Origin of the sequence: Pseudonocardia sp. NPDC046786 (assembly GCF_040645415.1) — a bacterium.
In the GTDB taxonomy this organism is placed as follows: Bacteria; Actinomycetota; Actinomycetes; order Mycobacteriales; family Pseudonocardiaceae; genus Pseudonocardia; species Pseudonocardia kongjuensis.
Window position 1 is genome coordinate 1 of sequence record NZ_JBEYYF010000022.1, and the last position, 55098, is coordinate 55098.

The following is a 55098-nucleotide window of genomic DNA, read 5'->3' on the forward strand; positions in this document are numbered from 1 at the left end:
ACCCGCACCACACCACCGGCCTCACAACCGGATCCGAAGGCGGATCGCCTCGACCCCACCACCATAAACACCCGAGAAACTCGGACACCCACCGGAGGGACCATCTGACCAACGGGGCCTGTTGACCGGGCACTGCGGCCCGTTCTGTCCGGCTCACTCGCTGACCTGGATAAAGTTACAGCAGCGCTCAGGGCCCGTGAACAGGGGGGTCCCCTTTCGATGTCGCCGCAGGTCAGAGGCCATGTCCGTGCCGTCAGGAGCCGTCAGGAGCGGTCCGGGCCGGTCGGCCGGGAGCAGGCCGTGGGCCGCGGCGAGCAAGGGTGCGACACAGGCAACGCGACACAGGCAACGCGACACAGGCGATGCGACACAGACAAGGGGTGCGACGGCCGGAGACGACCACCGGGCCGGCGGCGCCACCCCGGACCGGGGGCCGACGGTCCCGGGTCGACGACCGCGGCAGAGCTGTTCAACCCGATCCCTGCCTGGATCCGGGCAGAATCCTGGCCTTCCACGCGTCGTGCGGTCAGTATCGGTCCGTGGATCCGGATCTCGTGCGGCACGTCGTCGTGACGACCGGTCTCCCGCAGGAGGTCGCCGCCCGGGTCGTGGCCGACGTCGTCGCGCACTTCACCGAGACCACCGAGCAGTTCGTCCGGCGCAGACACCGCGAGCTGCAGGCCCGCGGCCTGCACAACGACGCGATCTGGCCCCGGATCGGTGCCGAGCTCGGCGCCCGGGTGGTCGCACCCGGCGAGGTGTCGGCGCGTCGCCTGCGCAGGATCGTCTACGGCTGAGGAGGACGTCGCATGTGCGGCATCGTGGGTTACGTCGGGTTGCGGGAGGCCGCCCCCGTCCTGCTGGACGGGCTGGCGCGCCTGGAGTACCGGGGTTACGACTCCGCGGGTCTGGCGCTGGTGCACCGGCGGAAGGTGACGGTGCGACGCACCGCGGGCCGGGTGGAGGACCTCCGGAACATGGTCGGCGAGAACCCGCCGCGCGGCCGGACCGGGATCGCGCACACCCGGTGGGCCACGCACGGCGAGCCCAGCGACCGCAACGCCCACCCGCACACCGACACGGCCGGGCGGATCGCCGTGGTGCACAACGGGATCATCGAGAACGCCGACGTACTGCGCACCGCGCTGACCGCCCGCGGCGTCGTGCTCGCCTCGGACACCGACAGCGAGGTGCTGCCGCATCTCGTCGCGGAGGCCCTGGACGCCGGTGCCGGGTCGCTCGCCGAGGCCGTCCGCTCCGCCCTGACCCAGGTCGAGGGCACCTACGGCCTGGTGGTGCTCGACGCCCGGGCACCAGACGAGCTGGTCGTCGCCCGCAACGGGAGCCCGATCGTGCTGGGCGTCGGCGACGGCGAGATGGTCGTCGCGTCCGATCTGGCCGCCGTCGTGCGGCACACCCGGCAGGTCGTGTTCCTCGACGACGGCGAGCTGGTCACCGTCCGCGCCGACGGCATCGACGGCTCGACCCGCATCGCCCCCACCACCGTGGACGCCGACACCGGTGACTACGCACTCGGCGGGCATCCGGACTTCCTCGCCAAGGAGATCGCCGAGCAGCCCGACGCGGTCCGGCGGGCGCTGGCCGGGCGGCTCGACACCCGGTTCGCCACCACCCGCCTCGGCGGTCTCGAGCTGGACCCGCGGGACCTGCGCGGGGTCCGCCGGGTGCTGTTCCTCGGCTGCGGCTCCGCCTACTACGCCGGCGAGATCGGCGCCGGGCTGGTGGAGGAGCTCGCCCGGATCCCGGCGGCGGCCGAGCCGGCCGGCGAGTTCCGGTACCGGAACCCGGTCGTCGACCCGGACTGTCTCTACGTCGCGGTCAGCCAGTCCGGCGAGACGGCCGACACCCTCGCGTCGGTGCAGGAGCTGCGGCGCAAGGGCGGCCGGGTGATCGGCGCGGTGAACGTGATCGGATCGGCGATCGCCCGCGAGTGCGGCAACGGGATCTTCCTGCACTCCGGGCCGGAGGTGTCGGTCGCCTCGACGAAGGCCGTCACGAACATGGCCGTCTCGTTCGCGATGCTCGCCGTGCTGCTCGGCCGGGTGCGGGACCTGTCCGTCGCCGACGGCCGCCGGCTGGTCCAGGGACTGCAGGCGCTGCCCGGGCAGATCGCCGGGATCCTGGAACGCGACGCCGAGATCGCCGAGATCGCGAAGCGGCACGCCGGCGCGTCGTCGATGTTCTTCGTCGGTCGCACCCGCTGCCGCCCGGTCGCCCGCGAGGGCGCGCAGAAGCTCAAGGAGATCTCCTACATCCACGCCGAGGCCTACCCGGCGTCCGAGCTCAAGCACGGCCCGCTTGCGCTGGTCACCCCGGAGATGCCGAGTGTCGTCCTGATCCCCGACGACGAGCTGCTGGCCAAGAACATCGGCACGGTCGAGCAGATCCGGGCGCGCGGCGGCCCGGTCGTCGCGGTGACCGACGCGGAGCTCCCGGACGGGCTCGCCGACGACGTCCTGCGGGTGCCACGGACCGAGCCGGAGCTGGCCCCGATCCTGCTCGCCGTCCCGCTGCAGCTGTTCGCCCGCCATCTCGCCGTCGCGCTGGGCCGCGACGTCGACAAGCCCCGCAACCTGGCGAAGTCGGTGACCGTGGAGTGAGCGACGACGGGCCGGTGCGGGTCGACTCCGTGCACGTCGCACCCGAACGGGGTGCGCCGATGGTCGCGCTCGACCGGGTCGAGGCGCGCGCCGGGCAGGGCCTCGTCGGCGACCGCTACCTCGGGACCCGGCACCGGCACGTCACCGTGCAGAGCCGCACCGAGCTCGACGCGGCCGCCGGGACGCTCGGCGCGCCGGTCGGGTCTGGCCGGACCCGGCGCAACATCACCCTCGCCCGGGGCGCGGTCCCGACCGAGCCGGGCAGCCGGATCGTCGTGGGCGGACCGGACGGCGTCGTGCTGGAGGTGGTCCGGCGCGCCGCACCGTGCCGGGTGATGGAGACCGCGGTCGGGCCGGGCGCGCGGCGTGCGCTGCACGACCGGGGCGGTGCGGTCTGCCGGATCCTGACGTCGGGGACGATCGCCACCGGCGACCCGGTCACCGTGACCGGCCCCGGCACCACCCGTCCGTGAACCGGCGCGGACCGGCCGCCGCACCGTCTCCTCCGTGACGGAGGGCCGCGTCGCGCGTTGAACCCGTCCGGGGACCATGACGGAGGGAGGCGGGCACTCGTTCCGGGTGTACCGCAAGGAGGCCGACCACCGCAGCGGCGAGTTCGAGTCCCCCGACGGCGCCCGGCACCGATGCCGTGGTCGGTGTTCTTCGCCGACGGCGGCATCGCCTTCCACGGCGGTGACCGGGACCGGGCGTCGGCGGGCTGCGTGAAGCTCGTCCTCAACCAGGCCCGCGCGTTCTACGCCGACCTGCAGGTCGGCGACCAGGTCCAGGTGCTCAACGCCTCGACCGAGCGGGCGGAGCGGGCGAAGCTCGCCGCGACCTGACGCCCGGGCCCGCCCGGCCGAGCCGCCGGGCATTGCCCCGCACCCGGGTGCGGATCGGCGCCAGCACGCGGGCCGCCGTGGCCGGCCCGGGGACCGACGTCCCGGCGACGACCGCGGCCCGGGTGAAGGCGTCGACCTTCTCGGCCCACATGCGGGTCAGCTCGCGCCGCTCCTGCGGCCCGGGTGGCCCCCCGCCGGTGACCAGCCGCGCCGTACGGTGCGCGATCACCACGGGTGCGGTGACCGCGATCTCGGCGATCGCGAGCCAGGCCCCGGCGAGTGCGCCCGGGGCGGGGGGACGGAGCGCGGGGACGCGAGAGGTACGGGCCATGAGCCGGACGGTAGCCCGGACCCCCGACAGTCACCGGCCGTGGCGCAACGGACCGCCGGTCACCGAGTGCCCTCGACCGGTCACCGCCGGTCGCGCCGTGACACCCCCTTCCTCGTTAACGATGCCTCGCGGGGCGCCGACACGGAACCGACCGCGACCCCGGGGAGGACCACCGCATGCCCGTCGAGACGTTCTGGGACGGCCTGGAACGGCGCATCGCCACCGGCGACGCGCTGTCCGGTTGGCTCGGGGGGCTGACCCCGCCCGACGGTGTGACGCCCGAGGCGCTGCGCCGGGTCCTGGACCTGGAGGCGCACCACCTGCGCGATCCCGATCTCGCCGGACGGCCCGCGGCACTCCCCCAGCAGCTGCTGGCCCGTGCGGTCGCCACCGGCGAGAACGCGCTGGCCGGGGCCGCCCGCCGCCGGATCGAGACGCATGGCCTGCTGGTTCTGGCGACCCGGTGGCGGACCCGGCCGGCGTCGGCGGCGCTGCGCCGGATCCTCGACGGCCACGGCGACGCCGTCACCGGGCTGGTGCTCGAACCGGGCGGTCGGCTCCTGTCGGTGGACGCGTCCGGGGCCGTCCTGGCCTGGGACCCGACGACCGGTCTGGCCGCCGGGACCGATCCGGTCGCGGGGGCCTGCGGCCCCCGGCCCGCGCTGGGATCACCCCGAGCCCGCGCGCTCGCGGTGTCCGACGACGGCGGGCTGGTCGCGGTCGCGGGTGCGGGCGACGTCGTCCGGGTGCTCGCCGCGCACGGCGCCGAGGTCGGGATGCTCACCGCCCCCGGCGCGGACCTCGGAGTGCTCGTCTTCGCGAGCACCGCCGGCGGGGCGACCCGGCTGGCCGGTGGAGCCGCGGACGGCTCGGTCCGGATCTGGGACGTCATCGGCGGCAGCCCGGTGACCCTCACCGAGGGACACACCGGGCCGGTCCGGGCGCTCGCCGCCTGCGGGCCCGGCACCGTCGTCTCCGGCGGCGCGGACGGTGCGCTGCGGGTCTGGGACGTGTCCACCGGTTCGCTGCTCACCGGCCTGGACGGCGACGCCGCGGTCACCGGGTTCGCCCGCACCGGGCCCGCCGAGCTGCTGGTCACCACCGAGGACGGCGGGGTGCACCTGCTCCATCTCGACGCGGGCGCGCCGGAGCGGCCGGAGCGGCTCGGCGGGGGCCCGGCCGCGACGGCGGCCGCCGGGGGCACCGGGAGTGCGCTGGTGGCCCGGGCGGACGGCGCCGTCGAGCTGTGGCGGACCAGTGGCGCCAGGGCGGGTGGCGGCAGCGTGGGTGACAGCAGCGCCGACGGCCCCGGCGGCGTCCGGGGTGGCACCGGGAGCAGCAGCCCGGACGGTGCCGGTGGCCGTGGCAGCGCCGACGACGGCACCGAGGCGGCCGCCGGGGCCGCAGGACGTCCCGGCGGCGCGCCGGTGGTACTCACCGGCCACGGTGCCGCGGTGCGGGCGGCCGCGCTGAGCCCCGACGGCACGATCGCCGCGACCGGCGACGACCACGGCCGGATCCTGTTGTGGGACACCACCGGCGTCGACGGCGGCGGGGGCCGGCCGGGCCTGCCGGCCGCGGTCGGCGCGATCGCCGTCACCGGGGATCTGGTCGTCTCCGCCGCCCGGGACGCCGGGGTGCTCCTGGCCCGCGACCGGCACACCGGCGACGAGCGCTGGCGGTGCTCGACGGCCGCCGGGCACGTCTGGTCGGACACCGGCGGCAGCCGGCTGTTCACGGTCGCCGGCGGCAACGCGCACCGGATCGACGAGCGGCACGCGACCACCGGCGTCCGTGCCGGATCGGTCGGGGTGAACGGCGCCGTGCTGACCGGGCGGGGCACGCTCGTCGTGGTCGGCGGCAGCGGCCAGGGCGCCGACCGGGTCGCCGTCGCGGACGCCCGCACCGGCCGGGAGTTCCGCTCGGTCCGGCTGCCCGGACCGGTCCGCCGGGCCGCGCTCACCCCGGGCGGCAGCACCGTCCTGCTCGGTTCGGACACCGCCCTCGTCGTGTGGCGCACCGCGTCCGGCGAGCTGCTGGAGGCGCCGCTGCCCGGCTCGCAGCTGGCCGGCGTCGCGCTCGACGACGACGGCTGCCACGCGGTCGCCGCCGACGCCGACGGCCGGGTGCACGTCTGGACGGTCGGGGCGGCCACCGTGACGACGCTCCGGGCCGATCCGGTGCTGCTGCGGGCGGTGGCCGGGCTGGCCGGGCACCGGGCCGTCACCGCGGGCTCCGGCGGCAGCGTCCTGCTGTGGGACCTGGCCGGTGCCGGGCTGCTCGGCCGGGCCCCGCTGGACGCCCCGCTCACCGCGGTGGCCGCGGTCGCCGGCACGATCGTCGTCGGCGACGCCTGCGGCGACACGCACTGCCTGGACGTGCTGGAGGGGGCGCCGCTGCCGGTCGGCACGATCCCGGAGCAGGGCGCCGGCGCGCCCGGCCCGGCGGCGGTCCCGGAGCAGGGCACCGGGGCGACTGGATCGGCGGCGATCCCGGCGGCGCGGGGATCCCGCGCGGCCGCGATCCCCGGACAACGCGCACCCGGGCAGGGCGAGCCCGGCGGCACGGCGGCGGACCGGCCGGGGGCCGGACCGGTGCCCGCAGCGGCGGGCGCCGAGCCGGGGGATCCCGCAGCGGGCGCGGCCGATGCGCAGGAGGGCGAGCGGGCGGACTCCGGACCGGCAGGGGAAGGGGAGCCCACGGAGGCGGGGCCGGCCACCGGCCGGACCCCGCTGCTCCGCAGGCTGCTGCGGAGCTGACCCCAGGTCAGGACGGCAGGATGTACCCGCCGAACTTGTCCCGCAGCGTCTTCTTGGAGAACTTGCCGACACTGGTCTTGGGCACCTCGTCGATGAACTCGACGGCGTCCGGCAGCCACCACTTGGCGACCCGCGGGGCCAGGAAGTCGATCAGCTCGTCCGCGGTGAGCTGCTCGCCGTCCTTCACCACGACGCAAGCCAGCGGGCGTTCCACCCACTTCTCGTGCGGGACGGCGATGACCGCCGCCTCGGCGACCTTCGGGTGCGCCATGATCTCGTTCTCCAGCTCCACCGAGCTGATCCACTCGCCGCCGGACTTGACCAGGTCCTTCGTGCGGTCGACCAGCTTGACGTAACCGAGCCGGTCGACCACCGCGACGTCCCCGGTGCGCAGCCAGCCGTCGTCGGTGAACTGGCCACCGTCGCCCTCGCCGCGGTAGTACTCCCGGGCGATCCACGGCCCGGCGGCCTGCACCTCACCGGTGGACGTGCCGTCCCACGGCTGCTCCTCGCCGGTGTCCGGGTCGGCGATCCGCAGCTCCACCAGCGGGACGGCCGGGCCCTGCAGTGCGCGGACGTCGGCCCGCTCGTCCTCGGACAGCTCGTCGTGCGCGGCGCGCAGCACCCCGAGCGCCGCCAGCGGCGAGGTCTCGGTCATCCCCCAGCCCTGCAGCAGCGGCAGCCCGGTCGCCTCGCGGAATCCCTCGGACAGCGACCTCGGCACCGCCGAGCCGCCGCACAGGATGGCGCGCAGCGACGACACGTCGTACTCGCCGAGCTTGGGCAGCAGGCCCATCCAGATCGTCGGGACGCCGGCCGCGAGGGTCACCCGGTGCTCGGCGACCAGGGCGAGGATCGCGTCGGGGGTCATCCCGGGCCCGGGCAGCACCAGCGACGACCCGGCCAGCAGGCAGCCGTAGGGCAGGCCCCAGGCGTTGGCGTGGAACATCGGGACGACGGGCAGCACCACGTCGCGCTCGCGGAGCCCGACGCCGTCGGCGAACAGCGTCGCCAGCGAGTGCAGCAGCGTGGAGCGGTGCGAGTAGACGACGCCCTTGGGGTTGCCGGTGGTGCCGGAGGTGTAGCACATGGCGGCGGCGGTGTTCTCGTCGTCGACGGTGAACCGGCCGGTCGCCGGGGACGCGGCGGCCAGCAGCTGCTCGTAGTCCGACACCCGGGGGTCGTCCGGGATCTCGGGACCCGCGCCGTCGTCGATGACGACGATGTGCCGGACCGTCTCCAGCCGGTCGACGTGCGGCCAGAACAGGCCCAGCAGCGACCGCTCGACGAACACGACCTCGTCGCCGGCGTGGTTCGCCACGTACACCAGCTGGTCGGGGAACAGGCGCAGGTTCAGCGTGTGCAGCACCCGGCCGGTGCACGGCACCGCCAGGTAGAGCTCCAGGTGCCGGGCGCTGTTCCAGCAGAACGTGCCGACCCGGCCGTCCGGCGAGATCCCGAGCGTGTCGAGCACGGTCGCCAGCCGCCGGACCCGGACGGCCCAGTCGGCGATCGTGGTCGTCTCCGTCGTACCCGCGGGGGTCGCGGTGATCAGTTCCTTGTGCCCGAAGTACTGCTCCGCGCGATGGAAGATGTGCGGCAGCGTGAGCGGGCGGTCCTGCATCAGTCCGAGCATCGGTGCTCCTGGCGACGTGGTGTCCGGTGAGGTCGGTCACCGCGAGATTACCGCCGCCGCGGCGGGACACCGGATGTTCCGGGCATTCCGTACGGAGCAACGTGGGTACGCCCTCCGGCGCAACGGGCGTCCCGCCGTGCCACGGACGGAGCGGGTGTCCTAATCTTTCCCGGTGCCCGCCGCCCGATCGGTTGGCGGACATGGTCGATGGGTCGAGCAGCCGGCCCGGCGTCCTCCGTCGGAGGACGGTTTCGCGCACGTACGAGGTGCCGCGGGCCGCGCCGGGCGGTACCCCCGACCTGCGCCGTCCCGGCCGGCGGAGGTCAGAGATGTCGACCGGAGTCTCGGGTCGCCGGGTCCTGCACGGATGCCGCGACGACCCCGCCTTCCGGGCGACCCGCTCGGCCTACCTGATCCTCGATCGCGACCTGTGCATCGTCGCCGCGAACCCGGCGTACTGCGACGCGACGCTGCGCGCGCCCGGCGAGCTCACCGAGCAGCTCATGTTCGAGGCGTTCCCGGACAACCCGGACCTGCCGGGGGCCGACGGCGTCGCGAACCTGACGGCCTCGCTGGAACGCGTGCTGCGCCACGGCCGTCGCGACCCGATGCCGGTGCAGCGCTACGACGTGCCCGGCCCGTCCGGGACGACCGGCTTCGTCGAACGGGTGTGGCTGCCGGTGAACTCGCCGCTGCGCTGCCCGGACGGGCAGGTGATCGGGATACTGCACCACGTCGAGAACGTGACGGGCCTGCTGACCGGCGGTGCCGGGGACGGCAGCGGCGCCGTGGCGCTGGCCCGCGCGCTGGACGCCGAGAACGCCGTGCTGCGCGCCCGGTTCGACCGGCACACCAGCATCGAGCAGGCCAAGGGCATGCTGATGGCGCAGCGCCGGTGCACCGCGGACGAGGCGTTCGGCCTGCTCCGGACGATCTCGCACGAGACCAACACGAAGCTCTACGCGGTGGCCGACGCCCTGCTCGCGGAGCTCGACGGCTAGCCGGGTTCAGCCGCGGACGACCAGCACCGGGCACTGCGCGTGCCGCAGCACGGCCTGCCCGACCGAGCCGAGCACCAGCCCGGCGAGCCCGCCCCGCCCGCGCGACCCGACGACGACCAGGCCGGCGTCCGCCGAGCCCTGGACCAGCGCGTGCGCGGGCCGGTCCTGGACGACGACACGGTCCACCTCGACGTCGGGGTACTTGCCGGACCATCCGGCCAGCCGCTCGGCGAGCAGCGCCCGCTCCTCGGTCTCCCACGCCTGGTGGTCGACCAGGACGGCGACCGCCGGATCGACGACGACGTCGGACCAGGCGTGCAGCGCGCGCAGCCGGACCGCGCGCCGGGACGCCTCCTCGAACGCGATCCCGACGGCGGCCTCGCCGGCCGGCGACCCGTCGACGCCGAGCAGCACCGGCAGGCCGGAGTCCGGCGCCCGGTCGCCGCGCACCACCAGCACCGGCGACTCGCCGTGCGCGGCCAGCGTGACCGCGACCGAGCCGACCAGCAGCCCGGTGAACCCGCCCAGCCCGCGGCTGCCCACCACGGTGAGCACCGCCGAGCGGGACTCGTCGGTGAGCACCTGCCCGGGATAGCCGGTGCGCAGCTCGGTGCCGATTTCGACGCCCGGCGCCGCGCCGGCGGCCACCTCGGCGGCCACCTCCAGGGTTCCCCGCTGCGACGTCACCACCTGGTCCCTGTAGGCGGCGGTCAGGCCCATGTCGTGCCGCGGTGCGGCCGGCAGTGGGGTGAACACCGCGACCAGGCGCAGCGGGACGTTCCGGGACGCGGCCTCGGCGGCCGCCCAGCGGACCGCGTCGAGCGCGGACTCCGACCCGTCGACACCGACCACGACCGGCCCGGTCTGCTGTGCTGCCATGCTCGCGCTCCTCCCCCGGCCGCCGGTCGGGTCCGGTCCGCCCGGTCCCCAGGATGGCACCGCGCGGCCGGTCCGCGCCCGGGCCGTCCGGCCCCACGGCGGGGGACCGACGGTCCCGTCGCGGATGCCCGCAGTGGACCGTTGCGGCACGATGAGTGACCGCACGTGGATCATCGGAGGCGACATGACCGAACCCCGCCCGACCGGTCCGGCCCGGCCAGGGGGCACCCTCACCGGCCGCTACCTGCTGGTGCTCGGGGACGACCTGCTGGGTGACGACGACGCGGCGGCCCGGACCTGCGTGCAGGAGCTGACCGGGCTGGCCGACGTCACCAGCAGCCGGGACTCCCCGGCCGGCGGCCATCCGGTCCTGCTGGCCCGGCTCGGGGTCGCGGTCGCCGAGCTCGACCCGGAGCGGCTGCGGACCGCCCGCGCGGACCCGCGGCTGGTCGCCGTCGAACCGGAGCGGGTGCAGCGCGCGCTGGGTACCGGACCCGGCGTGTCCGCCGAGTACCTGCGGGGCTTCGCCGACGCCGCCACCTTCCTGCGCGACCGGGCGGCCGCCGGCGAGACCGCCGGGGCGCCCGCGCCGGCGCAGTTCGCCGACACCGACCAGCTGACCTGGGGGCTGCAGGCCACCGGCGTCGACGCGGCGACCGAAACCGGCGCCGGGATCGGCGTGGCCGTGCTGGACACCGGTCTCGATCTCGGCCATCCGGACATCGCGGGCCGCGACATCGAGTCCCGCTCGTTCGTCGACGGGCAGCAGGTGCAGGACGCCCAGGGGCACGGCACGCACTGCGTCGGCACCGCCTGCGGCCCGCTCGCCCCGGGCTCGGGCCGCCGCTACGGCGTCGCCCACGAGGCCCGGATCCTGGTCGGGAAGGTGCTCGGCGACGACGGGTCCGGCACCGACGCCGGGATCCTCGAGGGCATCGAGTGGGCGATCACCAGCGGCGCGCAGATCGTGTCGCTGTCGCTCGGCGCTGACCTCGACGAGGTGTCCGCCGCCTACGAGAACGCGGGCCGGCGGGCGCTCGACTCCGGGGTGCTGATCATCGCCGCGGCCGGGAACAACGCCGAGCGCTCGGCCGGGAACGTCGGATTCGTCGGCGTCCCGGCGAACAGCCCGTCGATCATGGCGGTCGGCGCGGTGGACGCCGCGCTCGCGATCGCCGACTTCTCCGCGGCGAGCTCGGCGGTCGACGGCGGGCAGGTCGACATCGCGGGCCCGGGGGTGGATGTCTACTCGTCCTGGCCGATGCCGCAGCGCAACGACACGATCTCCGGGACGTCGATGGCCACCCCGCACGTGTCCGGGATCGCCGCGCTGCTGTCCCAGCGCACCGGGGCCCGCGGCCGGGACCTGTGGACCGGGCTCACCCAGGCCGCGCAGCGGCTCCCGCTACCCTCGGGCGACGTCGGCGCGGGACTGGTCCGCGCGGTGGGTGGCTGAGATGACCCGGGTGCTGGTCTCGGTCGCCCCCGGGCACGAGCCGGACGACGTGGCCGCCGCCTGCGCGGCGGCGGGACTGCAGGTGGAGAAGGTGCTGCACGCGGTCGGCGTGGTCGTCGGGACCTGCGACGACGAGCACCCGCCGGACCTGGCCGGGCTGCCCGGGGTGGGCGGGGTGGAACCGGACGGCGAGGTGCGCCTGGACGACCGGTGATCACGCCCGGGCGGCCAGTCGGGCCCGGGCCAGCTCGTCGGCGTCGGCGGGCCGGGGGGCCGGAAGGACGTCGGGCAGGCTCATGGGATCTCCACGGGACGGCGGCAGCAGCGGTCCGGGGTCGGGACCGCCGGAACCAGTGCAGCGCCCGGGCCGCGGGCGGTGCAAGATCCGGACGTGAACGGGCGGGTGAGACGCAACGATCGGCGGTGCCGGGGCGCAGCGGTGCCGGATCGTTGTGCAGCCCGGATTATCCGGTCGACGGGAGTCGCCACAGCACCTACCGTGGTCGGTGATCGCACGGGCCGTCATCCATCCGGCCCTGATGCCGGGCGCCGCCCGCGACCCGCCCGGCGCCGTCCGCACGACCGGACGGCGCTACCGGGCACCGACCTCCGACGAATCGATCACGACCGTGCACGCCTCACTGCTCCGACCCGACGACCCCTCCGTCCGCGACGCCGTCCACCGGCTCACCGCCGAGTTCGCCGGTCACCGGCTGCCCGCCCCGCTCGTCGAGAGCGTCGTGCGGGGCTCCCGCGACGATCTCGACTCCGTCCCCGCGCCCGCGCTGCCCGAGATGGTGGAGCGGCTGGCCCGGCAGCGGCTGATCGAGCACGTGGGCTGACCCGGCGCGGGCGCCGGACGGCTCGGCGGGCCGGTCAGGAGCCGGCCCGGCGCGCACCGCGCTGTCGCTGAGCCGCCGGGTCGACGTGCCCCCGGTCGTCGGTTACGAGGACCTGCGGATCTTCGTCGCGCTGCGGGACCTGGCCGACTCGGCGAACGGCCGCCGGTTCGCCGAGGAGGTGCTCGCCCCGCTGCGCCGCGCCGCGGGGCACCAGGGCAGCCTGGAGAACGTCGTGCTCGCCTACATCGCCGAGTCCGGGAACCTGAACCCGGCAGCCCGGCAGCCCGGCGGCTCGGGCTGCACCGGAACACGACGCTGTACAAGCTGGACCGGGTGTCCCGGGCGATGGGCATGGACACCCGGTCGGCCGACACCCAGTTCATGGTGTGGCCGGCCCACCACGTCGACACCCTGACCCGGGTCACCGACGACCTGGACGCGGAGCTGGCGCCGCCACCGTCGGAGGACCTCACCGGGTGATCGCCACCCGGTGGAGGATCGGTGCCGTGTGCGGCACCGATCCCCCACCGTCCCGCGATCACCCGTCCGCTCTGAGCGGAACGGCCGCGACACTCCGCCCGGCCGCACCTAGGCTCCCCCCATGGAACCCCGGCCGACCCCCGAACCGCTGTGGCGGCACCTGCTCGGCGACCAGCTCCGGGCGGCGCGCCGCCGGCGCGGCGACACGCTGGAGGAGACCGCGCGGCGGGCCGGGATCTCGCCGCAGTACCTCTCCGAGATCGAGCGCGGGCGCAAGGAGCCCTCCAGCGAGATGATCGCGGCGGTGGCCGGGGCGCTGGAGCTGACGCTGGCCGAGCTGACCCGCGCCGTCGCCGGGACGCTGCGCGGGCCGACCTGCCGGGCGGCGTACGCACTGGCGGCGTGAGGGCTGGGCTCACCGGTCCGCCAGGACGGTGTCGAGCAGCCCGTAGTCGCGCGCCGCGGCCGCGGTGAAGATCCGGTCGTGGTCGGTGTCGGCACGCAGTGTCCCGACGCTCTGCCCGGTGTGCCGCGACAGGATCGACTCGATGTCGGCCCGGATCCGGACGAGCTCGTCGGCCTGCAGGATCAGGTCCGGGATCGTGCCGCGGCCCTGCGCGGCGGGCTGGTGCAGGATCACCCGCGCGTGCGGCAGCGCGGCGCGCTTGCCCTCCGCGCCCGCGGCGAGCAGCACCGCGCCGACCGCGACCGCCTGCCCGACGCAGGTGGTGGCGACCGCCGGGCGGATGTGCCGCATGGTGTCGTAGATCGCGAGCATCGCGCTCGGGTCGCCGCTGTCGCAGTTGACGTAGAGCTGGATGTCCCGCTCCGGGTCGTCGGCCTCCAGGTAGAGCAGCTGGGCGATCAGCGCGTTCGCCACCCCGGAGTCGATGCCGGTGCCCAGGTAGACCACCCGCTCGGTGAGCAGGTGCGAGTAGACGTCCATGATCCGCTCGCCGCGCGGGTTCTGGGCGATCACGTTCGGAATGGTGTAGCTGCTCACCGGACGGCCCCGAAGCCGGCGGGCAGCGAGCTGCGGCGCGGCGCGATCTCGTCGAACCGGGAGACCACGGCGTCGACGAAGCCGTACTCGAGCGCCTCGGTGGCGGAGTACCAGCGGTCGTGCAGCGAGTCGGTGAAGATCCGCTCGATCGGCTGGCCGGTGTCCCGGGCGATCAGCCCGAGCACGGTGTCCCGGGTGTGCCGCAGGTCGTCGGCCTGCAGCTCGATGTCCACCGCGGTGCCGCCGATCCCGGCCGAGCCCTGGTGCATCAGGACCCGGGAGTGCGGCAGCGCGCGCCGCTTGCCGGGGGTGCCCGAGGACAGCAGGAACTGCCCGGCGCTGTAGGCGATCCCGAGGACCAGCGTGGACACGTCGCACGGGACCAGCCGGATGACGTCGCGCAGCGCCAGCATCGCCGGGACCGAACCGCCCGGCGAATGGATCCACAGCGCGACGTCGCTGTCCGGGCCGGTCGCGGCGAGCGTGATCAGCTGGGTGGCGAGCAGGGTGCCGTTGTCGTCGTCCAGCGGGCCGTCGAGCACGAGGACGCGCTGGTCGAACAGGTCACGGCGGGCCCGCTCGTCGAACAGTGGGGTGTCGGTCATGGACCCACCGTGCCGGGCGCGGTCGCCCGATGGTCGCGGTTCTGCCGACGGCAGCTTCGCCCAGGGCGTAACCGCGGGTCAGGGATGCAGTCCGGCGAACAGCAGGGTGGTGTAGGTGGCGACGACGTCGTCGGTGTCCTCGTCGGCGCTGCCCCTGATCCAGCCGCTGACGCCGTTGAGCATGTCGAGGATGCCCAGCGCGGCCAGGGTGGGGTTGAGCTCCCGGAACTCGCCGCTGCGCATCCCGGCGGCGAGCACGTCGCGCACCCGGCGGTGGTAGTAGTGCAGGTAGCCGTCGATGTCCGCGCGGTGCTCGGCGGTGAGCGCCGGCCGCTCGTGCAGCCCGACCAGGTACTCGACGTGCCGGTGCAGCAGGTGCCGGACGTGCGCCCGGACGAGCGCGGTCAGCCGCTCGGTGGGAGTCCCGGCGGCGTCGAGCAACGGCAGGTTCTGCTCGACCGGTTCCCGGGTCACCGTCAGGCAGATCGCGTAGAGGATCTCCTCCTTGGAGGAGAAGTGGTGGTACAGGCTGGCGCTGCGGATCCCGATGGTGGTGGCGATGTCGCGCATCCCGACGGCGGCGTAGCCCTGGTCGGCGAAGATCCGGGCCGCGGCGCTGACGATCTCGGTCCGCCGCTGGGCGGTGGGCTTCCTGCGGCCGGCCGGTTCCTGCACGGGGCCCAGTGTGGCGGGCGACCGCGGCGACGGCGCCGGAAGGCCGGTCATCGGGCGACGGCCGGCGCGGCGCGCTCGACGTGGAAGTCCGCGAGATCGGCCTCGTGCGTCATCCGCCAGTAGTCGACGACCTGCCAGGGCATCGTCGAGACGATCCGGCCGGCGGCGTTGCGGTACCAGTTGGTCATCCCGGGATGGGTCCACAGCATGCGGGCGTGCGCCTCGTCGTGCCGGCGGGTGTACTCGCGCTCCACCTCGGCCCGCACCTCGACGGCCCGCAGGTCGTCGCGGACCATCCGGCGCAGCAGGTCGACGATGTAGCGGACCTGGCACTCCGCGACGGTGATGAAGCTGCCGCCGTGGCCGAGTGCGGTGCCCGGGCCGCAGGTGAGGAACAGGTTGGGGAAGCCGGGCACGGTGATCCCGAGGTGCGCGTGCGCATCCTGCGGTCCCCAGACGTCGGCCAGCCGCACCCCGGCCCGGCCCCGGATCTCGATCGGCCACAGGAAGCGGTGCGTGTGGAAGCCGGTGGCCAGGACGATCACGTCGGCCCCGGTCACCGTGCCGCCGTCGCCGACCAGGCCGGTCGGGGTGATCTCGGCGACCCCCTCGGCGACCAGCTCCACGTCGTCCCGGCGCAGCGTGCGGTACCAGCCGTTGTCCAGCAGCATCCGCTTGCCGAACGGCGGGTAGTCGGGCAGCGACTTCGCCACCAGGTCCGGCCGGCCGGCCAGCTCGGACTCCAGGTAGCGGGTGAAGACGCGGCGGTGCGCGTCGTTGACGGCGTTGACCGAGCGGTCCGGGTGCTCCCAGTCCGGGTCGACCTGCAGGCTCGGGTGGACCCGGTCGTTGACGTTCCACGCCAGCCGGGCCCGGTACCAGCCCCGGTAGTACGGGACCCGGTTCATCAGCAGGTGCACGGCCTCGTCGATGCGCTCGAAGTAGACGTCGCTGGGCGCGATCCACTGCGGCGAGCGCTGGTAGACGGTCAGCGCTCCGGCCGTGTCCGCGATCGCCGGGACGACCTGCATGGCGCTGGCACCGGCCCCGACGACGGCGACCCGGCGGCCGGTCAGGTCCAGGCCGGACGGCCACCGGGCGGTGTGGAAGATCGGCCCGGTGAAGGTGTCCAGGCCGGGGATCTCCGGCACCCGGGGCCGGTTCAGCGCCCCGGTGGCGCTGATCAGCACGGACGCGGTGACGGTGTCGCCGTCGGCGGTGCGCACCGTCCAGGTCGCGTCCCGTTCGTCGTAGTCGGCGGCGACGACCTCGGTGCCGAACCGGATCACCCGGCGCAGGTCGTAGGCGTCGGCGATCCCGCGCAGGTACTCCTCGACCTCGTCGCGCTTGCCGAAGTGGGTGCTCCAGTCCCTCGGCGCGAAGGAGTAGGAGTAGAGGTGGCTGGGCGTGTCGACGCCCGCTCCGGGATAGGTGTTCTCCCACCAACCGCCGCCGACCTCGGCGTTCTTCTCCAGCACGACGTGCTCGACGCCCGCCTCGCGCAGCCGGATCGCGGCCAGCATGCCGGACACGCCGGCCCCGATGATCACCGCGGTGATGCCGGTCGGCCCGATCGGGAGGGCCGGGGGCCGGGTGAAGCCGAGGTCCTCGGCGAGCATCTCGGCGTAGTCGGGCGTCGCCGGCTCCCCGTTGGCCAGGCTCAGCAGCTCCCGCATCAGCTCGCCGGTGGGGGCCGGGATCGCGACCGGGGTGCCCTGCTCGTGCGCGAGGACGGCGTCGAGCACCGCCTGCCGGATCTCGGCGGCCACCTCGGGGGCGAAGCCGCCGGAGTCGTTGTCGTCCATCCCCCGGCTGCGGGTGGGCCGGTAGGGCTCGGCCAGCCACCGGCGGTCCCCGGTGAGCTGCACGAGCACCGGAAGCAGCGAGGGCAGGTTGGCGTGCTCGAGCGCGCGGGCGAGCTCGGCGCCGGTGGTCGCGGACATGCGCTCCCCTACGGTCAACTTAAATCTAACAGCGGATAGGTTAGGTCGCCCCGCCTCCGGCGTCCAGTGCCCAGTCCTGCCGTCATCTGGGCTCTTGACACCCCCGGGGAGTCGCAGCAGTATCGCCGCCAGAAACCTAACTGTGGATAGGTAGGAGTTGGCGATGGAGCTGACCGAGGCCATGCGGACCGTGGGTACCTGCCGGTACTTCACCGACCAGCCGGTTCCGGACGAGGTGCTGCACCGGGCGTTCGAGGTCGCGCGGTTCGGCCCGCAGGGCGGCAACCGCCAGCCGGTGCGCTGGGTGGTGGTGCGCGACGCCGCGCGCAAGCAGGCGCTCGCGGACCTGTACCTGCCGATGTGGAAGGCCTATCTCGGTGCCATCGGGGACGGCACGGTCAACGTCGGCGCGCTGCCGAAGACCGTGCGGGACGCCGACCACTTCGCGGAGAACCTGGCGAGGGTGCCGGCGATCGTCGTCGTCTGCGCCGAGATCGACGGCCTGCACCCGACCGACCTGGAGCTCGACCGGCTCTCCGTGGTCGGCGGCGCCTCGATCTACCCGACTGTGCAGAACCTCTGCCTGGCGCTGCGCGACCAGGGTGTCGGCTCGGCCGTCACCACGCTGCTCTGCCACCACGAGGAGAAGGTGCGCGAGCTGCTGGAGGTCCCGGACGGGGTGCTCACCGCCGCGCACGTCGCGATCGGCTACCCGGCCAAGGGCTTCCCGAGCAGGCTGACCCGGTCCGCGGTGGAGGACACGGTCTCGGCCGAGACCTACGGCAGGCCGTTCTTCGCGGCCTCGGCCGTCTGACCGCCCGCCCGACCGCACCAGCCCGAAGGACTCCCCCGTGGCCGATCTCGCCCCGCACCACCGCACCCTGCTGGGTCGCGCGACCATCGGCGACCAGCTGCGCCGGCACGCCAGGACCCGGCCGGACAAGGTCGCGTTCGTCGCCTACGCGGTCGACGGTACCCGCACCGAGACGACCTACGCGCAGCTCGACGAGCGCGCCAACCGGTACGCGCACCTGTTCACCTCGCGCGGCATCGGGCACGGCGACCGGATCGCGTCGATGGCGCGCAACAGCGTGGAGGTCGTCGCGGCCTACTACGGCGCGCTGAAGATCGGCGCGGCGTTCACCGGCGTCAACCCGCTGTACCGGGAGGCCGAGATCGGCCATCAGCTGCGGCACAGCCGGGCCCGGCTGGTGCTCACCGACGAGGCGTTCGCCGGGCCGGTCGCCGCCGTGCTCCCCGACGGCGCCGGGCAGCTCGGCTACGGGCCGGAGCTCGACCGGCTGCTCGCCGCCCGGCCCACCGACGAGCCGGTGGCCGATCTCGACGAGAACGACGTCGCGCTGGTCGTCTACACCTCCGGCACCGAGGCCGCGCCGAAGGGCGTGCTCATCCCGCACCGCAACTACCTCGCGTCCACCGCCCCGGCGTGGGGCTGGGGGCTGGCGACCGGGCCCGACGACACCTGGCTGTTCGTGATGCCCTTCCACACGATCGCCGGGCTCGGCTCGATGACCAGCCTCACCCTGATGGGCGCCACCCTGGTGCTGCCCGCCACGGCGGACCCGGCGACCGCGGTCGGCATCATCGGCCGGGAACGGGTCACCGTGATCGCCCAGACGCCGACCTTCTACATCGCGCTGGCCGGGCAGGACGGGTTCGGCCCGGAGTCGGTCGGACAGGTCCGCCGCTGCATGACCTACGGCGGGCAGATCCCGCCGCACGTCATCGAGGCCTGGTCCGCCGTGGCGCCGGAGGTGCTGTGGGGCACCTACTGGGGCCAGTCCGAGCTCTCCCAGCTGGGCACCGTCGGCTTCTTCCGCACGCTCGACGACGTGCCCGGCGGCGACCCGACCTGGATCGGGAAGCCGGTCACCCACCTGGAGATCCGGGTGGTCGACGCCGAGGACCGGGACGCCGAGGTCGGCGAGCTGATCTGCCGGACCCCCTCGGCGATGCTCGGCTACCTCGACGATCCGGAACGCACCGCCGAGGTGTTCCGGGACGGCTGGGTGCGCACCGGGGACATGGTCCGGATCGACGCCGAGGGGAACCTGTTCTTCCACGACCGGCTCAAGGACATGATCAAGTCGGGTGGGATGAACGTGTCCAGCCAGGAGGTCGAGCGGGTGGTCCACGAGCACCCGGCGGTCGCCAGGGCGGCGGTCGTCGGGATGCCGGACCCGTACTGGTCGGAGGCGGTGACCGCGTTCGTCGTCGTGCAGCCCGGCCGGGAGCTGGAGCCCGACGAGCTGATCGCGCACTGCCGGGAGCGGCTGGCCGTCTACAAGGTGCCCAAGGCGGTGCACCTGGTCGAGGAGCTGCCGGTCGATCCGCAGGGCAAGATCCTCAAGCGCCGGCTCCGGGACGGCGCACCCGCCTGAGCCGGGCCGGGCCGGGCGGTCACGGCCCGGTGCCGATCCGGTCCAGCTCGGCCAGGTCCTGCCCGGTCAGCACGGTCCCGGCGGCGGCGTTCTCCCGCAGGTGCGCCACCGACGACGTGCCGGGGCTCAGCAGAATGTTCGGCGAGCGCTGCAGCAGCCAGGCCAGCGCGACCGCCATCGGGCCGACGCCCCGGCGGGCCGCCACGCCGGCGAGCAGCGAGGGCTGCAGCGGGATGAACCCGCCCAGCGAGAAGAACGGCACGTAGGCGATGCCGGCGGGAGCGAGCTCGTCGATCAGGCCGGGGTCAGCCCGAAGATGCTCATCCAGACCCTGCGCTCGCTGGTGCGCGACGGCCTGCTCACCCGCACCGCGACGGCGACCGTGCCGGTGACCGTCAGCTACGAGCTCACCGACCTGGGCCGCGCAGAGCGGCTCGACGTGCCGGGAGTGCACCGGTACCGGCAGGCCGGGCGGGCGCGCACGGCGCCGCCGACCGATGAGTCCGCGCCGCGGCGGCGGTCCACCCGGTGAACAGCCCACGACCGAGGGGACCCGCCATGACCACGAACGCCCGGCCACCCGTCGTCGACGCCGAGACCTGGCAGCGCGAGCTCGCCGCGCTGCGGGCGCGGGAGAAGGCCGCCACCCGCGAGCTCGACGCGATCGCCGCGCAGCGCCGCCGGCTGCCGATGGTGCAGATGCCCGACTACCTGCTCGACGGCGCGGACGGCCCGGTCCGGCTCGCCGACGTCTTCGACGGCCGCTCCCAGCTGATCGTCTACCACCACATGTGGCACCCGGGTGCGCAGTGGCAGTGCGGCGGCTGCACCGGCTTCACCTCGCAGTTCACCCGGCTGGAGTTCCTCGCGAACATCGACGCCCGGTTCGTGGTCGTCACCCAGGGGCCGATCGACGAGGCGCTCGCCTACGCCGAGCGGGTCGGGAACACGATGACCTGGTACTCCACCGCGAACAGCCCGTTCGGCGCCGACGTCGGCGCGCCGCCGGACGGCGGGTTCGCGGTCAACGTCTTCCTGCGCGACGGCGCGGACGGCCGGGACACCGTGTACCGGACCTGGCACACCGACGGGCGCGGCACCGAGCAGCTGTCCTACACGTTCCCGCTGGTCGATCTGCTCCCCTACGGCCGGCAGGAGGTGTGGCAGGACTCGCCGGACGGGTGGCCGCAGTCGCCGACCTACCACTGGTGGCCGGACTCGCCGGACATCGCCGCGGCCTACGGCGGCGCCCGGACGTGAGGTCGTCCGGGCGCCGCCGGTGCCGGCTCAGCGCGGGCGTCCCGCGACGCCGGCCGCCGACCGGGCCCGGACGTCGTCGGCCGAGCAGAAGCCCCGGCCGGACCGCTTGAGGCACAGCAGCCCGAGCAGCCGGCCCCGGTCGTCGACGACGGCGAGCCGGCGGATCCCGGCCCGGCGCATCTCCCGGTGCACCGCACCGAGGTCCGCGCCGGGCCGGACGACGCGCCCGGCCAGCGCGCCGAGCCCGGCCGCGGCCGCGCGGGGATCGGCGGTCGCCAGGTCGGCCCGTTCGACCACCGCGCGGAGCACGCCGCGGTCGACGACGAGCAGGGCGTGCACGTGCTCGTCGCGGAACATCCGCCGGGCGGCGGCGACCGTGGTGCCGGGCGGGCACACCTTCGGCTCCCGCAGCATCCCGTCCGCGACCCACCGCGGCTGCGCCGCGACCGGTTCGGCGAGCGTCATCCCGCTGCGGGGTCGGCCGCCGCCTCCACCTGGACGAGATTGTCGGAGTAGACCCCGGCGTTCCCGAGCTCGTTGTGCCGGTCCAGGGTGATGGTGTTGACGGTGCTGCCGGACGCCTTGTCCTGCCAGTGCCCGACGTTGGCCATCACCAGGCCGGGCAGCACGATGTCCTCGACCACCGCCGGCCCGCGGAACTCCCCGCGGTCGTTGAACACCCGGACCGGGTCGCCGGTGGCGATGCCGCGCTCGGTGGCGTCCACCGGGTGGATCCAGACCCGCTGCTCGCCCTGCACGTCCTGCTTGTCCGCGGCGTTCGCGTACTGGCTGTTGAGGAACGCGTGCGGCTTCGGCGAGACGATCGAGAGCGGGTAGCGCTGCGCCAGCTCCGGATCGGAGGCGGCGGACTCGAATGGCGGAACGTAGTCGGGCAGCGGGTCCAGGTACCCGCCGGGCTGGAACGCCTCGTACATCGACCGCCACACCGGCACCACGAAGTTGCCGCCCTCGGCGAGCGAGGACCGGAACTCGCACCTGCCCGACGGGGTCGGGAAGTTGCCCTCGGCGTGCGGGGCGCGCTCGTGCGGCAGGCCGACGTTCAGCCGGGCCCAGCCGGTCTCGACCAGCGAGTCGTAGGTGATGCCCTGCAGCGCGGGCGCGTCCCAGTCGTGGAAGTCGCGCAGCATCTGCTCGTCGGTGCGGTCCCAGTAGTCGTCGGTGAAGCCCATCGTCGCGGCGAGCCTGCGGAACAGCTCGGAGTTGGGCACGCACTCCCCCGGCGGCGCGATCGCCGGCTGGTTCAGCGAGATGTAGAGGTGCCCCCAGGTGACCATGATGTCGAGCTGCTCGGCCTGCATCGTCGCGGGCAGCACCAGATCGGCGAACTTCGCGGTGTCGTTGACGAAGTGGTCGCTGACCACGGTGAACAGGTCCTCGCGGGCGAGACCGGCCATCGTCTTGGCCTGGGCGGGACCCTGCGAGACCGGGTTGGAGTTGTAGACGAACAACGACATGATCGGTGGGTCGAGCTCCATCTCACCGGTCAGCGCCATGCCGAGGTCCAGCTCGTTGATCACCCGGGTGCCCTCGGGGATCCACTCCGGCATGCAGATCTTGTCGAACAGCGTGGGGAACTCCCAGATCGGCATCTCCATGGTGCCGCCGCCGACGTGCCGCCACGCCCCGACCAGCGCCGGCAGGCAGGTGATGGCCCGGATCGCCTGGCCGCCGCCGCGGCTGCGCTCGATCGCGACGCCCTGCCGGATCGCCGACGGCTGGCTGGTGGCGTACTCGCGGGCCAGCGTGCGGACGTCGTCGGCCGGGATCCCGGTGATCTCCTCCACCCGCTCGGGCGGGTACTGCGCGGCGCGTTCGGCGAGCTCGTCGAAACCGACCGTGTACCGCTCGACGTAGTCGGTGTCGACCAGCCCCTGCGCGATGATCTCGTGGATCATCCCCATCGCCAGCGCACCGTCGGTGCCCGGCCGGATCGGGATGTGCCAGTCGGCCTGCCGGGCGGTGCGGGTCCGCACCGGGTCGATGACGACGATCTTGGCGCCGTTCTCCCTGCGGGCCTGCAGCAGGAACGGCCAGCCGTGCAGGTTCGTGCTGGTCATGTTCATGCCCCAGACGATGATGTAGCGCGAGTGCGCCATCGACTCGATGTCCAGGCCGCCGGTGCCGCCGACGGTCATGTGCCAGGCCGTCGACGACCCGGACTCGCAGTAGGTCTTCTCCGCGACGCTCGAACCGAGCCGGTTGAAGAAGGCATCACCGGAGGTCAGGCCGTTGATGACACCCTGGTGCCCGAGGTAGGCGTGCGGCATGATCGCCTGGCTGCCGTACCGGGCGATGATGTCGGTCCACCGCTCCCGGATCTCGGCGAGCGCCTCGTCCCAGGTGATCCGCTCGAACTCGCCGGCGCCCTTCGGTCCGACCCGGCGCATCGGGTGGAGCAGCCGGTCGGACTGGTAGTGGTGCTCGGGGAAGTTCTTGAGCTTCACGCACAGCCCGCCGCGGGTCATCGGGTGGTCGGGGTCGCCCTTCACGTCGACCAGCCGCCCGTTCTCGACGTGGAAGAGCATGGCGCAGGTGTCGGGGCAGTCGTGCGGGCACGCCCCGCGGACGATGGTCAGTTCGCGTCGTTCGGTGCCGGATTCCGGGGCGAGCGTCATGGTGGGACCTCCGCGTCAGGGATTCCTCGGGACACCCAGTCACGCAGCACGCCGTGTCTGCGCCATTGCGCATCTGTAACGCCCTGTAAATTGCACCCGGTGTCGTCGGGAACTATCCGCAACTGCAGATGGTGGTGAATACGCGCACGGATCACATACGTTTCGTCCAGGTAAAACGCACCGGTGAGGCGGCCATCGGGCTGCGATACCGGCATTTGCAGCTGTCCGCCGAACGGGATCCAGGATAGCTTCGGAGCCGCTCGGCACGCAGTTTTCCACACCGCCCACCGCAGAAAAGAGGCACCGGATCATGACTCCGATCCGCACCGGCGAATACGCCCGATCCACCGCCACCGCGCAGGACTGGGAGCCCTTCGTGGTGGGCGGCGAGGCCATCGGCGAGGTGCACTGGATCCGCACCGAGGGCGCCGAGGGCGCCACCCTGCACGTCGGGCTGTGGCGGTCCGAGCCGCAGAGCTTCCCCTACCCGTTCACCGCCGACGAGACCATCCACGCGCTCGACGGCGAGCTGGTGATCGACCTGGTCGACAGCGGCGAGCAGGTGGTGCTGAAGCCGGGCGACATCGCGTCGTTCACGAAGGGCACGAAGTCGACGTGGACGGTGACCGAGCCGTTCCGGAAGCTGTTCGTCATCAGCGGCTGAGGCCCGGCGTCGTGTGCTACACGGTCAAGTCCATCGAGGACGTCCGCCGGCTGGTCCTCGCGACCAGGGGGCTGTCCGGCCTCGCGAACGGCCCGACCCTGGTGACCCGGGCCTGCCGGCGGATGTACGAGCTGGTCGACGCCGACGTGGCGGCGATCGCGCTCGACGACGGCACCGGCACCCTGGTGCTGCGCTCGGTGGAGGGGACGGCGCTCCCCGACGTCCGGCTCCCGGCCGGTACCGGGCCGGGCTGGCGCGCGCTGGACCGGTCGATGCCGGTGACCACCGCCGACTGCGCGGGCGAGCCGCCGGACGAGCTCGTCACGGCACTCGTCGCGGCCGGCGTGCAGGGCCTCGCCGCAGTGCCGCTGACCTTCGGCGACTCCGCGCTCGGGGTGCTGTTCGCCGGCGCGCGCGGGCGCCGGATCGCGCCGCGCACCACCCTGCTGATGACCGAGTTCGGCGCGTCGCTGGCCCCGCTGCTGGTCACCGCGCTGCGCGCGGACCGGGCGGGCCGGCTCGCCGTGGAGGAGGAGCGGCAGCGGATCGCCCAGCAGCTGCACGACACCGCCGGCCAGCTCCTGTTCCAGATCTCGATGTCGGCCAAGGAGATCCAGCTCTGCGCCTGGAGCGACCCGGACGGCGCGGCCGGCGCGGCGCGGTCCATCGAGAGCACCGCCGCGCAGGCGTCGAGCCACCTGCGGGAGGCCATGCACAGCCTGCTCCCGGCCACCGACGCGCTCCCGGTCACGCTGCGCCGGGACGCCGCGGCGTTCGCCGCGCGCACCGGGATCGCCACCGAGGTCGTCACCCTCGGCACCCCCGCGCACACCGGCATGGCCCGGGAGGCGGTGCTGGTGTCGGTGCTGCGGGAGGGGCTGCACAACGTCGAGAAGCACGCCGGGGCCGCCGCCGTGCTGGTCTCGCTGGTCTACCAGTCGCACCAGGTGACGCTCGCGCTCTCCGACGACGGCAAGGGCCTGCCCGAGGGCTTCGCCGTGAATCCGCTGCCGGGCCGCTCCCCCGGGCTGGGGATCCCCGGCCTGCTGCAGCGGGTGGCCGGCGCCGGCGGGGTGCTGCGGATGGACCGCAACGACGACGGCGGCACCAGCCTGCGGGTGTCGCTGCCGCTGGTGGACCCCCGATGACGTCCGGCACCCGGCGCCGGTCGGTGCTGATCGCCGACGACCATCCGCTCGTCGCGCACGGGATCGAGCGGGTGCTCGCCGCCGACGAGTTCGACGTCGTCGCCGCCTGCCACTCCGGCGCCGAGGCGCTGACCGCCGCCCGGCGGCTGCGGCCCGAGCTGGTGCTGCTCGACGTCCGGCTCGGGGACATGAACGGCGCCGACGTCTGCCGCACCCTCGGCGACCAGGTGCCCGGCGCGAAGGTCGTCGTGCTCACCGCGTTCGGCGACACCGACAACCTGCGCCGCTGCCTGGAGTCCGGCGCCGCCGGGGTGCTCCTCAAGGGCACCCTCGACCTGGACCTGACCGCCGCCCTGCACGACGTCGCCCGCGGGCGGATGGTGATCGATCCCGGGATCGCCAGGGCGCTGGAGACCGCGGGCGGGATCCTCGCCCCGGACGGCCGCGCGGTGCCCCCGCTGCGCCCGCGCGAGCTGGAGGTGCTGCGCCTGATGGCGGCCGGGATGACGACCCGGGACATCGCCGCCGAGCTGGCGCTGAGCCTGAACACCATCCGGACCTACACCCAGTCGCTGATGGCCAAGCTCGACGCGCACACCCGGGTGCAGGCCGTCGTGTTCGCCCAGCAGATGCAGCTGATCTGAGCCGGGCGGACTGGTCCGGCTCGGATCAGTCCGGGGCCACCCGCAGCGCGTCCTTGTCGTGCCGGACGATCCGGCTGCCCGGGGACACCCCGGCGACGCAGGAGTACCAGACGGCGTGTCGGCAGCCGGTGGCCCGGCGGTCGATCACGACCTCGTCGTCGGACCGGATCGCGAAGTACGGCCCGATCCGGTCGACGACGGTCTCCGGGTCGCCCGCTGCGACCGTCGCCACCGCGGTGTTCTCCGGGACGTCGAGCACGTAGAGGACGGTCATCGCGGTGCCGCCGCCCAGCCCGCGGCCCGCTCGACGATCAGCTCGGCCTTGCGCGCGAGCAGCTTGCCGAAGCTCGGCTCCGGGGCGCCGACGACGTCGAGCAGCGCGTCGATGGTCAGGTTCGCGTCCAGGTCCTCCTGCGGCGTGACCGGCCGCATCGCCCGGGTGATCTCGAAGAAGTAGCCGTTGGGGTCGTGGGTGTAGATCGACTCGATGGTCTCGTGCCGGATCTGCATCTGCACCGGCCACTCGCTGTCGTCGAGCCGGCGCCGGTACTCCAGCAGGTCCTGCTCGCTCTCCACCTGGATCGCCAGGTGCCGGGAGCGCACGAAGAACTCCGGGACGTCGGCGCCGAAGCGGGCGTACGCGTCGCCCCGGGCGCCCGGCGCGCCGCCGACCGAGGGACCGGTGCCGAAGTAGTAGAAGAACGCGATCCGGTCGTCGTTGCCGATGTCGAAGAAGAAGTGGATGAAGTCCGGGTGCTCCTCGGGGCCCCAGCCCGCCGCGCAGATCGAGTGCACCACCGGGAAGCCGAGGACGTCCCGGTAGAAGCGCACGGTCCCCGTCGGGTCGAAGGTCGGGAACGCGACGTGGTCGACGCCCCGCACCCGGTGGTCCAGCTCGGTCATGTCCTGCCTCCGTCGTGCCGCGTTCCGGTGCGGCCGACGGTACGAGCGCTAAACGACCGAGTCAACAGTTCGACCTACTCGTCGAGAAGTCGCTCCAGGTGGTCCAGGTCCTGGCGGAGCAGCTTCAGCGCCGCGGCCGGGCCGTCGCCGTCCGGGACCCGGTCGTCGGCCCGCTGCAGCGCGCCGACCGCCATGTCGGCCAGTCCCTCGGCGACCACCGCCGGATCGTCGCGGCCGCCCGGATGGAACCACCAGGCCACCCAGTTGCACATGCCCAGCACGCCGAGCGCCGCCAGCCGCGGATCGACCGGGCGGAACCGGCCGGCCCGCACCCCCTCGTCGATCACCCCGGACACCACCGCGAGGACCGAGCGGCGGCTCGCGGTGTAGGCCGCGGTGAGCTCGGCGGGCAGCTCGGCCTCCGAGCGGATCAGCAGCCGGAACCGCTCCGGCTGCCGGGTCTGCCGCGCCACCAGCACCGACACCACCCCGCGCAGCTTGCGGACCGGATCCGGGTCGGTCCGCTCGACGACCTCCGCGAGATCGGCCAGCGGACCCTCGGTGACCTCGGAGACCAGCTTGGCGAGCAGCTCGTCCTTGCTGCGGACGTAGTAGTAGAGGGCCGGGCGGGTGATCCCGAGCGCGTCGGCGATGTCCTGCAGGCTGGTGCCGGCGAACCCGCGCTCGGCGAACAGCCGGGTGGCGTGCTCGTAGATCTCGTTCTCCACGAGCTCGCGGCGCGCGGTGTTCGCCCGGGCGCCACCTGACCTGCGGGGAGCACTGGCACTCATGGGGCCCGATCGTAGAGGTGGGCCCCGCCCGGCCACCGGGCCGACGGTCCGGCCGGGCACCGGGCGCTCCGGGCCCGGATTCGGCGGGCGCACAGCGGGTAGCGGGGCACCATGCCCGCTCCGACGCAGAACCGGACCGAGACCACCACCGGCCCGACCGGTCCGAACGGCCCGTCCCGCCCGAACGGCACCGATCTGCCGGTGCTCTCCCGCGCCGACACCGCCCGGCTGCTGGGCACCGCGCTCGGCCCGATCGTCGCGCAGGGGGTGATCGCCCGCCGGCCGAAGGTCGTCGCGGCCGCGGGCCGGCTCGGCACCGACGACCGGTCGGTGCGGCTGCTGCAGCGGCTGCGCGACCGCTACGGCGACGGCCCGGTGCGGGTCCCGGCCCCCGGCAGGCCCAGCGCGCTGGTGCTCGACGCCGCCGGGGTGCGCCGGGTCCTCGAGGACGGGCCGGAGCCGTTCACCCCGGCGTCCTGGGAGAAGGGCGGCGCGCTCGGCCACTTCCAGCCGCACGGCGTGCTCATCTCGCAGGGCACCGCCCGCGCCGAGCGCCGCCGGTTCAACGAGGCCGTGCTCGACACCGGGTCCCCGCTGCACGCGCAGGCCGGTGACATCGCCGCCGTCGTCCGCCAGGAGACCGGGCAGCTGCGCGACGACGCGGTCCGCACCGGGGCGTTCGACTGGGACGCCTTCGTCGTCACCTGGTGGCGGATCGTGCGCCGGATCGTGCTCGGCGACGGTGCCCGCGAGGACCACGAGCTCACCGACACGCTGACCCGGCTGCGCCGCCGCGGCAACTGGTCGCACCTCGCGCCGCGCAGCGAGCAGCTGCGGGAACGCTTCGCCTCCGGGGTGCGCAGCCACCTGCGGCAGGCCGAGGAGGGCAGCCTCGCCGCCCGGATCGCGCAGACCGCACCCGAGCCGGACGACGGCACCACCCCCGAGGACCAGATCGGGCACTGGCTGTTCGCCTGGGACCCGGGTGCCGCGGTGACGCTGCGCGCGCTGGCGCTGCTCGCCACCCATCCCGAGGTGCGCGGGCGGGCCCGCGCCGAGATGGCGGCCGACGGCCCCGCCGACCGGCCGCGGGAGCTGTCCGTGCTGCGCTCGGCGGTGCTGGAGTCGACCCGGCTCTGGCCGACCACCCCGCTGCTGATCCGGGAGTCCACCGCGGACACCGACTGGCCCGGCGGCACGCTGCCGGCCGGCACGTCGCTGCTGGTGCCGACCTGGTTCCTGCACCGCGACGACCGCCGCCGCGCCGACGCCGACCGGCTCGACGTGCAGCAGTGGCTCGACGGCAGCGCCCGCGACGACTGGATGCTGACCCCGTTCAGCGGCGGGCACGCCGCCTGCCCGGGCCAGGAGCTGGTGCTGTTCGTCGCCTCGACGGTGCTCGCGACGCTGCTGGAGGACCATCACGCGGTGCTGCTGCCGCCGGAGTCGTTCGACGCCGGGCAGCCGCTGCCGCGCGGGCTCAACCCGTACGCGCTGCGGTTCGGCCTCGCCCGCGCCGCGGGCGGAACGGGTTTGGAACGCTGATCCCCGGTCATCCGGGGAGGGTGCGTTCCACCTCAGAACCCGCCCCGGCCGGTGTCGCCGGAACCGGCCGGATCCTCGATCCGGTTCCCGCCCCGGACGGTGCGCCCGAGCCGTTCCCGGTGACCGCGGCGACCGTGCTCGCCGCACTGGTCGACGCCGGTGAGCTCGACCTCCCGCTGCCCGGGTCCGGCGCGACGGCACAGCGCTGGACCCGGCTGGCCGGGCTCGGCCGCCGCGACCTGTCGGTGGCCCGGCTCGCCGAGGGCCACACCGACGCGGTCGCGATCCTCGCCGGGTTCGGCCGGACCGCCCGCCCCGGCGCCCGGCTCGGGGTGTGGGCGTCCCGGGCCGGCGGCGGTGCCCGGATCCGCCCCGACCCCGACACCGGCACCGGCGGGCCGCGGCTGAGGGGCACCCTCCGGTTCTGCTCCGGCACCCACGTGCTGGACCGGGCACTTCTCGTCGCCGGCGCGGACGACGGGAGCACCCGGCTGGTGGAGCTCGACCTGCACGACCCGCGCGTCGAGCGGCGCGCCGGCAGCTGGCGGGCGCCCGGGATGGCGGCCGCCGACACCCACGACGTCGTGCTGCACGACGTGCCGGTCCCGCCGGGCGCCGTGCTCGGCGGCCCGGACGCCTACACCGACCGGCCCGGGTTCGCGCACGGCGGCGCCGGGGTGGCCGCGGTCTGGCTCGGCGGCGCCGCCGGGATCGTCGACGAGATCGCCGCCGCGCTGCGGCCCGGGACCGGCGGGCCGGGATCCGGCGACCCGCACCGGCTCGCCGCGCTCGGCGGGATGCACGCCGCCGTCGCCGCCGCCGACGCGCTGCTGCACGCCACCGCCGCGCGGATCGACGCCGAGCCGGACGATCCGCAGCACGGCGCGGTCGCGACCGTGCGGGCCGCCGTCGAACGGGCCTGCCGCACGGTGCTCGACGCCGCGCCGGAATGCGCCGGGGTGAGCACCCTCGCCGGATCCGCCGGGCTCACCGCCCGGCTCGCCGACCTGCAGGTCTACCTGCGCCAGCACCACGGCGACCGGGACCGGGCCGAGCTGGGCAGGCTCCTGCTGGGCGGGGCCGCGTGATGGAGCCGCGGCACACCGCGGACGTCTGGGAGGACGCCGCCGAGACCCTCGCGCACCGCGAGCTGGACCCGTCCGGCTTCCGCAGGCTGGTCGTGGTCAGCGCCCACCCCGACGACGAGACCCTGGGCGCCGCCGGGCTGCTCCGCGCGGTCGCGGCCGCCGGTGGCACCGTGGAGCTGGTGCTGGCCAGCGACGGCGAGGCCGCGCTGCCCGAGGTCACCGGCACCGACCGGGCCGCGCTGGCCCGCACCCGGCTGCGCGAGCTGGCCGACGCGCTCGCCGCGCTGGAGGTCCCGGCCACCGTGCACCGGCTCGGGATGCCCGACTCCGGCCTGCGCACCGACGAGCTGACCGCGGCGCTGGGCCCGCTGCTGGCCGGCGCCGACGCCTGGATCTCGCCGTGGCGGGAGGACCCGCATCCCGATCACGCCGCCGTCGGCCGCGCCTGCGTCGCGGCCGCGCCGGTGTCCGCGCACGGGTTCGGCTTCCCGATCTGGGCGCGCACCCGGTTCGACCCGACCGATCCGGTCGTCCCCTGGGACCGCGGCTACCGGCTGCGGCTCTCCGACGCCGACCGGGCGGCGAAGCGCCGCGCGCTCGACGCGCACGTCTCGCAGCGCACGATGCCGCCCGGCGGGCAGCGCCCGGTGCTCTCCGCGGCGACGCTCACGCACTTCCTGGGCCACCGCGAGATCTACTTCCGGGAACCGTCCGCGGACGGCGCGCCGATCGAGCTGTTCGCCGGCCTCTACCGCGACGGCGCGGACCCGTGGGAGGTGCGGACCTCCTGGTACGAGCGCCGCAAGCGGGACGTGCTGCTCGCCGCTCTGCCCCGGGAACGCTACCGGCTGGCCGCCGAGCCCGGCTGCGGGCTGGGCGAGCTGACCCACGCACTCGCCGGGCGCTGCGACCGGCTGGTCGCCACCGACGCCGTCGAGGAGGCGGTGGCGGCTGCCGCGGCGCGCGTCGCCGGCCTGCCGTCGGCCCGGGTGTTCCGGTCCGACGTGGACGACCCGCGGGCGCTGCCGGACGGCGCCGACCTGGTCGTGCTCTCCGAGCTGCTCTACTACCTGCCGCCGGAGCGGATCGACGCGGTGCTCGACCGGGCCGCCGCGGCGCTGCGCCGGGACGGCGACCTGGTGGTGGCGCACTGGCGGCAGTGGCCCGCCGAGGCGCCGGCCGACGGTGCCGCCGTGCACCGGCGGATCGTCGGCGACGACCGGTTCACCCCGCTCGTCGAGCACCTCGACGAGGACTTCCTGCTGCACGTGGTGCGCCGCCGGTGAGGCCGGTCGAGGCCGTGGGCGTGCTGGTTCCCGCGCACGACGAGGCGGCGACCGTCGGCGCCTGCGTCCGGTCCGTGCTCACCGCGCTGGACGCCGTCCCCGGGCTGCGGGTGCGCGCGCTGTGCGTGCTCGCCGACCGGTGCTCGGACGGCACCGCCGACCGGGCCCGGGACGCGATCGCCCGGCACCCGGCCGGCGCCCGGGTGCGGCACGCCGTGCCGGAGACCCGGCCGGGCGAGCCGGCCGCCCCGGTGGGCGCGACCCGGGGCCGCGCCGCGGACGCGCTGCTCGGGCTGCTCGGGCCGTCCGGCACCGGGCCCGGCCGGACCTGGCTGCTCAGCACCGACGCCGACTGCACCGTGCGGCCCGGCTGGGTGCGCGGGCACCTGCTGCGCGCCGACGCCGGCGCGGACGCGGTGATCGGCGGGGTGGTGCTCGACCTGCCCGGCTACCCGGTTCCGCCCGGCGAGCCGCCGCCACCGGACCGCCCGGTGTACGCGGCGAACCTCGGGGTGCGGGCGACCGCGTACACCGGTGTGGGCGGCTTCCCCGAGATCGACTGCGGGGAGGACCACGGGATCGTCGCCCGACTGCGGGCCGGCGGGTACCGGGTGCTCCCCGGCCCGGTCGGCGACGTCCGGACCAGCGCCCGGACCAGCGGACGGGCCCGCGGCGGGCTCGCCGACCTGCTGGCCCGGCACACAGGTGTCGAACCCCGGGCCGCGGGTAGCCCGGTGGCATGAACGCGCCCGTCACGGCCGGGCTGCTGATCATCGGCGGCGGCCCCGCCGCGCACCACGCGGCGATCGCCTACCGCGAGCACGGCGGCCCCGGCCCGGTCCTGCTGGTCTCCGACGACGACACCCCGCCCTACTTCCGGCCCCCGCTGTCCAAGGAGCTGCTGCGCGGCGGGACCGACGGGTCGGACCTGCTGCTCCCCGGCCGGACCGGGGCCGAGGTCCGCACCGGGCGGCGGATCGAGTCGCTGTCCGTCACGGACCGGCTGGCCCGGCTCGACGACGACGGCACCGTCGCCTTCCGGCAGTGCCTGCTCGCCACCGGATCGGCGGCCGCCGCGCTGCCGGTCCCCGGCGCGGACACCGCCCTGTACCTGCGCACCCTCGCCGACGCCCGGACCCTGGACGAGCGGATCGGGTACGCCGGTTCGGCGATCGTCGTCGGCTCCGGGTTCATCGGCTGCGAGGCGGCCGCCTCGCTGGCCCGGCGCGGGCTGCGGGTCACCGTGTGCAGCGACGAGCGGGTGCCGCAGGCGGCCCGGCTCGGCGACGCGGTCGGCGACCGGCTCGCCGGCTGGCTGGCCGAGGAGGGCGTCACGCTGCGCGGCGGCGCCGAGGTCACCGGGATCGGGACGACCGCGTCCGGCCGGGTGGTGCAGCTGCGCGACGCCGAGCCCGAGCTCGCCGACGTGGTGCTGGTCGCGGCCGGGGCGACCCCGCGGGCCGGGCTCGCCGCGGACGCCGGGATCGCGGTGCGGTCCGGCCGGGTGGTCGCCGACGAGCGGATGCGCAGCTCCGCCCCCGGCGTGTTCGCCGCCGGGGACGTCGCGCTGGCGTACAACGCCGCCGCCGGCAGGCACCTGGCCGTCGAGCACTGGGGGGAGGCCGAGGCGATGGGCACCGTCGCCGGGACGACCGCCGCAGGCGGCGACGCCCGCTGGGACTCCCCACCCGGGTTCTGGACCGTGATCGGCGACCGCACGCTCAAGTACACGGCCTGGGGCGACGGGTTCGACGAGGTCGGGCTCGAGTCGCACGGCGGCGGCGGGTTCACCGCCTGGTACCGGTCCGGCGGCGTCGTCTGCGGGGTGGCCACCCATCTCGCCGACGGCGACCACGAGCGGGGCACCGAACTCGTCCGGCGCGGGGCGACGTCGACCGGACGGCCGGACGGCCGGTGACCGTCCGCAGTGGAGTCGCCCGGCCGTGGTCCGGCCGGGGCACCGCGTTGCCGGGGAGCCGTCGGCTGTCCTAGATTCGCCCCCGAGCACCCGGGGCCCAACGGTCCCGGGGGCGTCGCCCCGAGGCCGGACCGACCGGCCCGCTTCCCGGGCCCGCCCGCGACGGCCGGGCCGGGGAGTCCGACAGCGCACCAGGGCGCTGCCGGTCACGCGCCCGGTCCCGGGTCCCGACGACGCGTCGTCCGCCGGGACCGCCGTGGCGCCGCCGGCGGCCCCGCGGAGGTCAGATGCGATCCGGAGCCGAGGCACGGGCGTTACGCGCCGTCCAGGACGGCCCGCTGTTCCACGCCACCCGGTCCCCGTACCTGATCCTGGACCGGGAGCTGCGGGTGCACGCGGCGAACCCGGCCTACCACGCGGTTACCCAGCGCGAGCCCGGCGAGCTCGACGGCCGGCTGCTGTTCGACGCGCTGCCCGACGATCCGCAGCGGCCCGGTTCGGACGGCGTCGCCCGGCTGACCGCGTCGCTGCTGCGGGTGCTGCGCAGCGGCGAGCGGGACCACATGGGCCTGCAGCGCTACGACATCCCGACGCCCCGGGCCGGATCGGGACACCTGCGGAAGCTGTGGGTGGCGGTGAACTCGCCGGTGCTCGACGGCGCGGACCGGACGATCGGGGTCCTGGTGCACGTCGAGGACGTCACCGAGCTGTGGGCCCGGCGGCACGGCGGGCCGCTGCCGGAGCCCGGGCCCGCGGACGCGCCTGCCGAAGACCAGATCAGCGCGACCGCGCTGGCCAGGGAGGTCGCCGCGGAGAACCGCAGGCTGCGGCACCGGTTCGACCGGCACGTCGTGATGGAGCAGGCGAAGGGCGTTCTGATGGCCACCCGCGGTTGCGGCCCGGACGAGGCGTTCGCGCTGCTGCGCGAGCTCTCCCAGGTGACGAACAACAAGCTGTGGCAGGTGGCCCGGACGGTGATCGACGAGTCGATCGGGAGCGGCGCGGGCTGAGAACCGGCGGAGTGAACCGGCCCGGACCGGGTACACGGGGCGGATGACCACGCCGGACACCGCGGTGATCGACGTCGACGGGACCCTCGTCGACACCAACTACCAGCACGCGATCGCCTGGTCCCGGGCGTTGCGCCGGTTCGGCCGCACGGTGCCGCTGTGGCAGCTGCACCGCGCCGTCGGGATGGGCGGCGACCAGCTCGTCCCGGCCGTCGCCGGGGACCGCTTCGAGGCCGAGCACGGCGACGACGCCCGCGCCGCCTGGAAGGAGGAGTTCGAGCCGCTGCTGCCCGAGGTTGCGGCGCTGCCGGGGGCCCGCGAGCTGCTCGCCGACCTGTCCGGCGGGTACGGCCTGAGCGTGGTGCTGGCGAGCTCGGGCGCGCCCGAGCACGTGCACGCCTACCTGGAGCTGTTCGACGGCCGCTCGCTCGCCCGCGAGTGCCTGACCCGGGACGACGTGACCCGGACCAAGCCCGACCCGGAGCTGGTCCGGGTCGCGCTGCGCCGGGTCGCCGGATCGGCCGGGTTCGTCGTCGGGGACTCGGTGTGGGACGTGCGCGCCGCGGTCGGCGCCCGCTGCCCGGCCTACGCCGTGCGGACCGGCGGATACGGCGACGACGAGCTGCGCGGGGCCGGCGCGCAGGACGTGTTCGACTCGCTCGACGAGCTGCGCGGCGCGCTCCCCCGGATCCTGCGCGGCTGACCGGGGCGCGCCGGGCGGGCGGCGATGACGGCACGCAACGCATCTCTTGACAGCGCCGGGCCCGCCGCGGTCCCATTCTGGTGCGCAGTGCACATCGAGTTGCGCACTTCGCAACATTCCCCCCGGGACGGGCGGCGAGGCCCGGAGCCGGCATCCCCCTCCTGTCCGAGGAGCACCGCCATGACGACCGGTGAGCTGCCGACCCCCGTCGAGCAGGAGCGCGCTCTCCCGCCGAGCCTGCGGGAGACCCTGGCCGGCCACTACTACACCGATCCGCAGATCTTCCGCGCCGAGCAGGACCGGATCTTCCACACCGGATGGTTCTGCGCGGTGCTCGCCGCCGACCTGGAACGGCCCGGGCAGTACGAGACCGTCCAGATCGGACGGGAGAGCGTGATCGTCACCCGGCGCCGGGACGGCCGGATCGCCGCCTACCTCAACGTGTGCCGGCACCGCGGCGCCCGGCTGTGCACCGAGGAGCGCGGCGAGGTGCGGCGCTCGTTCCAGTGCCCGTACCACGCCTGGACCTACGGCCTGGACGGGAAGCTGGTCGCCGCCCCGAACCTGTCCTCGATGCCCGACGTCGACAAGTCCGACTGGGGCCTGCACGGGGTGCACGTGCGCGAGTGGCTGGGCTACGTGTGGCTGTGCCTGGCCGAGACCCCGCCGTCGTTCGACGAGACGGTGATCGGCGACGTGACGAACCGGCTCGGCTCGCCGGACGCGATCGTCGGTTACGACGTGGCGAACCTGCGGCTGGGCCGCCGGATCTCCTACGACGTGGCGGCGAACTGGAAACAGATCGTCGAGAACTTCATGGAGTGCTACCACTGCGCGACGATCCATCCCGAGCTGACCGAGGTGCTCCCCGAGTTCGCCGACGGACTCGCCGCCCAGTACTTCGTCGGGCACGGCGCCGCGTTCGGCGAGGGCGTCGAGGGGTTCACCGTGGACGGCTCGGCCGGTCTGGAGCGCATCCCGGGCGTCACCCCCGAGCAGGACCGCCGCTACTACGCCGTCACGATCCGCCCGCAGGTGTTCCTCAACCTGGTCCCCGATCACGTCGTGTTCCACCGGATGTTCCCGCTCACCCCGGCCCGGACGCTGGTCGTCTGCGACTGGCTCTACCTGCCCGGCGTCGTCGCCGCGGGCGCCGACATCGAGCGCTCTGTCGAGCTGTTCCACCGGGTCAACCTGCAGGACTTCGACGCCTGCGAGCGCTGCCAGGTCGCGATGGACTCGTGGGCGTACCAGAAGGGCGGGGTGCTGGTGCCCGGCGAGCACCACATCGGCGAGTTCCACGACTGGGTCCGCGGCCACGTCGGCTGATCCGGGGGCCGGGCGGCCCGCGGGCCGCCCGGCCGTGCCCGGCCCGCTCAGCGGAAGACCACCGTGCTGCCGCCGGAGAGCAGCACCCGGCGGTCGCAGTGCCAGCGCACCGCGCGGGACAGTGCGAGCGCCTCGGCGTCCCGGCCGATCGTCTGCAGCGCGGCCGGATCGTGCGTGTGGTCGATCCGGATCACCTCCTGCTCGATGATCGGGCCCTCGTCGAGGTCCGGCGTGACGTAGTGCGCGGTCGCGCCGACCAGCTTCACCCCGCGCCGGTACGCCTGGTGGTAAGGCCGCGCGCCCTTGAACCCGGGCAGGAACGAGTGGTGGATGTTGATCGCCCGCCCGTGCAGCGCCTTGCACGTCCCGTCCGAGAGCACCTGCATGTACCGGGCGAGCACGACCAGCTCGGCGTCGTAGGACTCGACGGCGCGCAGTAGCCGCGCCTCGGCCTCCGGCTTCGTCTCCGGCGTGACCGGGATGTGCAGGAACGGCAGCCCGGCCGACTCGGCCATCGGCCGCAGGTCCTGGTGGTTGGACACCACGGCGACGATCTCGGCGCCCAGCGCCCCGGCCCGCCAGCGGTACACCAGGTCGTTGAGGCAGTGCCCGAGCCGGGACACCATCACCAGGATCCGGGCCGGTGCGGCGTCGGAGAACGCGAAGTCCATCCCGAAGCCGGTGGCGACCGGCTCGAACGCGGCCGACACCGCGGCCAGGTCCACGCCGGCCGGGGCGGCCACCCGGGTGCGCAGGAACAGCCGGCCCGAGACCGGATCGTCGAACTGCTGGTACTCGCCGATGTCGCCGCCGTGCTCGTAGAGGAACGCGCTGACCGCGCGCACGATCCCGGTCCGGTTCGGGCAGCTGAGGGTGAGGACGAACGAGCTGGTCACGGTGGGCTCCCGCCAGGATATACAGCTGATGTACGAGTGATGTGCCATAGGGTGGTGGGTCTACGATCCGGTGCGTGACCGTGCTGCCCGACGTCGACGAGCCGGACTACGCCTCGCTGGCCGACCGCGCCTACGCCGTGATCCGCGACCGGCTGATCATGCTGGACATCCCGCCGCTGGCCCCGATCGACGACAGCGCGCTCGCCCGGTCCCTGGAGGTCGGGCGCACCCCGGTACGGGAGGCGCTCAAGCGGCTGGAGACCGACCGCCTGGTGCACTCCTACCCGCGCCGCGGTACGTTCGCGACCGGCGTCGACATCACCGATCTCGCCTACATCTCCGAGATCCGGGTGCAGCTCGAACCGCTGGCCGCGCGGCGGGCCGCCGGGTACGCCGGGCCCGCGGTGCTCGACGGGCTGCGGGAGACCGCCGACCGGCTGGAGCGGATCGACGTCCGGTCGCTGGACCGGGACGCACTGATGCGCTGGGACCTGCACGTGCACCGGCTGGTGTACCGGGCCGCGGGGAACCCACACCTGGAGGACACCCTGATCCGGTACGACAACCTGGCGACCCGGATCTTCTGCCTGTTCCTGGACCGGATGACGCACTTCGACCGGCACGTCGGCGAGCACGTGGCGCTGCTGCGGGCGGTCGCCGGGGGCCACGCCGACGAGGCGGAGCGGCTGGCGCGCGAGCACGTCGTGGGCTTCGAGCAGGCGGTGCGGGCCGTCGTGTGAATCCCCGTGTGAGCGGCATCCTCACCGCCGGATCCGGGTCATCCCCGGGTCGAGCAGCGGCTCCGCCGCCACCGTCGCCGCGATCGTCCGGTCGAACCAGCGGATCCCGACCGGGCTCCCGACCGGCAGCCCGGCGGGCAGCCAGGCGTAGGCGACCGGGAAGCCGAGGGTGTGCGCGAACGCCGCCGAGGTGACGTACCCGGCGGGTTCGCCGTCGACGAGCACCGGCTCTTGGCCGAGCACGACGCTGCACCCGTCGTCGACGGTCAGGCAGGTCAGCCGCCGGGTGACGGTGTCGTCGCCGACGCCGGCCAGCGCGTCCCGGCCGACGAAGGCGGTCTCCTTGCTGCGCACGGCGAACCCGAGCCCGGCCTGGTACGGGTCGTGCTCGCTGGTCATGTCGGTGCCCCAGGACCGGTAGCCCTTCTCCAGCCGCAGCGAGTTGAACGCGGCCCGCCCGGCGGCGACGGCGCCGAGCGGGCGGCCGGCGTCGAACAGCACGTCCCACAGCTTCCGCCCGTACTCGGCGCCGGTGTAGATCTCCCAGCCGAGCTCGCCGACGTAGGACAGCCGCATCACGGTCACCGGGATCCCGGCGATATGCGCGGACCGCGCCCGGAAGAACTTCAGGCCATCGTGCGAGAGGTCGTCGCCGGTCAGCGGCTGCACCAGGTCGCGGGCCAGCGGCCCCCAGACCCCGATGCAGCAGGTGCCGCCGGTGATGTCGCGGACGCTCACCCCGGCCTCCCCGGCCGCGGCCCGGCGCAGCCGGTCGACGTCGAGATTGCCGTTCGCGCCGACCTGGAAGTGCTCGTCGCCGAGCCGGGCGACGGTGAGGTCGCTGCGGATGCCGCCGGCGTCGTCGAGCATCAGGGTGTAGGTGACCGAGCCGACGGAGCGGTCCATCGGGCCGGTGGTGAGCCGGTCCAGGAACGCGCAGGCACCCGGCCCGGCGACCTCGATCCGGGTCAGCGGCGTCATGTCGTACAGCCCGGCCGCGGTGCGGGTGCGCCACGCCTCCACCGCGACGACCGGCGAGTGGAACATCGCCGACCAGGCGTCCCGCTCCGGGGCCCGCCAGTCGGGCGGCAGCTCGGGCAGCAGCGCGGCGTTCGCCTCGTACCAGTGCGGGCGCTCCCAGCCGTGCGCCGGCAGGAAGAACGCGCCCAGCTCGCGCTGCCGGTCGTGGAACGGGCTGGTCCGCAGGTCCCGCGGCGACGTCCGGGGCTCCAGCGGGTGCAGCACGTCGTAGATCTCGACGAAGTTGCGCTGCGCGGTCTCCTCGACGAACGGGTCGGTCGTCTCCACCTCGTCGAACCGGTGCACGTCGCAGCCGTGCAGATCCAGCTCGCTGCGCCCGTCGACGAGCAGCTGCGCGACCGCCCTGGCGACGCCTGCCGAGTGCGTCACCCACACCGCCTCGGCGATCCAGAACCCGGCGACGTCGGCCGACCCGCCGATCAGCGGGCCGCCGTCGGGGGTGAAGGAGAAGACGCCGTTGAACCCGTACTCGACCTTCGTCGAGCGCAGCGCGGGCAGCAGCTCGCGGCTGTCCTCCCACGGCCCGGCGAAGTCCTCCTCGGTGAAGGGCAGCATCGAGGGCTGCACGCTCTCCGAGGTGCCGCCGGTCTCCGGCAGCTCGGACAGCGACACCGGCATCGGGCGGTGCGCGTAGGAGCCGATCCCGATCCGGTCGTCGTGCTCGCGGAAGTAGAGATCGGCGTCCTGGTGGCGCAGGATCGGCAGCCGGGCCTCGGTCCCCGGGCCGTTGCGCCCCACCAGCGCCTCGACCCGACCGGAGCGGGCGTACTGGTGGGCCAGCGGCAGCAGCGGCACCCGCATCCCGGCGAGCCGCCCGAGCTCGCGGCCCCAGAACCCGGCGCAGCAGACGACGACGTCGGCCGGGATGTCGCCTCGGTCGGTCCGCACGCCGGTGACCCGGCCACCGGCCTGCGCGATCCCGGTGACCAGGGTGGAGCCGTGGAACACCGCGCCGCGGGCCCGGGCCCGGGCGGTCAGCGCGACGACGGCGCGGGTGGCGCTCGCCAGCCCGTCGGTGGGGGTGTGCAGGCCGCCGAGCAGCTGCCCGGGATCGAGCAGCGGGTGCAGCCGGGCGCACTCCGCCGGATCGACGACGGCGGCGGGCACCCCGCGCGCGGTCGCCCAGCCGTGCCTGCGGTGCAGGTCGGCGAGCCGCTGCGGGGTGGTCGCGACCTCCAGGCCGCCGACCTGGTTGAAGCACCAGTCCCCGGCAGCGGTGGCCGGTGTGCCCAGCTCCTTGAGCTTCTCGACGGTGTAAGTGGCGAACGCGGTCATGGTGCGCGAGGCGTTGGTCTGGAAGACCAGCCCGGGCGCGTGCGAGGTGGAGCCGCCGGTCAGCGGCAGCGGGCCGCGGTCGACGACGGTGACGTCGGTCCAGCCGCGCAGGGTCAGCTCGTCGGCCAGGTTCGCTCCTACGATCCCGGCTCCGATGATGACGACACGAGGGTTCATGGGGTGCTCTCCTGATCGGTCCGGAACTCCTGGGCCGCGTCGAGCAGCCAGGCGGTGAGGTGCCCGGCGAACGACGGGCGGACGTGCACGAGCAGGTCGTCGCCGGGCCGGAGCACGACGAGCAGCACCGGAGCGTGCGCGATCGTGGTCTGCGCGCACCGCCCGGCGCCGAAGACCGAGGGATGGGTGTCCAGTGCGCAGCCCAGCGCCAGCAGCTCGCGGGTGAGCGGGCCGCGCACCCGCAGCGCGGTCCACTGCCCGGACACGTCGGTCGCGGCGCCGTGCGGGCCGAGCGCCGCGCGCAGCGCGGCCTCCGCGGGGCCGCCGCTGATCAGCCACTCGTCCGGGCCGAGCCAGACGATCCGGCCGTCGGCGGTCGCGATCCAGGTGTTCGGCCGGGCCGGTGGGGCGGCGCCGAGCAGCGCGGCGACGGCGTCCGCGGCCGGGCCGAGCGGGTCCAGGCGCAGGTTCGTGAGGCGCCCGGGGGGTGCGGCGGTGACCGCGAGAGCACCGTCTCCTCCCGCGGTCAGAACCGGGTGGCCGGTTGCCGGGTCAGCCGTCACGGCGGGCTCCTTCGGGATCGACGAGGACGGGAGCGGTGATCCGGGCCGGGACGAGCGAGCCGCCGCACGGCACGTGCACGACGTCGCCGATCCGGTCCCGCCCGCCGGCGAGCAGCGCCAGCGCGAACGGCCGGCCCAGCTCGGCGCTGCGGTAGCTGGAGGTGACGTGCCCGAGCATCGGCACCGGCGGCGGGGGCAGCACGCCGTCGGCCCGGAACTCGACGATCTGCGAGCCCTCCGGCAGCCGGGTCGCCGCGTCGGTCGGCAGCAGCCCGACCAGCTGCCTGCGCAGCGGATCGAGGTTGGCGGCCCGGCTGAAGGAGCGCTTCCCGACGAAGTCGGCCTTCGTCGCCGACACCGCCCAGCCGAGCCCGAGATCGTGCGGCGAGACGGTGCCGTCGGTGTCCTGGCCGATGATCGGGTAGCCCTTCTCGGCGCGCAGCACGTGCATCGTCTCGGTGCCGTACGGGGTGATCCCGTAGCGGGCGCCGGCGGCGACCAGGCGCTCCCACACCGCGAGCGCGTGCCGGGCGTCGACGTTCACCTCGTAGGCCAGCTCGCCGGAGAACGAGATCCGGGCCAGCCGGACCGGCACCCCGTCGAGCGCGGTGTCCCGCCAGGTCATGAACCCGAACGCGGCCGGCGAGACGTCGCAGCAGGTGTCGCCGCAGCCGGCGAACACGTCCGCAATCAGGTCCGCCGAGCGCGGCCCGGCGACCGGGAACACCGCCCAGTGGTCGGTGACCGAGGTCAGCCACACCCGCAGCTCCGGCCAGTCGGTCTGCAGCCGGTCCTCCAGGTCGGCCAGCACCGGCGCGGCGTTGCCGGTGGTGGTGGTGAGCAGGAACCGGTGCTCGTCGAGCCGGGCGACCGTGCCGTCGTCGACCACCATCCCGTCGTCGCCGCACATCACGCCGTAGCGCACCCGGCCGATCCGCAGCGTGGACATCATGTTCGTGTAGACGCGGTCCAGCAGCACCCCGGCGTCCGGGCCCTGCACGTCGATCGTGCCCAGGGTGGAGCCGTCCATGATGCCGACACCGGAGCGGACGGCGGCGCACTCGCGCAGCACGGCCGCCTCCATGTCCTCGCCGGGCCGCGGATAGTGGCGGGGCCGCCGCCACTGCCCGACGTCCTCGAACACCGCGCCGTGCGCGACGTGCCAGGGGTGCACCGGGGTGGTGCGGACCGGGTCGTAGAGCTCGCCGCGTTCCCGGCCCGCGAGCGCGGCGAACGCGACCGGTGTGTACGGCGGCCGGGAGCCGGTGACGCCGATCTCCGCGACCGGACGGCCGAGCAGCTCCGCGGTGATCCCGGCGGCGACCGTGCCGCAGGTGCGGCCCTGGTCGTGCCCGGTGCCGATGGTCGTGTACCGCTTGACGTGCTCGATCGAGCGCAGCCCGGCGCCGATCGCGCGCGCGATGTCGGCAACCGTCGCGTCCCGGGCGAGATCGGCGAACTGCCGGGCCGGGTCGCCCGGGGTCCGCCAGAGCAGCAGTGGCGGGGTGCGGGGCGGTCCGGGATCGGTGCGGGGCGCGGCCGCCGGGTCTCCCCCGGCCGCCGCGGCGCCGTCGGCCAGGCAGCCGGCCAGGTCCGGGACGCCGTTCGCGGCACCGATCACCTCGGTCCCGGCGGACGGCTGCGCGGGCCGGAACGCGCCGAGCGCCGGATCGAAGGCGGGCGGGGTGCGCACCTGGCCGACCAGCTGGGTCGCCGGTGTCCAGCCGCCGGAGACCAGCAGCAGGTCGCACGGGAGGTCCTCGGTCCCGGAGCCGGAGCTGCCAGGGCCGTCCGCCTCCCCGGCCGGCCGCACCCGGGCGGCGGCGACCGAGCCGTCCGGGCCGGCCGCGGTGTCGACGACGACCGTCCCGGTGCGCACCGTCACCCCGGCGGCCCGGCAGTCCGCGATCCGTTGCGGCGGGCCCTCCGGCCGGGCGTCGAGCAGGGTGACCCGGGCCCCGGCCGCGGCGAGATCGGCGGCCGCGGCGTAGGCGTCGTCGCCGGTGGTGAACACGACGATCTCCCGGCCGGCGAGCACGCCGTAGCGGTGCAGGTACTCCCGGGCGGCGGCGGCCAGCATGACGCCCGGCCGGTCGTTGTTCGCGAACACCACCGGGCGCTCGTGCGCACCGGTCGCGATCACCACCCGGCCGGCCCGGATGCGGTGCACCCGCTGCCGTGACCGGTGCCGCGGGGCGTCCGGGCCGAGATGGTCGGTCCGGCGCTCGCAGGCCAGCACGAAGCCGTCGTCGTAGTGGCCGAAGGCGGTGGTCCGCTGCAGGTGCAGCACCTCGGGGTTCCCGGCGAGCTCGGCGAGCACCGCGTCGACGAACTCCGGCGCGGGCCGCCCGTCGATCCGGTCGGCCGGGGTCAGCGAGCCGCCCGCGGCGGGGCGGTCGTCGACCAGCACCACCCGGTCGCCGCGGCGGGCGGCGGTCCGCGCGGCGAGCAGCCCGGCCGGGCCTGCGCCGACGACGAGCGTGTCGCAGTGCGCGTGCCGGTGGTCGTAGCGGTGGGTGTCGGGGACGGCGGCGAGCCGGCCGCGGCCGCGCAGGCTGCGGGCGACCAGCCCGTCGTAGAGCTCGACGGCGGCGGCCTGCAGCATCGGCTCCGGGAACGGCTCCTCGATCTGGACGAGCCCGGCCGGGTCGTCGGTCCAGGCGGTGACGATGCCGCGCGGCCGGCCGAGGTTCACGCTGGAACCGAGCACCCGGACGCCGTGGGCGAGCAGCGCCGAGGCGAGGGTGTCGCCGGGGTGCCCGGTGCGGGTGACGCCGTCGACGGTGAAGCTGAGCGTGCGGCCGCGGTCGATCCGGCCGTGGCCGGGCACCCGGGTCATGTCCGGGCCCCGGGCAGCTCGGGGCGCGGTGCGCCCGCCGGGTACACGGCGAGGAAGCGGTAGGTGACGGTGTCGCGGACCGCGTTGAACCAGCGGCGGCAGCCCGCGGTGTGGTTCCAGCGCTCGGCGACCGGGCCTTTCGGGTTGTCCCGGAAGAACACGAAGTGCGCCCACTGCTCGTCGGTGAGCGCGGCCGGGTCGGCCGGGTAGGCGACGTGCGCCGGGCCGCCGTGGTGGAACTCGACCTCCTCGCGGGGGCCGCACCAGGGGCAGTCGATGAGTTGCACGATCGGGCTCCTTGTCTCCGGTGCGGTGCTCAGTGCGCCACGGCGGCGGCGCCGTGCTCGTCGACCAACGCGCCGGTCACGAACCGGTCCGGGCCGAACGGGGCGATGTAGGGGTGCGGCTCGTCGTGCGCGATCAGATGCGCCAGGCACCAGCCCAGGCCGGGGGTCGCCTTGAACCCGCCGGTCCCCCAGCCGCAGTTGAGGTAGAGGTTCGTGAACGGGGTGCGGCCGACGATCGGCGACGCGTCCGGCGTGGTGTCGACGATCCCGGCCCAGGTGCGCAGCAGGTGCGCCCGCGCGAACACCGGGAACAGCTCGACCGCGGCGGCCATCTGGCGTTCGATGACGTGGAACGCGCCGCGCTGCCCGTACCCGGTGTAGGAGTCGATCCCGGCTCCCATCACCAGCTCGCCCTTGTGCGCCTGGGACACGTAGACGTGCACCGCGTTGGACATGACGACCGTCGGGTGCACCGGCTCCAGCAGCTCCGAGACCAGCGCCTGCAGCGGGTGCGACTGCAGCGGGGCGCGGATCCCGAGCCGGTCGAGCAGCGTCGAGGTGTGCCCGGCGGCGCACAGCGCGACCCGGCCGCAGCCGATGTCGCCGCGGGTGGTGCGGATCCCGGTGACGGTGTCGCCGTCGGTGTCGAAGCCGGTGACCTCGCAGTCCTGGATCAGGTCGACGCCCGCCTCGTCGATCCGCCGGGCGAACCCCCACGCGACGTAGTCGTGCTTGGCGATGCCGGCGCGCGGCTGGTGGGTCGCGCCGAGCACCGGGTACCGGATGTCGCCGGAGACGTTGAGGATCGGGCAGAGCTTGGCGACGTCGTCCGGTTCGAGCCACTCGGCATCGATCCCGTTGAGCCGGTTGGCCTCCACCCGGCGCACCGAGTCGCGCACGTCCTGCTCGGTGTGCGCGAGGTTCAGCACGCCGCGCTGGGAGAACAGGATCGGGTAGCCGAGATCGTCCTCCAGCCCCTCCCAGAGCTGCAGCGCGTGCTCGTAGATCGCGGCGGAGGCGTCCCAGAGGTAGTTGGACCGGATGAGCGTGGTGTTGCGGGCCATGTTCCCGCCCGCCAGCCAGCCCCGCTCCAGGACGGCGACGCTGGTGATGCCGTGGTTGCGCACCAGGTAGTGGGCGGTGGCCAGGCCGTGCCCGCCGCCGCCGACGATCACGACGTCGTAGTGCCGCTTCGGTTCCGGGTTGCGCCAGAGGACGTCGGGGTGCTCGGGGAGCCCCACCGGCTCGGGAGTGCTCATGCGTCACCTCAGATATCTGATCTTGCAGACTGATATATCAATTGTCGGCAGCGTGGCAGGCGTGGGTTCCGGGGTCAACGGGCTACCCGCGCGCGGCCAGCCGCCTGCGCCAGCCGCCGAACGGGCGCGGCCGGTCGATCCCGAGCACCCCGACCGGCTCCCCCGCGGCGTCATCGAACACGGCGACGAACCCGCCGGGGCCGTCCGGCTCACCCTCGACCAGCCGGACCCGGCCGTCCGGCGCGCGGTGTCCGGCGAACTGGATCCGGCTGCCGTACTGGTCGGACCAGAAGTACGGCACGGTGTGGTGCGCGGGGAGCGCGTGCTCGGTGCCGAGCAGCGCGGCCACCGCGACCGTGGGCTGCTGCAGCGCGTTGGTCCAGTGCTCGAGCCGGAGCAGGCCGCCGGTGTAGTCCCGGTGCGAGTTGGCGCAGTCGCCGACCGCGACCACCCCCGGCAGGCCGGTCATCCCCCGCGCGTCGGTGACGACGCCGTCGGCGAGGGTGAGCCCGGAACCGGCCAGCCACTCGGTGTTCGGCACCGCGCCGATCCCGGCGAGCACGACGTCCGCGGGCAGCTCGCGGCCGTCGGCCAGCCGGACACCGGTCACCCGGGGCGAGCCGAGCAGCCGCTCGACGCCCACCCCCCGGTGCAGGCGCACCCCGTTCGCCTCGTGCAGGCGCCCGCAGACCTCGCCCATCTCGGCGCCGAGCGCGCGCTGCAACGGCACCGCGGCCAGCTCGACGACGTCGACCCCGATCCCGAGCCCGGCCGCGGTCGAGGCGACCTCGGCGCCGACGAACCCGGCGCCGATCACCACCAGCCGCCGGGCGGTCGCCAGGTCGGCCCGCAGCGCGCGGGCGTCGTCGAGCGTGCGCAGCGTGTGCACACCGCCCGGGACCGGCCCGGGCAGCGGGCGGGCCCGGGCACCGGTGGCCAGCACCACCGCGTCGGCGGCCAGCTCGGTGCCGTCGTCGAGGGCGACGACCCGGCCCGGGCCGTCGAACCCGATCGCGGTGCAGCCGAGCCGCCACTGCACGCCGAGCGCCGCGTCGTCCGGGCCGGTGAGCTCCAGATCCTCGTCGGGCACGGTGCCCGCGAGATAGCCCTTGGACAGCGGCGGGCGGTCGTACGGGGTGTGCCGCTCCGCCCCGACGACGGTGACCGGGCCCGCGAAGCCCTGCGCGCGCAGGGCCCGCACCGCGGCCAGGCCGGCGAGCGAGGCGCCGACCACGGTGACCGAGCGGATCGGCCCGACCGGGCCCGGCATCAGCTCGCGACCTCGTCGATGTAGTGGCCGGCCTCGGCGTAGTGGCCGGCCTCGGAGGGCCGGACGGACTGGGCGGTCACGACCGGCGCGGACTCGCGGACGTAGACCCGGCCGTCGTCGACCAGCACCGTGTGCGTGCGCACCGGGGTCTTGGCCGGCGGACCGCTGGGCCGGCCGGTCCGCAGGTCGAAGCAGGCGGCGTGCAGCGGGCACTCGACCGCGCACCCCTCCAGCCAGCCGTCGGAGAGCGACGCGTCCTGGTGGGTGCAGGTGTCGTCGATCGCGAACAGCTCCCCGTCGACGTTGAACACGGCGATCGGGACCTCGCCGTGGATCCGAACGGACTCCCCGACCGGGATGTCGGACAGCTCGCCCACGAAGATCATTGTTACCTCCACGTTGCGCATCGCGGAACCCGCTATGTATTACGCAACCGTAGGATGGGGGCGCGACGGGCACGCGTCAACGATGGATTTCGCCACACACCGAACCGGGCCGATCGCGTTCCGGATGGACAGGCAGCGCACGGGTTGTACGGTGAACGACAAGGTCGGTGATACCTCGAGTCCGCGCCCCGGACGCACCGCCGTCCGCAGCCCGAGGTGAGTCGGATGCGTCAGCCGGACCACGACCAGATCGTGGCGGCCCTGCGGACCGCGAGCCGCTTCGTCGCCGGCGCCGACGGGACCCGCACCGGCCGCGCCTCGCTCGCCTGCCTCCTCGACTCGGCGGTCGGCACGATCGCCGGGGCCACCGCGGGCGGGATCGCCCGGATCGAACCGGACGGCGTGCTGCGCACCACGCACGCCACCAGCGACGACGTGCGCCTCCTCGACCGGGTGCAGGCCGACCTGGCGGAGGGGCCGTCGCTCACCGTCGCCGACGATCCGCCGCCCACCGGGATCGTCCTCGCCGACGACCTCGGCGGCCGGGACGCCCGCCGGTGGCCGCGCTTCGCACCGGCCGCGGTGCGGTCGGGGTACCGCTCGATGATGTCGGTCCGGCTCTCGCTCGACCGCGGGCGGCGCGGGGTGCTCGCCCTCTGCTCGCCGGCGCCCGGGGTGTTCGGGGCCGGGGCCCGGCTGGCCGCCGGGCTGTTCGGGCTGCAGGCGGCGATGCTGCTGCACGAGCCCGGACCGGTTCCCGGGCCGCGCGCCGGGGCCGGGCGGCCGCCCGGCCCCGCGGGCGTCGAGCGGGCCACCGGGATCGTGATGGAGCGCTACACCCTCGACGAGGACGATGCCGCCCGGTGGCTGCGCCGCGCCGCCGGGCAGGACGGGATGACGGTGCCGGAGTTCGCCGCCGTCCTGGTCGACGAGGCCGGGTCGCACGCCCGGATCGGCGACTCGATCCGGGACACCCTGGAGGCGCTCACCGCCCGCTTCCCGGACCCCGGCGCCGACTCCGACACCGGTCCCGGCACCGGTGACGAGCCGGCCGCGGCAGGCCGCCGCGACGCGCCGCCGCGGCGCTGGCTGCGGCTGGTGCGCACCGAGCCGGACGACGAGCGGCCGGTCTGACCGGCGGGGCCGGGATCAGCGCCGGAACAGGAGGACGCCGTAGCCCTGCTCGTCGTCGGCCCACTCGGCCTCGGCGCGCAGGCCGTGCCGCTCGACGTCCCGGCGGAAGCGGTCGCGGTCGAACTTGGCGGAGAACCCGACGTCGATCCCCTCGCCGCGGCGCAGGTCCAGCGACAGGACCAGGTCGGGGAGCGCGACGCGCCGGTCCCGGCGCGCCCACAGCCGGCCCTCGACGACCTCGTCGTGCGGGTCGTAGTGGGCGAGCGCGTGGAAGTCGGCCAGGTCGACCCGGCCGCCGAAGCGCCGGCCGAGATGCGCGAGATGTTGAGCCGGAACTCGGCGAACGCGGTGTGCCCGGGCGGGTCGTTGTAGCAGGTCTCGAACACCGGGCCGGGCTTGAGCAGGTCGGCCGAGACGGCGAACGCGTCGCCGGGGCGCAGCGCGGCGGCGATCCGGGCGAGCAGCGCCGACCGCTCGTCCGGGGTGGTGTTGCCGATGTTGGCGCAGCAGGTCCCACTCGACGCGGGTCAGGTAGTACGTCGGCAGCTCGATGATCCGCTCGAACAGCTCAGCGCCGCGCTCGTCGTAGCCGAACCAGGGCGGGATCCGCGGGACCGGCTCGGTGAGGCAGGCCCGCAGCCCGTCGACGTCGTCCCAGAACGCGGGGCCGGACTCCAGCTCGACGACGCTACCGCGCCGCCCCGTCCGGCAGCACCGCGCGCAGGCTGGTCCGGCCCGCCGACCAGTGCCGCAGCAGCAGCTCGCCGAGCCGGTCGCCGAGGAACCCGGCCGCCCGGATCCCGAACACCACGTCCGTGGCGAGCGCGGGCTCGGCGGCCAGCAGCGGGGCGAGGACGCCGCGCCGGACGACCTGCTCGTGCACCGCGTCGGCCTCCACGTGCTCGTCGTAGAACCGGATCGCCTCCGCGCCGCAGCCGAGCCGGCGCATCCCGCGGACCAGCCGTTCGGACCCGGGCGACGAGGTCAGCTCCACCAGCGCGAACTGGCCGACGAGCGCGCCGCGCAGGCTGCGCCGCAGACCGCACAGCGTCATGAAGTTGACCTCGGCGAGGGTCTCGGCGGGCACCGCGTCGACGTAGTGGCCGTACTCGGCCGACAGACCGAGCTCGCGCATCATGTCCGCGAACAGGACCGCGTGCATGCGGGCCGGATCGCCCGCGCCGTATTCGTCGTGCTCGACGGTGACCAGCCCGGCCTTGGCGGCGTCCGGCAGCCGCGGGATCACCCAGGCCTGCGGATCGGCCTCCTTGAGGTGGTACACCGAGCGGTGCGCGACGTACTCGCGCAGCTGCCACAGCTCCCCGGTGCGGTGCAGGTGGTGCGAGACCCCGGTCTCCGCGGCCGGGCCGACCGGCTCGACGAGCAGCGCCTCGACGGTGCCGGCGACGTCGTCGCCGGGCGGGACGTCGGCGCGCAGCGCGGCCAGGAACCGGTCCTCCAGCGCGACCCGCAGGGTCAGCAGCCGCGGGTCCCACTCCCGGTCGTCGTCGACGCCGTCGAAGCCGCGATAGTGCAGCTCGTAGCAGCAATGCAGGGCGATCTGCAGGTCGTCGCCGTACGGGTCGGCGGTCGCCTGGTCCGCCCCGCCGGGCGCCGGTTCCCCGCCGCGCAGCAGCTCCAGCACCGTCGCGGACAGCGGGCCGCGGGCGGCCGGCAGCGGCGCGAGACCGGTGCGCGGGGCCGGATGCCGGACCGTCATGTCCGCTCCCCCTCCCGGACCCGGGTGCGGTGGCTGGTGTCACAGAACGGGGGCCGCCGGGTGCGGCGGCAGGTGCAGACCGCCGTCACCGGGCGGTCGGACCGGATCCGGCGCCCGTCGGCGGTCTCGATCTCGACCGGGCCGTGCACCAGGACGGGGCCGTCGTCGGTCAGGGTCATCCGGGTGGGCTCAGCAGGCACGGCTCGCCTCGATCACGACCAGCTCCTCGTCGACGGCGCCCGGCTCGGCCAGCCCGCGCGCCTCGTGCAGCGCGGCCCGGGCCCGCATCACCGGGCCGAGCGGGATCCGGACCCGCTCGACGACCCGGGCGGTCAGCCCGTGCCCGGCGAGCCGCTCCAGCGTACGGTCCGCGCCGCAGGCCCCGCCGTGCACGAGCAGCAGCAGGCCGCCGGGGACGAGATGCTCGGCGGCACCGTCGCAGATCCGGTCGACCAGCAGCCTGCCGTCGCGGCCGCCGTCCCAGCTGCGGGAGCTGCGGTGCCGGGCGAGCCGGTCGGTCGCCGAGGGCACGTACGGCGGGTTCGCGGTGATCAGGCCGAACCGCCGCCCGCGGACCGGCGCGAACAGGTCACCGTGGTGCACGCGCACCCGTGCCGGGTGCAGCCGGGCCCGGTGCAGCCGCACCCCGTGCAGCCGGGCGTTCAGCCGGGCGACCCCGACCGCACGCCGGGACAGGTCGACGGCGGTCACCGACCGGGCACCGGAGCCGGCCGCGGCGAGCGCCGCGGCGCCGGTACCGGTCCCGAGATCGAGCACGTCCCGGCCGCGGGCCGCGGCGCGGCCGATGATCGCGCCGGCCAGCACCCCGGTGTCGGACTGCGGGCGGTAGACCCCGGGCGCGCTCACCAGGAACGGTTCAGCAGGGTTCGGGGCAGCAGGAGTCGGGTCGGCCGGGATCTGGTCGGCCGGGATCGGGGTCGCCGGGGCGGCGGCGATATCGGACACGGGCGGCCTTCCGTCGGACGGGTGGGTCCGCCGGTCGCGGCCCGGTGGGCGGCGTACCCGGCCACCGGTGACTCATCCGCCGTGTGACGACACCCACGCCGGCCCGGTACCGGGCCGGTACCGAGGCCGGGCCGGACGGGGCCCGCTCAGCCGAGCAGGTCGGGCTCGTCGTGCAGGACCTGGCGCAGGTGCGGCTCGAAGTGCTGCTCGGCCAGCTCCGGCGTCAGCGTCCACTTCGGGAGCAGCGACGCCTCGATCGGCTCGCCGTGCCCGGCCGCGGCGAGCTGCAGCGCCGCGGCGGCGGCCCGCTCGGCGGCGATGAAGTAGAACGCCGCCTCCGGCAGCGACCGGCCGACGGTGATGAAGCCGTGCCCGCGCTGGATCAGCACCCGCGCGGTCGGGCCGAGCGAGTCGGCGGTGGTCGCCCGGCCCTCCCCGGTCCGGCCGAAGTCCTCGTGCACCGCCTGCAGGCCGTGCAGCAGGGCGGCGTCGGTGGTCAGCGGATCGAGCACCCGCGGCGACGACGACCAGGTGAACCCGGCCGGCGAGTGCACGTGCACCACGGCGACCGCGTCCGCGCGGGCGGAGTGCAGCACGTGCTGGCTCGCGAACCCGGAGACGACAGCGCCGGGCGGGCCGGCGACGATCGCCCCGGACGCGTCCACCAGGAGCAGGTCCGAGACCCGGACCCGGCCGAACGGGAGCTGCCACGGGTTGGCCCAGAACAGGTCGTCCGAGCCGGGATCGCGGACGGTGAGGTGGCCGTTGAAGCCGAACTCGTACCCGAGCCGGGCGAACAGCCGCAGCGTCGCGGCCAGTGCGACCTTGCGGTCCCGGCGGTCGGCCTCGACCGGGTCGAGCGCGGACGTGGATGTGGATGTGGTGGGTTCGAGTACGGCGGTCACGGTTTCCTCCGATGTGGACGGACGGGCTGGTGGGGCGGGTCGGGTGCTGGGCGGGCCCGGGCTTCAGACGGCGGCCGGGGCGTCCAGCCCGGGCAGCAGTGCGCGCAGGTCGGCGTCGGGCAGCGAGCCCGCGGGGGTCCGCTCGCGGACGGCCCGTTGCAGGCGGGCGGTCACGGCGGCGTTGTGCGGCGCCGGGACGCCGTGCAGCCGGGCGAGCAGGGTGATCTCGCCGTTGAGGAAGTCGGTCTCCGGGGACACCCCGCGGGCGAGGCTCTGCCAGGTCGACCGGCCGCCGGTGGGACGGCCCGGTATCGGGGCGGGAGCGAACCGGGTCAGGTCCAGTGTGGTCTCGGCCCGCAGGTCCGCCGGGTCGACGCCGGCGGCCCGGTAGACCTCGCGGGCCTCGTCCCGCAGCGCGGCGGCCGCGGCGTCCCGGAGCGGGCCGGGGGCGTAGAGCGCGTCGAGCGCGTTGCCGAGGATCGGCAGCAGCTTGCCCGCCTTCCAGCGGGCGATGTCCTGGACCGGCTCGACGAGATGGCGGGCGGAGCGCAGCTCGTCGCCCACCGCGGCCAGCCGCGGGTCCCCGCCGGCCGGGTACCGGCCGATCCACAGCACCCCGACGGCGGGCGCGGCGGGCACCGCGACCTCGCCGGGCGTCACGAACTCCGATGGCGACCAGGAGACCGCCGCCCACACGGTCGCGAACCGGCGCAGCGCCGCCCGCTCGGTGTCCAGGCCGTTCTGCAGGGTGATCACCGGCAGCACCTCGGCGGCAGCCCGGTCGCCGACCGGTTGCCACCCCCACTGGGCGAGCGCGGACTCGGCGTCCTGGGTCTTGGTGGCGAGCACCAGCACGTCGTCGGGGGTGAGCTCGATCCCGGCGGGGCCGTCGACCGTCGGCACCGGCACCCGCAGCTCGCCGTCCGGGCGGACGTAGCGCAGGCCGTCGCGGCGCAGGATCGCGCCGTGCTCGCCGCGCGCCACCAGCACCACCGGGACGCCGGCGAGGTGCAGCTCGGCGGCCAGGGTCGCCCCGACGGCGCCCGCGCCGATCACCACGTAGCGGCTCATCGGCCGGCCCGCCGGTGTGCGACGGGTGCGGCGGGACGTGCGGGTTCGGTGTGCATGCGGAGAGGTCCTTCCGGGACGGCGGCGGCTCCCGGGCGACCGCGGACGGACCGGCGGAGCGCGGGCGCGAGCACAGGGGCGACGGGATGGGGCGAGAGGGCCGGGTGGGGACGGCCGTCGGGGCGGCACCGCTGGGTGGTGCTGCTGGGACGGTGCCGTGGGGACGGTGCCGTGGGGACGGCGGCGGGCCGGTCAGCGGACCGGACAGGCCGCCGAGTGCACCGTGCCGTGGTCGACGACCCGACGGCGGACGAGCCGCGGCTCCGCGACGGCGACGGGACGGGGCCCGGCCGGTCGGACGGAGCGGATGCGCGGCATGGCACCGAGCCAAGCCGATCCGGGCGGCCCCTGTCCAACGACGAATCGCCATCGGGATCGATCACCGATCCGGATCGATGATGATGCCGATCCGTCGTTGGACAGCGAACGCGCTGCTCAGCACACTGGTCCTGTGCCGACATCACCCGGATCCGTGACGCCCCAGCGCGGGGCGTGGTCCGGCGAGCGCGGCGTCCTCACCCGTCGCAGGGTGATCGACCACGGCACGGTGAACTCGGCCAGCTGTCTCGGCCGCTGAGTCCCGCCTCCCGCCGACACCGACGCCCGGCATCCCGGGCCCCGTGACGCCGCGATCGCGCCGTCGCCGGATCCGCACGTCCGCGTGACACCCCCGACGCTCCGCCCCGCTGCGGGTCGTGCCCGCCCGCACGCCCGCGGTCCGCCGCCGGTCGAGCGTCGGGCGGTCGCGCGCTCACCCCGAGGAACCGCCATGACCGCCGTCCTGTCCCCCTCCGGACCACCGGGCCCCCCGGCCGGTGCCCCGCCCGATCCCGTCCGGCCGGCCCGGCCGCGCTGGCCGCTGTCCGCCCGCTACGTGCTCAGCAGGCTGCTCAACGCCGTGCTCGCCGTCTGGGCCGTGCTGACCATCGTGTTCTTCGCGATGCACCTGACCGGCAACCCGGCGAGCCTGCTGCTGCCGATCGACGCGAGCGAGGAGGAGATCACCCGGCTCACCGCGGCGCTCGGGTTCGCCGATCCGCTCCCCGAGCAGTACCTGCGCTTCCTCGGCCAGGTGCTCACCGGCGAGTTCCCCGACTCGATCCGCTACGGCGGCGACCCGGTCGCGCTGGTGCTCGAACGGCTGCCCGCCACCCTGCTCCTCGGCACCTGGGGAATGATCATCGGGGCGTCGCTCGGGCTGGCGGCGGGCGCCGTCGCGGTGTTCGGCCGCAACCGGCGGCTGCGCCGGGTGCCGGTCAGCGTGCTCACCGCGCTGGAGGCGGTGCCCAGCTTCTTCCTCGGCATCGTGCTGATCGCCGTGTTCGGCATCGTGCTGTCGGTGCTGCCGCTGCGCGGCGCCGGGACGCCCGCGCACCTGGTCCTGCCCGCCCTCGTCATCGGGCTGGCGCTCGCCGCGCCGGTCGCCCGGGTGTTCCGCACCTCGCTGCAGGAGGGCACCGGCGCCGAGCACGTCCGGCTCGCGGAGGCGAAGGGCATCGGGCGGGCCCGGGTCGTGCTGCGGCACATCGTGGTCAACGCGCTCGCCCCGGTCCTCAACGTGCTCGGTGTGCAGGCCGGCGTGGTGCTCGGCGGCGCCGTCGTCACCGAGGCGGTGTTCGGCTGGCCGGGCGTCGGCCAGCTCGCGACCAGCGCCATCGACAGCCGGGACTTCCCGGTCGTGCTCGCCTGCGTCGCCCTGATCGCCATCGGATTCGTGCTGGTCAACCTGCTCGTCGACCTGGCGGCCGCGATCCTCGACCCGCGCGGGGGCCGTCGATGAGCGCCCTCGCCGTGACCCCCCGGCGCCGGGCCGGGCGCACCGGATCGCTGGTCGCCGGGGTGTTCCTCGGCGCCGTCGTGCTGGCCGTCGTGTTCGCCGGTGTGCTGTTCCCCGGCGGCTACGACGCGCAGGACCTCACCCGCCGGTTGGCCGAGCCCACCTGGTTCGGCCCGCTGCCGCTGGGCACCGACGAGCTGGGCCGCGACATGCTCGCCCGGGTGCTGTACGGCGGCCGGCCCGCGCTCGGCATCTCCGCCGTCGCCGCCGTCCTCGCGACGGTCCTGGGCACCGCCGCCGCGCTCGGCGCCACCCTCGGCGGACGACCGTGGGAC

General features: G+C 75.1%; 53 protein-coding genes and 5 pseudogenes (1 of these 58 only partly in view). 30 read left to right on the forward strand and 28 right to left on the reverse strand.

Annotated elements, in window-relative coordinates:
- Positions 1-539: 539 nt before the first annotated feature.
- Genes ABZ881_RS23415 through ABZ881_RS23430 form a run of 4 tightly spaced genes read left to right on the forward strand, consistent with a single transcriptional unit; the run spans position 540 to position 3463 of the window.
- On the forward strand, positions 540-797 hold the full coding sequence (locus tag ABZ881_RS23415; protein ID WP_344025699.1) for a hypothetical protein: 258 nt from the start codon (positions 540-542) through the stop codon (positions 795-797).
- A gap of 12 nt (positions 798-809) precedes the next feature.
- The gene (gene glmS / locus ABZ881_RS23420) at positions 810-2621 is read left to right on the forward strand and encodes a glutamine--fructose-6-phosphate transaminase (isomerizing) (protein ID WP_358487659.1); all 1812 of its coding nucleotides are present in this window, start codon (positions 810-812) and stop codon (positions 2619-2621) included.
- Positions 2618-3094, forward strand: a complete 477-nt coding sequence (locus ABZ881_RS23425; protein ID WP_358487661.1) for an MOSC domain-containing protein — start codon at positions 2618-2620, stop codon at positions 3092-3094. Before glmS ends, ABZ881_RS23425 begins: the two co-directional genes overlap by 4 nt.
- A gap of 57 nt (positions 3095-3151) precedes the next feature.
- Complete coding sequence (locus tag ABZ881_RS23430) at positions 3152-3463, forward strand: L,D-transpeptidase (RefSeq protein ID WP_358487662.1); 312 nt, start codon at positions 3152-3154, stop codon at positions 3461-3463.
- Here ABZ881_RS23430 and ABZ881_RS23435 read toward each other — a convergent pair.
- Positions 3414-3794: a hypothetical protein gene (locus ABZ881_RS23435; RefSeq protein WP_358487663.1), complete on the reverse strand. Its 381-nt coding sequence runs from the start codon at positions 3792-3794 to the stop codon at positions 3414-3416. The genes ABZ881_RS23430 and ABZ881_RS23435 overlap by 50 nt on opposite strands.
- A gap of 176 nt (positions 3795-3970) precedes the next feature.
- On the opposite strand from ABZ881_RS23435, the gene ABZ881_RS23440 reads away from it, so the two are divergent.
- Positions 3971-6553, forward strand: a complete 2583-nt coding sequence (locus ABZ881_RS23440) for a hypothetical protein (RefSeq protein WP_358487665.1) — start codon at positions 3971-3973, stop codon at positions 6551-6553.
- A gap of 7 nt (positions 6554-6560) precedes the next feature.
- Here ABZ881_RS23440 and ABZ881_RS23445 read toward each other — a convergent pair whose 3' ends face one another.
- Positions 6561-8189: a long-chain fatty acid--CoA ligase gene (locus ABZ881_RS23445; protein ID WP_358487666.1), complete on the reverse strand. Its 1629-nt coding sequence runs from the start codon at positions 8187-8189 to the stop codon at positions 6561-6563.
- A gap of 329 nt (positions 8190-8518) precedes the next feature.
- On the opposite strand from ABZ881_RS23445, the gene ABZ881_RS23450 reads away from it, so the two are divergent.
- The gene (locus ABZ881_RS23450; protein WP_344025710.1) at positions 8519-9190 is read left to right on the forward strand and encodes an ANTAR domain-containing protein; all 672 of its coding nucleotides are present in this window, start codon (positions 8519-8521) and stop codon (positions 9188-9190) included.
- Positions 9191-9196: 6 nt separating this feature from the next.
- Here the strand turns inward: ABZ881_RS23450 and ABZ881_RS23455 are convergent, their stop codons facing one another.
- Positions 9197-10069 (reverse strand): universal stress protein, encoded by an 873-nt coding sequence (locus tag ABZ881_RS23455; RefSeq protein ID WP_358487667.1) that lies wholly within the window; start codon positions 10067-10069, stop codon positions 9197-9199.
- 184 nt (positions 10070-10253) lie between these two features.
- Here ABZ881_RS23455 and ABZ881_RS23460 point away from each other — a divergent pair, with 184 nt between their 5' ends.
- The 5 genes and pseudogenes from ABZ881_RS23460 to ABZ881_RS23480 all read left to right on the forward strand — a co-directional run bounded on the left by ABZ881_RS23460 (position 10254) and on the right by ABZ881_RS23480 (position 13253).
- Positions 10254-11525 carry a S8 family serine peptidase gene (locus ABZ881_RS23460; protein ID WP_358487668.1) on the forward strand — a complete coding sequence of 424 codons (1272 nt, stop codon included), beginning with the start codon at positions 10254-10256 and terminating at the stop codon, positions 11523-11525.
- A 1-nt stretch (position 11526) separates the two neighbouring features.
- Complete coding sequence (locus ABZ881_RS23465) at positions 11527-11739, forward strand: hypothetical protein (RefSeq protein WP_358487670.1); 213 nt, start codon at positions 11527-11529, stop codon at positions 11737-11739.
- Between the two features lie 292 nt (positions 11740-12031).
- Positions 12032-12367 carry a hypothetical protein gene (locus tag ABZ881_RS23470; RefSeq protein ID WP_358487671.1) on the forward strand — a complete coding sequence of 112 codons (336 nt, stop codon included), beginning with the start codon at positions 12032-12034 and terminating at the stop codon, positions 12365-12367.
- Positions 12368-12658: 291 nt separating this feature from the next.
- Positions 12659-12847 (forward strand): annotated as a pseudogene (locus ABZ881_RS23475) (helix-turn-helix domain-containing protein); the annotation flags it as partial.
- A 121-nt stretch (positions 12848-12968) separates the two neighbouring features.
- Positions 12969-13253, forward strand: a complete 285-nt coding sequence (locus ABZ881_RS23480; RefSeq protein ID WP_344025743.1) for a helix-turn-helix transcriptional regulator — start codon at positions 12969-12971, stop codon at positions 13251-13253.
- Between the two features lie 9 nt (positions 13254-13262).
- Here ABZ881_RS23480 and ABZ881_RS23485 read toward each other — a convergent pair whose 3' ends face one another.
- From ABZ881_RS23485 to ABZ881_RS23500, 4 genes are all read right to left on the reverse strand, one after another.
- Positions 13263-13850: an ATP-dependent Clp protease proteolytic subunit gene (locus tag ABZ881_RS23485; protein ID WP_358487672.1), complete on the reverse strand. Its 588-nt coding sequence runs from the start codon at positions 13848-13850 to the stop codon at positions 13263-13265.
- Positions 13847-14455: an ATP-dependent Clp protease proteolytic subunit gene (locus ABZ881_RS23490; RefSeq protein ID WP_344025748.1), complete on the reverse strand. Its 609-nt coding sequence runs from the start codon at positions 14453-14455 to the stop codon at positions 13847-13849. Before ABZ881_RS23490 ends, ABZ881_RS23485 begins: the two co-directional genes overlap by 4 nt.
- Positions 14456-14533: 78 nt before the next feature.
- Entirely contained in the window at positions 14534-15130 is a 597-nt protein-coding gene (locus tag ABZ881_RS23495) for a TetR/AcrR family transcriptional regulator (RefSeq protein ID WP_344025750.1), read from the reverse strand.
- Positions 15131-15177: 47 nt separating this feature from the next.
- Positions 15178-17073: an NAD(P)-binding domain-containing protein gene (locus ABZ881_RS23500; RefSeq protein ID WP_358487673.1), complete on the reverse strand. Its 1896-nt coding sequence runs from the start codon at positions 17071-17073 to the stop codon at positions 15178-15180.
- Positions 17074-17236: 163 nt separating this feature from the next.
- Between ABZ881_RS23500 and ABZ881_RS23505 the strand changes: the two genes are divergently transcribed.
- Complete coding sequence (locus ABZ881_RS23505; protein ID WP_358487674.1) at positions 17237-17887, forward strand: nitroreductase family protein; 651 nt, start codon at positions 17237-17239, stop codon at positions 17885-17887.
- A gap of 37 nt (positions 17888-17924) precedes the next feature.
- On the forward strand, positions 17925-19475 hold the full coding sequence (locus tag ABZ881_RS23510; protein WP_358487675.1) for a class I adenylate-forming enzyme family protein: 1551 nt from the start codon (positions 17925-17927) through the stop codon (positions 19473-19475).
- 19 nt (positions 19476-19494) lie between these two features.
- Here the strand turns inward: ABZ881_RS23510 and ABZ881_RS23515 are convergent.
- Positions 19495-19773 (reverse strand): annotated as a pseudogene (locus tag ABZ881_RS23515) (aldo/keto reductase); the annotation flags it as partial.
- On the opposite strand from ABZ881_RS23515, the pseudogene ABZ881_RS23520 reads away from it, so the two are divergent.
- Both ABZ881_RS23520 and ABZ881_RS23525 read left to right on the forward strand, forming a co-directional pair.
- A pseudogene (locus ABZ881_RS23520) lies at positions 19774-19908 on the forward strand (winged helix-turn-helix transcriptional regulator); the annotation flags it as partial.
- A gap of 125 nt (positions 19909-20033) precedes the next feature.
- On the forward strand, positions 20034-20735 hold the full coding sequence (locus ABZ881_RS23525) for a DUF899 family protein (protein ID WP_358487677.1): 702 nt from the start codon (positions 20034-20036) through the stop codon (positions 20733-20735).
- A gap of 27 nt (positions 20736-20762) precedes the next feature.
- Here the strand turns inward: ABZ881_RS23525 and ABZ881_RS23530 are convergent, their stop codons facing one another.
- Together ABZ881_RS23530 and ABZ881_RS23535 are read right to left on the reverse strand one after the other, a co-directional pair.
- The gene (locus ABZ881_RS23530; protein ID WP_358487678.1) at positions 20763-21200 is read right to left on the reverse strand and encodes a CBS domain-containing protein; all 438 of its coding nucleotides are present in this window, start codon (positions 21198-21200) and stop codon (positions 20763-20765) included.
- Positions 21197-23371, reverse strand: a complete 2175-nt coding sequence (locus ABZ881_RS23535) for a molybdopterin-dependent oxidoreductase (RefSeq protein ID WP_358487679.1) — start codon at positions 23369-23371, stop codon at positions 21197-21199. The genes ABZ881_RS23530 and ABZ881_RS23535 overlap by 4 nt, the downstream gene beginning before the upstream one ends.
- Positions 23372-23681: 310 nt before the next feature.
- On the opposite strand from ABZ881_RS23535, the gene ABZ881_RS23540 reads away from it, so the two are divergent.
- From ABZ881_RS23540 to ABZ881_RS23550, 3 genes are read left to right on the forward strand one after another with little or no spacing between them, the layout of a single operon-like run.
- Positions 23682-24035, forward strand: coding sequence for a cupin domain-containing protein (locus ABZ881_RS23540; protein ID WP_358487681.1), 354 nt, complete (start codon positions 23682-23684; stop codon positions 24033-24035).
- Positions 24036-24046: 11 nt separating this feature from the next.
- A complete protein-coding gene (locus tag ABZ881_RS23545) occupies positions 24047-25183 on the forward strand; it encodes a histidine kinase (protein WP_358487682.1) in 1137 nt (378 codons plus the stop codon).
- Positions 25180-25827, forward strand: a complete 648-nt coding sequence (locus tag ABZ881_RS23550) for a response regulator transcription factor (protein WP_358487684.1) — start codon at positions 25180-25182, stop codon at positions 25825-25827. Before ABZ881_RS23545 ends, ABZ881_RS23550 begins: the two co-directional genes overlap by 4 nt.
- A gap of 25 nt (positions 25828-25852) precedes the next feature.
- On the opposite strand, the gene ABZ881_RS23555 is transcribed toward ABZ881_RS23550, so the two are convergent.
- From ABZ881_RS23555 to ABZ881_RS23565, 3 genes are all read right to left on the reverse strand, one after another.
- Positions 25853-26101 (reverse strand): hypothetical protein, encoded by a 249-nt coding sequence (locus ABZ881_RS23555; protein WP_358487685.1) that lies wholly within the window; start codon positions 26099-26101, stop codon positions 25853-25855.
- The gene (locus ABZ881_RS23560; protein ID WP_358487686.1) at positions 26098-26730 is read right to left on the reverse strand and encodes a VOC family protein; all 633 of its coding nucleotides are present in this window, start codon (positions 26728-26730) and stop codon (positions 26098-26100) included. Before ABZ881_RS23560 ends, ABZ881_RS23555 begins: the two co-directional genes overlap by 4 nt.
- A 74-nt stretch (positions 26731-26804) precedes the next feature.
- A complete protein-coding gene (locus tag ABZ881_RS23565; protein ID WP_358487687.1) occupies positions 26805-27521 on the reverse strand; it encodes a TetR/AcrR family transcriptional regulator in 717 nt (238 codons plus the stop codon).
- A 111-nt stretch (positions 27522-27632) separates the two neighbouring features.
- Between ABZ881_RS23565 and ABZ881_RS23570 the strand changes: the two genes are divergently transcribed.
- From ABZ881_RS23570 to ABZ881_RS23605, 8 genes are all read left to right on the forward strand, one after another.
- The gene (locus tag ABZ881_RS23570) at positions 27633-29066 is read left to right on the forward strand and encodes a cytochrome P450 (RefSeq protein ID WP_358487688.1); all 1434 of its coding nucleotides are present in this window, start codon (positions 27633-27635) and stop codon (positions 29064-29066) included.
- Positions 29067-29086: 20 nt separating this feature from the next.
- Complete coding sequence (locus ABZ881_RS23575; protein WP_358487689.1) at positions 29087-30154, forward strand: acyl-CoA dehydrogenase family protein; 1068 nt, start codon at positions 29087-29089, stop codon at positions 30152-30154.
- The gene (locus ABZ881_RS23580; protein WP_358487691.1) at positions 30154-31440 is read left to right on the forward strand and encodes a bifunctional PIG-L family deacetylase/class I SAM-dependent methyltransferase; all 1287 of its coding nucleotides are present in this window, start codon (positions 30154-30156) and stop codon (positions 31438-31440) included. The genes ABZ881_RS23575 and ABZ881_RS23580 overlap by 1 nt, the downstream gene beginning before the upstream one ends.
- On the forward strand, positions 31437-32183 hold the full coding sequence (locus ABZ881_RS23585) for a glycosyltransferase (RefSeq protein WP_358487692.1): 747 nt from the start codon (positions 31437-31439) through the stop codon (positions 32181-32183). Before ABZ881_RS23580 ends, ABZ881_RS23585 begins: the two co-directional genes overlap by 4 nt.
- Positions 32180-33358 carry an FAD/NAD(P)-binding oxidoreductase gene (locus tag ABZ881_RS23590; RefSeq protein WP_358487693.1) on the forward strand — a complete coding sequence of 393 codons (1179 nt, stop codon included), beginning with the start codon at positions 32180-32182 and terminating at the stop codon, positions 33356-33358. The genes ABZ881_RS23585 and ABZ881_RS23590 overlap by 4 nt, the downstream gene beginning before the upstream one ends.
- Positions 33359-33645: 287 nt before the next feature.
- The gene (locus ABZ881_RS23595; protein ID WP_358487694.1) at positions 33646-34368 is read left to right on the forward strand and encodes an ANTAR domain-containing protein; all 723 of its coding nucleotides are present in this window, start codon (positions 33646-33648) and stop codon (positions 34366-34368) included.
- A 43-nt stretch (positions 34369-34411) separates the two neighbouring features.
- The gene (locus ABZ881_RS23600; RefSeq protein WP_344025786.1) at positions 34412-35071 is read left to right on the forward strand and encodes an HAD family hydrolase; all 660 of its coding nucleotides are present in this window, start codon (positions 34412-34414) and stop codon (positions 35069-35071) included.
- Positions 35072-35251: 180 nt separating this feature from the next.
- Positions 35252-36400: an aromatic ring-hydroxylating dioxygenase subunit alpha gene (locus ABZ881_RS23605; RefSeq protein ID WP_358487696.1), complete on the forward strand. Its 1149-nt coding sequence runs from the start codon at positions 35252-35254 to the stop codon at positions 36398-36400.
- A gap of 47 nt (positions 36401-36447) precedes the next feature.
- Here ABZ881_RS23605 and purU read toward each other — a convergent pair whose 3' ends face one another.
- On the reverse strand, positions 36448-37296 hold the full coding sequence (purU, locus tag ABZ881_RS23610; RefSeq protein ID WP_344025790.1) for a formyltetrahydrofolate deformylase: 849 nt from the start codon (positions 37294-37296) through the stop codon (positions 36448-36450).
- A gap of 74 nt (positions 37297-37370) precedes the next feature.
- On the opposite strand from purU, the gene ABZ881_RS23615 reads away from it, so the two are divergent.
- Positions 37371-38036, forward strand: a complete 666-nt coding sequence (locus tag ABZ881_RS23615; RefSeq protein WP_358487697.1) for a GntR family transcriptional regulator — start codon at positions 37371-37373, stop codon at positions 38034-38036.
- Positions 38037-38057: 21 nt separating this feature from the next.
- On the opposite strand, the gene ABZ881_RS23620 is transcribed toward ABZ881_RS23615, so the two are convergent.
- From ABZ881_RS23620 to ABZ881_RS23650, 7 genes are all read right to left on the reverse strand, one after another.
- Positions 38058-40529: an FAD-dependent oxidoreductase gene (locus ABZ881_RS23620; RefSeq protein WP_358487698.1), complete on the reverse strand. Its 2472-nt coding sequence runs from the start codon at positions 40527-40529 to the stop codon at positions 38058-38060.
- Complete coding sequence (locus ABZ881_RS23625) at positions 40526-41092, reverse strand: sarcosine oxidase subunit gamma family protein (RefSeq protein WP_358487699.1); 567 nt, start codon at positions 41090-41092, stop codon at positions 40526-40528. Before ABZ881_RS23625 ends, ABZ881_RS23620 begins: the two co-directional genes overlap by 4 nt.
- The gene (locus ABZ881_RS23630) at positions 41082-43931 is read right to left on the reverse strand and encodes a 2Fe-2S iron-sulfur cluster-binding protein (protein WP_358487701.1); all 2850 of its coding nucleotides are present in this window, start codon (positions 43929-43931) and stop codon (positions 41082-41084) included. Before ABZ881_RS23630 ends, ABZ881_RS23625 begins: the two co-directional genes overlap by 11 nt.
- Positions 43928-44218, reverse strand: a complete 291-nt coding sequence (locus tag ABZ881_RS23635; protein WP_358487702.1) for a sarcosine oxidase subunit delta — start codon at positions 44216-44218, stop codon at positions 43928-43930. The genes ABZ881_RS23630 and ABZ881_RS23635 overlap by 4 nt, the downstream gene beginning before the upstream one ends.
- A 29-nt stretch (positions 44219-44247) precedes the next feature.
- Positions 44248-45477, reverse strand: coding sequence for a sarcosine oxidase subunit beta family protein (locus ABZ881_RS23640; protein WP_358487703.1), 1230 nt, complete (start codon positions 45475-45477; stop codon positions 44248-44250).
- An 82-nt stretch (positions 45478-45559) separates the two neighbouring features.
- A complete protein-coding gene (locus ABZ881_RS23645) occupies positions 45560-46747 on the reverse strand; it encodes an FAD-dependent oxidoreductase (protein WP_358487704.1) in 1188 nt (395 codons plus the stop codon).
- Positions 46747-47133 (reverse strand): bifunctional 3-phenylpropionate/cinnamic acid dioxygenase ferredoxin subunit, encoded by a 387-nt coding sequence (locus tag ABZ881_RS23650; RefSeq protein WP_358487780.1) that lies wholly within the window; start codon positions 47131-47133, stop codon positions 46747-46749. Before ABZ881_RS23650 ends, ABZ881_RS23645 begins: the two co-directional genes overlap by 1 nt.
- A gap of 225 nt (positions 47134-47358) precedes the next feature.
- Between ABZ881_RS23650 and ABZ881_RS23655 the strand changes: the two genes are divergently transcribed.
- Positions 47359-48267, forward strand: a complete 909-nt coding sequence (locus ABZ881_RS23655) for an ANTAR domain-containing protein (RefSeq protein ID WP_358487706.1) — start codon at positions 47359-47361, stop codon at positions 48265-48267.
- A 15-nt stretch (positions 48268-48282) separates the two neighbouring features.
- Here the strand turns inward: ABZ881_RS23655 and ABZ881_RS23660 are convergent.
- The 7 genes and pseudogenes from ABZ881_RS23660 to ABZ881_RS23690 all read right to left on the reverse strand — a co-directional run bounded on the left by ABZ881_RS23660 (position 48283) and on the right by ABZ881_RS23690 (position 52929).
- Positions 48283-48764: pseudogene (locus ABZ881_RS23660) on the reverse strand (L-histidine N(alpha)-methyltransferase).
- A 4-nt stretch (positions 48765-48768) separates the two neighbouring features.
- Positions 48769-48945: pseudogene (locus ABZ881_RS23665) on the reverse strand (L-histidine N(alpha)-methyltransferase); the annotation flags it as partial.
- Between the two features lie 10 nt (positions 48946-48955).
- Complete coding sequence (locus ABZ881_RS23670) at positions 48956-49987, reverse strand: iron-containing redox enzyme family protein (protein WP_358487707.1); 1032 nt, start codon at positions 49985-49987, stop codon at positions 48956-48958.
- Positions 49984-50187, reverse strand: a complete 204-nt coding sequence (locus ABZ881_RS23675) for a CDGSH iron-sulfur domain-containing protein (RefSeq protein ID WP_344025813.1) — start codon at positions 50185-50187, stop codon at positions 49984-49986. The genes ABZ881_RS23670 and ABZ881_RS23675 overlap by 4 nt, the downstream gene beginning before the upstream one ends.
- On the reverse strand, positions 50177-50953 hold the full coding sequence (locus ABZ881_RS23680; RefSeq protein ID WP_358487709.1) for a HemK2/MTQ2 family protein methyltransferase: 777 nt from the start codon (positions 50951-50953) through the stop codon (positions 50177-50179). The genes ABZ881_RS23675 and ABZ881_RS23680 overlap by 11 nt, the downstream gene beginning before the upstream one ends.
- A gap of 146 nt (positions 50954-51099) precedes the next feature.
- Positions 51100-51858 (reverse strand): class II aldolase/adducin family protein, encoded by a 759-nt coding sequence (locus ABZ881_RS23685; RefSeq protein WP_358487710.1) that lies wholly within the window; start codon positions 51856-51858, stop codon positions 51100-51102.
- Between the two features lie 63 nt (positions 51859-51921).
- The gene (locus ABZ881_RS23690) at positions 51922-52929 is read right to left on the reverse strand and encodes a 2-dehydropantoate 2-reductase N-terminal domain-containing protein (protein WP_358487711.1); all 1008 of its coding nucleotides are present in this window, start codon (positions 52927-52929) and stop codon (positions 51922-51924) included.
- Positions 52930-53755: 826 nt separating this feature from the next.
- Here ABZ881_RS23690 and ABZ881_RS23695 point away from each other — a divergent pair.
- Positions 53756-54766, forward strand: coding sequence for an ABC transporter permease (locus ABZ881_RS23695; protein ID WP_358487712.1), 1011 nt, complete (start codon positions 53756-53758; stop codon positions 54764-54766).
- Positions 54763-55098: the 5' portion of an ABC transporter permease gene (locus ABZ881_RS23700; RefSeq protein ID WP_358487714.1), read on the forward strand. Its footprint extends 522 nt past the window's final position; the window shows 336 of its 858 coding nt (coding positions 1-336); its start codon is at positions 54763-54765; its stop codon lies beyond the right edge, outside the window. Before ABZ881_RS23695 ends, ABZ881_RS23700 begins: the two co-directional genes overlap by 4 nt.

Excerpts from the sequence above, each read along its gene's own strand:
- glmS (WP_358487659.1), top strand. The coding sequence starts at position 810 with ATGTGCGGCATCGTGGGTTACGTCGGGTTGCGGGAGGCCGCCCCCGTC.
- ABZ881_RS23435 (WP_358487663.1), bottom strand. The coding sequence starts at position 3,794 with ATGGCCCGTACCTCTCGCGTCCCCGCGCTCCGTCCCCCCGCCCCGGGC.
- ABZ881_RS23440 (WP_358487665.1), top strand. The coding sequence starts at position 3,971 with ATGCCCGTCGAGACGTTCTGGGACGGCCTGGAACGGCGCATCGCCACC.
- ABZ881_RS23445 (WP_358487666.1), bottom strand. The coding sequence starts at position 8,189 with ATGCTCGGACTGATGCAGGACCGCCCGCTCACGCTGCCGCACATCTTC.
- ABZ881_RS23450 (WP_344025710.1), top strand. The coding sequence starts at position 8,519 with ATGTCGACCGGAGTCTCGGGTCGCCGGGTCCTGCACGGATGCCGCGAC.
- ABZ881_RS23455 (WP_358487667.1), bottom strand. The coding sequence starts at position 10,069 with ATGGCAGCACAGCAGACCGGGCCGGTCGTGGTCGGTGTCGACGGGTCG.
- ABZ881_RS23460 (WP_358487668.1), top strand. The coding sequence starts at position 10,254 with ATGACCGAACCCCGCCCGACCGGTCCGGCCCGGCCAGGGGGCACCCTC.
- ABZ881_RS23465 (WP_358487670.1), top strand. The coding sequence starts at position 11,527 with ATGACCCGGGTGCTGGTCTCGGTCGCCCCCGGGCACGAGCCGGACGAC.
- ABZ881_RS23480 (WP_344025743.1), top strand. The coding sequence starts at position 12,969 with ATGGAACCCCGGCCGACCCCCGAACCGCTGTGGCGGCACCTGCTCGGC.
- ABZ881_RS23490 (WP_344025748.1), bottom strand. The coding sequence starts at position 14,455 with ATGACCGACACCCCACTGTTCGACGAGCGGGCCCGCCGTGACCTGTTC.
- ABZ881_RS23500 (WP_358487673.1), bottom strand. The coding sequence starts at position 17,073 with ATGTCCGCGACCACCGGCGCCGAGCTCGCCCGCGCGCTCGAGCACGCC.
- ABZ881_RS23505 (WP_358487674.1), top strand. The coding sequence starts at position 17,237 with ATGGAGCTGACCGAGGCCATGCGGACCGTGGGTACCTGCCGGTACTTC.
- ABZ881_RS23525 (WP_358487677.1), top strand. The coding sequence starts at position 20,034 with ATGACCACGAACGCCCGGCCACCCGTCGTCGACGCCGAGACCTGGCAG.
- ABZ881_RS23530 (WP_358487678.1), bottom strand. The coding sequence starts at position 21,200 with ATGACGCTCGCCGAACCGGTCGCGGCGCAGCCGCGGTGGGTCGCGGAC.
- ABZ881_RS23535 (WP_358487679.1), bottom strand. The coding sequence starts at position 23,371 with ATGACGCTCGCCCCGGAATCCGGCACCGAACGACGCGAACTGACCATC.
- ABZ881_RS23540 (WP_358487681.1), top strand. The coding sequence starts at position 23,682 with ATGACTCCGATCCGCACCGGCGAATACGCCCGATCCACCGCCACCGCG.
- ABZ881_RS23550 (WP_358487684.1), top strand. The coding sequence starts at position 25,180 with ATGACGTCCGGCACCCGGCGCCGGTCGGTGCTGATCGCCGACGACCAT.
- ABZ881_RS23555 (WP_358487685.1), bottom strand. The coding sequence starts at position 26,101 with ATGACCGTCCTCTACGTGCTCGACGTCCCGGAGAACACCGCGGTGGCG.
- ABZ881_RS23560 (WP_358487686.1), bottom strand. The coding sequence starts at position 26,730 with ATGACCGAGCTGGACCACCGGGTGCGGGGCGTCGACCACGTCGCGTTC.
- ABZ881_RS23565 (WP_358487687.1), bottom strand. The coding sequence starts at position 27,521 with ATGAGTGCCAGTGCTCCCCGCAGGTCAGGTGGCGCCCGGGCGAACACC.
- ABZ881_RS23570 (WP_358487688.1), top strand. The coding sequence starts at position 27,633 with ATGCCCGCTCCGACGCAGAACCGGACCGAGACCACCACCGGCCCGACC.
- ABZ881_RS23580 (WP_358487691.1), top strand. The coding sequence starts at position 30,154 with ATGGAGCCGCGGCACACCGCGGACGTCTGGGAGGACGCCGCCGAGACC.
- ABZ881_RS23590 (WP_358487693.1), top strand. The coding sequence starts at position 32,180 with ATGAACGCGCCCGTCACGGCCGGGCTGCTGATCATCGGCGGCGGCCCC.
- ABZ881_RS23595 (WP_358487694.1), top strand. The coding sequence starts at position 33,646 with ATGCGATCCGGAGCCGAGGCACGGGCGTTACGCGCCGTCCAGGACGGC.
- ABZ881_RS23600 (WP_344025786.1), top strand. The coding sequence starts at position 34,412 with ATGACCACGCCGGACACCGCGGTGATCGACGTCGACGGGACCCTCGTC.
- ABZ881_RS23605 (WP_358487696.1), top strand. The coding sequence starts at position 35,252 with ATGACGACCGGTGAGCTGCCGACCCCCGTCGAGCAGGAGCGCGCTCTC.
- ABZ881_RS23620 (WP_358487698.1), bottom strand. The coding sequence starts at position 40,529 with ATGAACCCTCGTGTCGTCATCATCGGAGCCGGGATCGTAGGAGCGAAC.
- ABZ881_RS23630 (WP_358487701.1), bottom strand. The coding sequence starts at position 43,931 with ATGACCCGGGTGCCCGGCCACGGCCGGATCGACCGCGGCCGCACGCTC.
- ABZ881_RS23640 (WP_358487703.1), bottom strand. The coding sequence starts at position 45,477 with ATGAGCACTCCCGAGCCGGTGGGGCTCCCCGAGCACCCCGACGTCCTC.
- ABZ881_RS23645 (WP_358487704.1), bottom strand. The coding sequence starts at position 46,747 with ATGCCGGGCCCGGTCGGGCCGATCCGCTCGGTCACCGTGGTCGGCGCC.
- ABZ881_RS23650 (WP_358487780.1), bottom strand. The coding sequence starts at position 47,133 with ATGATCTTCGTGGGCGAGCTGTCCGACATCCCGGTCGGGGAGTCCGTT.
- ABZ881_RS23655 (WP_358487706.1), top strand. The coding sequence starts at position 47,359 with ATGCGTCAGCCGGACCACGACCAGATCGTGGCGGCCCTGCGGACCGCG.
- ABZ881_RS23670 (WP_358487707.1), bottom strand. The coding sequence starts at position 49,987 with ATGACGGTCCGGCATCCGGCCCCGCGCACCGGTCTCGCGCCGCTGCCG.
- ABZ881_RS23690 (WP_358487711.1), bottom strand. The coding sequence starts at position 52,929 with ATGAGCCGCTACGTGGTGATCGGCGCGGGCGCCGTCGGGGCGACCCTG.
- ABZ881_RS23695 (WP_358487712.1), top strand. The coding sequence starts at position 53,756 with ATGACCGCCGTCCTGTCCCCCTCCGGACCACCGGGCCCCCCGGCCGGT.